The following is a 57,671-nucleotide window of genomic DNA, read 5'->3' on the forward strand; positions in this document are numbered from 1 at the left end:
GGCGCAACGCGCGCTGGATCGCGCTGTGGACCACGCTGATCACCTTCGCGGTGTCGGTGATCCTGGTGCTGCGCTTCGATCCGGCACAGACCGACTTCCAATTCGTCGAGAAGTCGAACTGGCTGGCGGCCGGCATCAGCTATCACATGGGCGTCGACGGCATCTCGCTGCCGTTCGTGATCCTGACCACCGCTTTGATGCCGTTCTGCATCATCGCGAGCTGGAAGTCGGTCACCAACCGGCTGCGCGAATACATGATGGCGTTCCTGATCCTGGAAACGCTGATGGTTGGCACGTTCTCCGCGCTCGACCTCGTTCTGTTCTATCTGTTCTTCGAGGGCGGCCTGATTCCGATGTTCCTGATCATCGGGGTCTGGGGCGGTCCGCGCCGGGTCTACGCCTCGTTCAAGTTCTTCCTCTACACGCTGCTTGGCTCGGTGCTGATGCTGCTCGCCATCATGGCGCTGTACTGGAACGCCGGCACGACCGACATTCCGACCTTGATGCATACGGCGGTGCCGCGCTCCTTGCAGACCTGGGCATGGCTTGCCTTCTTCGCCTCCTTCGCGGTGAAGATGCCGATGTGGCCGGTTCACACCTGGCTGCCGGATGCGCACGTCGAGGCGCCCACCGCGGGCTCGGTGATTCTCGCCGCGATCCTGCTGAAGATGGGCGGCTACGGCTTCCTGCGCTTCTCGCTGCCGATGTTTCCGCTGGCGTCGCACGACTTCGCGCCGCTGGTCTTTACGCTCTCGGCGATCGCGATCATCTACACCTCGCTGGTCGCGCTGATGCAGGAGGACATCAAGAAGCTCATTGCCTATTCGTCGGTGGCGCATATGGGCTTCGTCACGATGGGCATCTTCGCCGGCACCATGCAGGGCGTGGCCGGGGGCGTGTTCCAGATGATCTCCCACGGCATCGTCTCGGGCGCGCTGTTCCTCTGCGTCGGTATCGTCTACGACCGGATGCACACCCGCGAGATCGCGGCCTATGGCGGCCTCGTCAACCGGATGCCGGTCTATGCGCTGGTGTTCATGGTGTTCACCATGGCCAATGTCGGCCTGCCCGGCACCTCCGGCTTCGTCGGCGAGTTCATGACCCTGCTCGGCACTTTCAAGGTGTCGATCCCGACCGCGTTCTTCGCGACCTTCGGCGTCATCCTCTCGGCGGCCTACGCGCTGTGGCTCTACCGCAAGGTGGTGTTCGGTGCGCTGACCAAGCCGTCGCTGGCCAGCATCAAGGATCTCACCCTGCGTGAGGGCGTGATCCTGTTTCCGCTGGTGGCGCTGACCATCCTGTTCGGCGTTTATCCGAAGCCGATCCTCGATATGTCGGCGGCGTCGGTGCAGCAGCTCGTCAACAACTACAATACCGCCGTGACGGCCGTGAAGGCCGCCGCGCTGCTCCAATGATGAGACCTTGAGGGGTCGGGACACAGACGATGATCGAGAATCTTGGGCCTCAGCTTTGGGTGGTGTTGCCGGAGCTGCTGTTGGCCGTGGGGGCCATGGCGCTGTTGATGCTGGGCGCGTTTCGCGGACAGGGGACGACGGGGCTCGTCACCTGGCTGGCGGTCGCTCTGCTGATCGTGGTCGGCATCCTGGTGCTCGGGCAGCCGGGCGGCCAGGCGTTCGGCGGCAGCTTCATCGCTGACAGCTACGCGCGCTTCCTGAAGATCCTAGCGCTGATCGGCTCGATCGCGACGCTGATCATGTCGGTCGAATTCCTGTCGGCGCCGGACCGCCGCATCTTCGAATATGCGATCCTGGTGCTGCTCTCGACCTTGGGCATGCTGGTGCTGATCTCGGCCGGCGACCTGATCACGCTCTACCTCGGTCTCGAGCTGATGTCGCTCGCGCTCTACGTTGTCGCGGCCAGCCATCGTGACAACGTCAAGTCGACAGAGGCTGGCCTGAAGTACTTCGTGCTGGGCGCGCTGTCCTCCGGCATGCTGCTGTACGGTGCATCGCTCATCTACGGCTTTACCGGAACGGTGAGCTTTGCCGGGATCGCGGCGGCCACGAAGGCCGGCAGCGTCGGCATCATATTTGGCCTGGTGTTCCTGTTTGCCGGCATGTGCTTCAAGATCTCGGCGGTGCCGTTCCACATGTGGACGCCGGACGTCTATGAAGGCGCGCCGACGCCGGTGACGGCGTTCTTCGCCTCCGCGCCCAAGGTGGCGGCGATGGCCGTGTTCGCGCGCGTCGCGCTGACCGCATTCCCCGCCATCACCTTCCAATGGCAGCAGATCATCGTGTTCGTCTCGATCGCCTCGATGGCGCTCGGCTCGTTCGCCGCGATCGGCCAGACCAACATCAAGCGCCTGATGGCCTATTCGTCGATCGGCCACATGGGCTTCGCGCTGGTCGGTCTCGCCGCCGGTACGGTCGAGGGCGCGCAGGGCGTGCTGACCTACATCGCGATCTACGTCGCGATGACGCTCGGCTCCTTCGCCGTGATCATGGCGATCAAGCGCAACGGCCAGTCGTTCGAGAAGATCAGCGATTTTTCGGGACTTTCGCGCACCAATCCGCTGCTCGCCTTCTTCTTCGCGATGCTGCTGTTCTCGCTGGCCGGCGTTCCTCCGCTCGCGGGCTTCTTCGCCAAATGGTACGTGTTCGTCGCCGCGATCAAGGGCGGGCTGTTCACACTGTCGGTGATCGGCGTCCTTACCAGCGTGGTCGGCGCCTACTATTATCTGCTGATCGTCAAGACGATGTATTTCGACGAGCCGCTGCCGACGCTCGATCCCGTCAGGATCGAGCTGCGCACCGTGCTCGCGATCTCCGGCATCTTCAACATCCTGTTCTTCGCCTATCCCGGCCCGCTCGTCAGCGCGGCCGCGGCCGCGGCGAAATCGCTGTTCTAGATGACGTTTGCGCTAGGGTCCCAGGCCGCCAAGGCTGGCTACGGACTCGTCACGTTCGACCAGACCGGCTCGACCAATGTCGAGGCGCTGAAGTCAGCCCGAGAGGGCGGCAGGGCGCCATGCTGGTTCGTCACATCGGAGCAGACGGCCGGGCGCGGCCGGCGCCAGCGTCCGTGGATCGCCCCGCGTGGCAATCTGGCCTCGAGCGTGCTGGAAGTGCTGAACGTGGCTCCTGCGATCGCAGCCACACTCGGCTTTGCCGCAGGCCTCTCCATCGAGAGCGCGTTGCGCCAGGTGAGCATCGAGGCTGCGCTGCGGTCCGGAGCACACGCGTCATTTGCGCTGAAATGGCCGAACGACGTTCTCGCTGACGGCCGCAAGATCGTCGGCATGCTGCTCGAGGCGGAGCAGGTGGCTGGCGGATTGGCGGTGGTTGTCGGCATCGGAACCAACGTGGTGGCGGCGCCGCCGGATACCCCGACTCCGGCGGTATCGTTGGCGGACCTCGGCATCCAGGTGACCGCCGAGGATCTGTTCTCGGCGCTGTCGGATGCCTGGGTCGAATATTTCGGCATCTGGAACGAGGGGCGGGGCTTCGGTGATATCCGCAGGCTCTGGCTGGAGCGGGCGGCAGGCCTCGGCCAGCCGGTCGCCATCAGGTCCGGACATGCTATCATCGAGGGGATTTTCGACACGATCGACGAACAGGGTTGTATGCTGGTGCGGACCGCGGAGGGACGATTGGAGCCGATCACGGCCGGTGATGTTCATTTCGGCTCGGTCGCATCCAAAGGAGCGGTCTAGATGGCACGTCCCGACGAACTGACATTTGCGCCGCTCGGAGGTGTCGGCGAGATCGGCATGAACCTGTCGATCTACGGGCTCGGCAATCGCCACCAGCGCTCGTGGCTCGCGATCGATCTTGGCGTCTCCTTCGGCGATGAGGAGCATCTGCCGGGCATCGACCTGATCATGCCCGACGTCGCCTTCCTGGAGAAGGAGCGCAACAACCTGGTCGGCCTCGTGCTGACCCACGCGCATGAGGACCATTTCGGCGCCATCATCGATCTGTGGCCGCGGCTGAAATGCCCGATCTACGCGACCAAGTTCAGCGCCGCGCTGTTCGAGGCCAAGTGTGAGGCTGAGCGCCTCCCGGCCAAGATCCCGGTCAAGGTGATCCCCTCCGGCGGCCGCGTCGACATCGGTCCTTTCAACGTCGAGTTCATTCCGGTCGCGCATTCGATCCCTGAATCGCACGCGCTGGCGATCCACACCGAGGTCGGCACCGTCCTGCACACCGGTGACTGGAAGATCGATCCGACGCCGGTGTTGGGCGCGCCGACGGATGAGAAGCGGCTGCGCGAGCTCGGCGACGCCGGACTTCTCGCCTTGATCGGGGATTCCACCAACGCGGTGCGCGAGGGACGCTCGCCGTCGGAGGCCGAGGTTGCCAAGACGATTACGACCCTGGTCAAGGAGGCGCGCGGCCGCGTGGCCGTGACCACCTTCGCCTCCAACGTCGCGCGTATCCGCGCCGTCGCCGAAGCGGCGCGCGCGGCCGAGCGCGAGGTCGTCATCGTCGGCCGCGCCATGGAGCGCGTGGTCCAGGTCGCGCGCGAGACCGGTTATCTCGATGGCGTGCAGAACTTCCGCGGCATGGACCTCTACGGGCACTTTCCGGCCGACAAGGTGCTGGCGCTGTGCACGGGCAGCCAGGGCGAGCCGCGCGCCGCGCTCTCGCGCATCGCCAATGACGATCATCCGCTGGTCACCTTGAACAAGGGCGACACTGTCATCTTCTCGTCGCGCACCATCCCCGGCAACGAGAAGGCGGTCGGCGCCGTCATCAACGGGCTGGTGCAGCAGGGTATCGAGATCATCACCGACCGCAATCATCTGGTTCATGTCTCCGGCCATCCGCGCCGCGACGAGCTGCGCGACATGATCGCGTGGACGCGGCCGCAGCTCCTGATCCCCGTCCATGGCGAGGCGCTGCATCTCCACGAGCATGCGAGGCTGGCGCGCGCCTGCGGCGTGCCCAAGGTGATCACCTGCCGCAACGGCGATCTCGTCAAGCTCGGTCCCGGCGATCCCGGAATCATCGACCAGCTGCCGGCAGGGCGCCTCTACAAGGACGGCAGCATCGTCGAGGATTCGAAGTCGCGCGCCGTGGTCGAGCGTCGCAAGATGGCCTTTGCCGGCTGCATCTTCGTGGCGCTCGCCATCACCGAGAAGGGCGAGCTGGCCGACGATCCGGAAGTCGACATGGTCGGCATCCCCGAGAAGAATGCGGCGGGCGAGGAGATGGACGACATCGTCTTCGATGCTGTCGTCTCGACCTTCGAAGGTCTGCCGCGGGCGCGTCGGCGCGATCCGGACGCAGCGGCAGAATCCGTGCGGCGGGCGGTGCGTTCGGCGGTCAATGAGCAATGGGGCAAGAAGCCGATCTGTCTGGTTCACGTCCTGGAAGTCTGACGCAGGCCGATCAAACGGCGGTTCAAAAGAAAAGTGGAGGATGTCATGCTGGGCCGGCTCAACCACGTCGCCATCGCGGTCAAGGACGCCGAAAAGGCCGCCAAGATCTACGGCGCGGCGTTCGGCGCCGAGATATCCCCAGCCGTCCCGTTGCCTGAGCACGGCGTGATCACCGTGTTCGTGACCCTGCCCAATACCAAGATCGAGTTCATTCAGCCGCTGGGCGAAGCGTCGCCGATCGCGAAGTTTCTCGAGCGCAATGCGGATGGCGGCATCCATCACGTCTGCTACGAGGTGGCCGACATCATCGCCTCGCGCGACACGCTGATCAAGGAGGGCGCCCGCGTGCTCGGCGACGGCCAGCCGAAGATCGGCGCCCATGGCAAGCCGGTGCTGTTCCTGCATCCGAAGGATTTTTCCGGCGCGCTCGTCGAGATCGAGCAGGCCTGAGGCAGCGGGGCGATCATGGCCTATACGATCTCTACCTGGCTCGCGATCTACTTCGTGCTGTGGTGGGTCATGCTGTTCGTGACCCTGCCGTTCGGCGTGCGCAGCCAGCACGAGACGGGCGGCGGCTCGCCCGGCACCGATCCCGGGGCGCCGACCATCAGCCTGATGGGACGCCGCCTGATCTGGACGACGCTGCTGTCGGCGGTCGTGTTCGGCCTGGCACTCGTGGCCTATCAGGCCGGGTATCTCAGCATCGAGCGACTGTCGCGGCTGATGGGGATTCCGTTCTAGCTGCCGCTCGCATCGCACAACGTTCTCTCGAAGCCGATGCGCGGACGCGCGTCGGCTTTTTTGCTATAGGAGGTCAAAACAAGTTCGATAGGGAGGTTGCGCGTGACGACATCGGCCGAGGCCCGGAACGGGACGCCATCGGGCTATCGCATTCTGAACGAGACTGATCTTCGAAACTATCTCGCGGGGATCCCTTCAGTTGCAGGGCAACTCGGCGGACCGGCCGAGCGCTGGTCGATCACCGAGGTCGGCGATGGCAACCTCAATCTCGTCTTCATCGTCAAGGGATCGTCCGGCGGACTCGCGGTGAAGCAGGCGCTGCCTTACGTGCGGCTGGTCGGCGAGAGCTGGCCGCTGCCGCTGTCACGCGCCCACTATGAGCATCTGGCGCTGACGCATCAGAACCGCCTTGCCCCGGGCCTCGTGCCGGCCATCGTTCATCATGATCCGGCGCTGGCGCTGACGGCGATGGAGCTGCTGGAGCCGCACATCATCATGCGCAAGGGGCTGGTCGCGGGCACGATCTATGCGGCCTTCGTCGATCACATCACGACCTTCATGGCGCGGACGCTGTTCTTCTCGTCCGACCTCGCGCTGTCTGCCGCCGCGAAGAAGGAGGCGATCGCGAGCTTTGCCGGCAATCATGCGCTGTGCAAGATCACGGAGGACCTGATCTTCACCGATCCCTATCGGATCGCTGAGCAGAACCGCTGGACCTCACCATGGCTCGACGCGACCGCGGCCGACATTCGTGCCGATCTCGATCTTCATGTCGCGGTCTCCCGGCTGAAGCTGAAGTTCTTGTCGAGCGCCGAGGCGCTGATCCATGGCGACCTGCACACCGGATCGATCATGGTCACTGAGACTGAGACCCGGGTGATCGATCCGGAATTCGCCTTCTACGGCCCGATGGGCTTCGACGTCGGTGCTGTCCTGGCCAACTTGTTGATGGCCTATTTTGCGTCGGCCGGACACGAGCGCGCGCCCGCCGACAGGGCGGCATTCGAGGGCTGGGTGCTGATCACCGTGGACCAGGTGTGGAGCGCGTTCGCGGGCAAGTTCCTGGCGCTGTGGCGCAGCGAGGCCATCGGCGATGCCTATCCGCTCTCGCTGTTTCCCGGTGAAGCAGGAACTGCGCGGCTTGAGGCCGAACGTCAGGCCTTCATGGCGCGCCTGTTCCAGGATGCCGTCGGATTTGCAGCCGCGAAGATCATCCGTCGTATTCTCGGCCTGGCGCACAACATCGATTTCGAGCTGATCGAGGATGAGAAGCGGCGCGCGACCTGCGAGGCGCGGGCATTGCGCTTGGCCCGAACGCTGATGGTGGAGACGGCATCGTTCACGTCGATCGAGGCCGTGACACGCGCCGCGCGCGAGCTGCGTCACTGGCAGCCTGGTTTTTGATTCACGGGGTCAACGTCATTGCGAGGAGCAAAGCGACGAAGCAATCCAGAATCTTCGCAAGCCTCTGGAATGCTTCGCTTCGCTCGCAATGACGGAAACAGATGCGTAGGGTGGGCAAAGGCACACGGCGACGGTCTGTCGTCGTTTGCACTGTCAGATCGCGCCGTGCCCACCATGTCTCACGTGCCACGTAGCTCGATGGTGGGCACGCGACCGCCCTACGACACACGCTCAATCCGCCGCCTTGGCGCGCAGCCGCTGCGCGTAGACGTTGATCACCAGCGCGGCGAGCAGGATCAGGCCGCGGATCAGAATCTTCAGGAAGCTGTCGATGTTGACGTGGTCGAGGCCGTTGTTGAGCACGCCGAGCACGAACAGGCCGACGATGGTGTTGCCGATGCCGCCGCGGCCGCCGAACAGGCTGGTGCCGCCGACCACAACGGCGGCGATCGAATCCAGCAGGTAGGTGTCGAACTCGTTCTGCTGCGCGCTGCCGAAATGCGCCACGCCGAGCATGCCGCCGATCCCCGAGCAGACGGCCGAGATCACCATGACGCTGCCGAGGATCAGCTTGACGTTCAGCCCCGAATATTCCGCCGCCTCGCGGTTGCCGCCGACCATGTAGACGTAGCGGCCGAACCGCGTGTAGGTCAGCACGAGGTGACCGAGCAACAGCATCAGGGCGGCCACGATCACGATCCAGGGCACGCCCGCGACGGAGCCGGAGCCGAGCGTCGTGATGATGGGCGGCACCTTGTAGGCGATCTGGCCGCGCACCAGCATGGCCGAAATGCCTGCGGCGATCTGCATCATCGCGAGCGTCATGATGAAGGAGGGAATGCCGATCACGGTCAGGCCGAAGGCGTTGACCACGCCAAGCAGCGCGCACAGCGCCAGCGCGAGCAGGATGGCGGCAAAGCCGGGCATCGGCAAATTGGCGATGTTGACGTAGGACTCCTGCAAGGTGAAATAGGCCACCGCGATGCCGGTCACGTTCGCGATGGCAGCGATCGACAGGTCGATCTCGGCGCACAGGATCACGAAGGTCAGTCCGACCGCGATGATGCCGGTCACCGACACCTGGGTCAGGATGTTGCCGACATTGTCGAGCGTGGCGAAGGATGGACTCGCGATTGCGAAGAACGCGGTGAGGAAGATCAGCGTCAGGAATGGCGCGATGTTGCGCATCTGCGAGCGCAGCAGCGCTGCGACCCCGCCGGCGCGTCGCGGTTGCGCCTCCGGCATCGGAACGGTCTCGCCATGCGCCATGACAATCTCCCTACGCCGCCTCGAGCAGACGGTCTTTGCTGATGGTCTCGCCGGCGAATTCGCGCACGACCTCGCCGCGCTTGAGCACGATGACGCGATCGGCCAGTGACAGGACAGTCTCCGGCTCCGTCGAGAGCACGATGACGGCAATGCCCTGGTCGCGCAGTTTCCGCACGATCTGGATCACGTCGCTCTTGGCGCCAACATCCATGCCGCGGGTCGGCTCGCACAGCACCAGGAGCCGGGGCGGGTGGCTGAGCCATTTGGCCAGCGCGACCTTCTGCTGGTTGCCGCCCGAGAGCAGGCCAAGGTCGATCTCGACGTCGGCGGGACGGATCTGCAACTGCTCGACCTGGCGCTTCGCGAGCGCGCGCTCGCGCGCCGGCTTCAGCAGCACCGCGTTGATCCGGTCGAGGATGCTGATCGAGACGTTCTTGTAGACGGGCTCCTGCAGGAACAGCATGTCGCGGCGGCTCTCGGGCACGAAGGCGATGCCGGCGCGGCGCGCATCCGCCGTGCTCTTGAAGCGGTTGCGCTCGCCCGAGACGCGCAGCTCGCCGGCGTCGGGCGCGAGCTTGCCGAATAGGATCCGCGCCAGCTCGAGCTGGCCGCAGCCCATGAAGCCGTAGATGCCGAGCACCTCTCCGGCATGCACCGAAAATGAGACGCGCTTCAAGTTGCGCGCCAGCGACAGGCCCGCGGCCTCGACCACCACCGGCTTGTCGGCCGGCGGCGCGGGCAGGGTGATGTCGTGGGTGTAGCTGTCCTCCAGCGCATCGCGGCCCTTGCCGATCATGGCCTCGATCAGCGCCGCCTTGCTGGTATCGGCCGCACGTGTCTCCATGATCTTGCGACCGTTGCGGAAGACGGTCACCTCATCGGAGATGAGCAGAATGTCTTCGATGAAGTGCGAGATGAAGATGATTCCGGTGCCCTGCTCGCGTAGCGCGCGCAAGGTCGCGAACAGCCGTTCGACCTCGGGCGGTGACAGCGCCGAGGTCGGCTCGTCCAGGATGATGATGCGCGCGCCTGAGAACAGCACACGCGCGATCTCGATCAGTTGCTGCAGTCCGATCGGGAGATCGCCGAGCCGGCTCATCGGATCGGCGTCGATCCCGAGCTTCTTGAGCTGTTCGGCGGCCTCGCGCGCCATCCGGCGCCACTGCACGATACCGAGGGCATTGGTCGGCTGGTTGCCGAGAAACACGTTCTCGGCAACCGTGAGATCAGGTGCGACGCTGAGCTCCTGATGCACCATGGCGATGCCGGCCGCACGGGCGTCCCGCACGGAGTTGAAATGAACCTCGCGGCCGTCGAGCAGGAAACGGCCGGAGAAGCCGGTGTGCACGCCGGCGATGATCTTCATCAGCGTGCTCTTGCCGGCGCCGTTCTCCCCGACGAGACCATGGATCTCGCCGGGGCGAAGCGTGAAGTCGACGCCGCGCAACGCGGTGACGCCGCCGAACGACTTGGTGATGTCCTGCAATTCCAGAAGAGGCGGGCGGCTGTTCGACATGGGGAGGGACTTCAGATCAGGAAGTGATCCTCCATCCATTGCATGCCGGCGGCATTGGCCTTGGTCACGACGGGCCCATCGGTGATGACGTGCTTCGGAATGCCCTGGCCGCTCTTCTCGCCGGCGGTGACCGCGGCGACGCCTGCGACGATCGCGCCGCCATGAATACGGCAGGACGGATTGCGGACGGTCGCGAACATGCGGCCCTCGCTGACCGCCTGGATCGCCGGCGGCATGGCGTCGACGCCGCCGATCAGGATGTTGGTGCGGTTGCGCGCCTTCATGATGTTGTAGGCGGCGAGCGCCATGTCGTCATTGTGGAAGAACGCCGCGTCGATCTGCGGGTATTTGGTGAGATAGGTCTCCCACAGCCGTGCCGCCTTCGACACGTCCCAGTCGGCCGGCTGCGTGTCCAGCACCTCGATGTTCGGGAACTGTTTGATCACCGAATTGAAGCCCTTGGCGCGGCCCTGCGCGCCGGTGTGGCCGAGCGCGCCCTGCGTCATGATGATCTTGCCCTTGCCGCCCATCGCAGTCGCCAGAGCCTGCGTGACCGATGCGCCCATGAACTCATTGTCGGGCGCCAGGAACGAGTGCACATTGATCTGATCCAGCGGCGCGATCAGCGTGTCCATGTCGATCACGGGAATGCCGGCATCGATCATCTTCTGCACCGGCTGGGTCAGGGTTCCGATGCCGAACGCCTGGATGGCGACGAAATCCCACTTCTGCGACGCCATGTTGTCGATCGCGGCGCGCTGCTTCACCGCATCGAGCTGACCGTCGAACCAGGTGACCTCGACATTGAGCAGCTTGCCCCACCATTCCGCAGCCTGCTTGCCCTGGGCGCACCAGGTCGCCTGCAGGCCGGCATTGGAGAAGGCCGCCTTGAGGGGCTTTTCGGAGCGGCCCATCTCGGCGGCCATCGCCGGATTGATGCCGAAGCCGGCGAGAAGGGCCGCCGCAGAGCCCGCGGCCGTCGCCGCCTGGAGAAGATCGCGCCTCGTCGTGGACGTTCTTTTAGTGCCGGACATCCCGTGCTCCCTGTCCCATCGTTGTCCGGCGGCGTCATTGATCGCGCCGCCGAGAACAGCAGTGTTTCACAACCCCATTGATCACGCCACAGCCGGATGTTGTGCGTTGCACCGAGCGACTATCGCGGCGCACGCGCGATGTCAGAAAACCGTGATGTGCTCGTGGTACGCGGCAGCGCAGCTTGGGAGAGAGCCTTTGGCCACGACACGCATTGCCGTGATCGCCGACATCCATCACGGCCGGGATACACCAACGAAGCGGGGATCGGCGGCGCTGCAATTGCTCGAGCGCTTCGTCACGGAGGTGAACGCCGAAAACATCGATGCGGTCATCGATCTCGGCGACCGGATTTCTGACGAAGATCCCGAGCGCGATCGTCTGCTGCAAAGCGATGTCGCGATGTGTTTTGCAAAGCTTGCGCCGACGCATCATCACGTCAGCGGCAATCATGATGTCGCATTGCTCAGTCTCGCCGACAATGAAGCGATCATGGATCGTCCGAGCGGGTCGCGCGCCCTGATCATCGGCGATGTCAGGTGCGTGTTCTGGCAACCCGACGTGACTCTCACGCCGACGCGCGGCCTTCGCCTCTCCGCAGGCGATCTCGACGCGCTGGTCGAACTGCTCGCGCAGGATGATCGTCCAACCTTGCTCGTCAGCCACGTGCCATTGTCAGGGCATGCTCAGATCGGCAACTACTACTTCGAAGCCAATCAGGGACACGCGGCCTATGCCGAGACCGACGCAATCCGCACGGCCATCGCGAACGCGCCGTGCCCGATCGTCGCGCTCGCCGGCCATGTTCATTGGAATACCCTGACGACGGTCGATGGCACACCGCATCTGACCTTGCAGTCGTTGACCGAGACGTTCATCTCGGGCGATCCGGCCGAGGCGGCGGGCATTCTCGCGATCGATGATGGTGTGCTGCGCTGGACCGTGACCGGCCGCGAGCCGCTGTCGGTGACACTGCCCTGGCCAGCGGCCAAGGCGCGGTGGCGTGCTCCATTGGCGCGCTTTGCGACGGCTGCGGTGGCCTGATGTGATTGCGTGTTCAGGCGGCGTTCATCCGGCCCGCGATACCGTTAACGGGAAATATTGTGGCGCGCTGCGACGACTGCAAAAAAATAGAGCAGGGCAGCGGGCCCTGCTCGGAAATTGTGTCGACCCTTTAGATATCCCGCAAGTTCAGATTTGATCTTGTTAAGCGGGGTGACGCTGCTTGTTGCGCGCCAGGGCTCCTCCCGAGACTTGGACCACCAGACTTCCGCAAGCGTTAGCCTGAGGCCCAAATTCGTAGACGATCTTTTTGCGTTTGTCATCCTTTTCGGCAACGATTGTTCAAAATTCGCGCACTCTCTGAAATGATCGGTAAGTGCTTGCAATTGACGAGTTTTATTTTCGTGTTTTCTCGTGATGGGTGCTGAATTACCGTGAAAGCGGCCAGCCCATCGGTTGCGACGGGATTGTTCTTAATCAACGACCGCTGGCGAAATGTGCCGACTGTGCCTTGCGCGACCTCGACTCCTGGCGTTCGCTCGGGCACAAGAATTCAGTTCATTTGGCAGGCTTTGATGCGGCAGCGGCTGCAGGCGTTTCTCCCGATCATGCTGATCGCACTGATGGTGCAGATCCTGGCGCCGATCGGTGCTGCCTGGGCGGCGGCTTCAGCCGCGGCTGATCCGCTGCGCGGCCTCGAAATCTGCCACAGCCAGTCTGGTTCCCAGTTGGTGGACGATGAGTCGCCGGCGAAGCCCGCGCTCCACAGCTGTTCGCTGTGCTGCCTGGCGCAGCCGGTCACACTGGATGGGCCGGAGCTGTCCGCCATCGCCACGCCGCAACGGGAATCGGGCGAGGTCGTGTGGCGCGCCGGTGATCCGGCGGGCCGGATCAGCAAGGCCTTCTCGAACGCGCAGGCAAGGGCTCCGCCCGCAGCGTGACGCGCTGGCTGCTGTGCGGCCCTTATCTCCCAAATCGCATAACCACCGTGCGTTGTCTGCTCGGCCGTGACTGGCGCGCGGACACGTGCCAATCGATCGAGCTGCTGGCGCATTGCCGCCAAGAAAAGGATAACCGACATGACCTTCCTCGGACGCTCTCTGCTTGCATTCGCTCTCCTGTTGGGAGGATCTTCTGCCGCCTTCGCCGCGGACGTGAAGGCCGGTGACCTCGTCATCACCCAGCCATGGAGCCGCGCCACGCCGGGCGGCGCCAAGACGGGCGCCGGCTATCTGACCATCGAGAACAAGGGCAGCGCGCCGGACCGCCTCGTCGCAGTGACGGGCGACGTCGCCGGGCGAGTCGAGATTCACGAGATGGCTGTCACCAACGGCGTCATGACCATGCGTCCGCTGGATAAGGGACTCACGATCGAGCCGGGCAAGACCGTCGCGCTGGCGCCGGGCGGCTATCACCTGATGCTGATGGATCTGAAGAGCCCGCTGAAGCAGGGCGACAAGCTGCCGGTCACGCTGGAGTTCGAGAAGGCCGGCAAGGTGTCCGTGACGCTCGAGGTGCAGGCGGTCGGCGCCAAGGGGCCGGGCGGCGAGGGCGGCAGCATGATGAAGCAGCACGATCATTCCGGCATGAAGATGTAGGCCGGGCGCACTGCGACTCCGACGGAGAGGCTGGTCTCGATGCAACGGGTGGTGAAGGCTGCCATGACAGCCGGTTCGCTCGCGAGCCGGCTGGTGGCGGTCGGCCGTGCTCGGGGGCCTGCCGCCCGCTTCCGTCGAAAGCTCGGCCGATATCTGCCGGTCGCCCTGCTAGCAGTGCTGTTGCAGGTGCTGGCGCCAGTGGCGGCGTCCGCCATGATGGCTGTGACGATCGCGAAGGCCGATCCGTTCGGCGGGGCGGTGATCTGTCATGCCGAGACGGATGCGGCGCCATCGAATGGCGATACCGACCGCACCGCCTGCGGCCTCGACTGCGTCATGTGCTGCGTGCTGCACGCTGCCGCGGCGCTCGACGCGCCGCCCGCGCCATTCGATGCGGCTCCGCTGCGTCTGACGGCGTCCATCGTCTGGACTGCGCGCGAGCTCCGCCTCGTTCATCTGCTCGCCCGGGCACAGGCGCAACCAAGAGGACCTCCCTTCCTTTCCTGAGCACAGAAATCGTCATCGGCGCCGCAGCAGCGCGCCAATCCGTTCTGAACCAGGAAGACCGGCCGTGCAGCCGGCATCGGGGAAGTCAAACATGTTCCGTCGTCATGCCCTTGGTGGTGTGAGCGTGCTCGCCCTGCAGCTCATGCTGCTGCAATCGGCCACGATCGCGAGCGCCGAGACCGAGAAGGAATTGCCGTCCGTCACCGTCGACGCGCCGCGCGCCGCGCCACAACGGGCCGTGCGCAAGCCGATCGCGCAGGCAACATCCGTCCGCACTCACGTGCCGAAGCCGCCTGCCGCATCCGTGGCCAGCAGCTCCGGGCAGGGAGGAGCGGTGTCCGACCCAGCCTCGGGTGCCGGCGCCGCTCGCAGCCAGCTCAGCCAGTCGCCGTCCGGCCAGACCGCGACCACGATCGACCGCAGCCGCTACGATGACCGGCCTGCGTTTTCCGTCGGCGACATCCTGCGCGAAAGCCCCGGCGTCTCGCTCAAGCAGGGCAACGGACCGCGCGATCTCGGCATCTCGATCCGCGGCTCCAATGCCCGCAACGGCTTCGGCATCCGCAACATCGCGCTGTTCGAGGATGGCTTTCCCGTCACGCAGCCGGACGGGCTGTCGCGCAGCGACCTGATCGATCCCCACGCCTACGGTGCGGTCGACGTGATCCGCGGGCCGTCCTCGGCGCTCTACGGCAACTATGCGACCGGAGGCGCGATCAATTTCCGCACCCGTCCGGGCGGCAGCATCGACGGCGCGGAGATCGGCAGCGAAGGCGGCAGCTTCGGCTATCTCAGCAACTACATGACGTTCGGCAAGAAGGTCGGCAATTTCGAGGGCTCGCTGTTCACCAGCGACGTCCGCGGCGACGGCTATCTCGGCAACAGCTGGTTCAACACCCAGACCGTCAACTTCCTCGGCACCTACAAGGTGACGCCCGACGACCGCTTCACGGTCAAGATCATCAACAACGACCTGGTCACGCGGCTGCCGCTCCGTTACACGCTGAGCCAATACTATCAAAACCCGTATCAGCAGGGCTGCACCACCTGGGCCTCCAGGGCAGCCGGCTGCGCGGCTGTTGGGCTCAACAAGAACGGCCTCAATACGCTCGGCGGGGTGGACCAGGAGACCGCGCTGCAAGCCGGGCTCGGCCGTAACGACCGCCGCACCATCGTGGGCGGGCGCTGGGAGCACGACTTCGACAACAACACGAGCTGGCGCAATCAGTTCGTGTTCGACGACCGCAACATCAGCCAGCCGACCGGCTCGACCAGCGCGATCGGCGATTATCCGTCCTACAACTACATGAGCGACATCACCAGGCGGGGTGAGATCTTCGGGCTGGAATCGACCGCCTTCTTCGGCGCATTCTACAACACGCTGACCGCATCCGGAGATACGCGCTTCGTCGTGCCCGGCGGCAACGCGGCGCTCGGCGGCCTCTCGGCCAACACCTGGAGCGAGACCACCAACTACGGCCTGCGGGCGCGCGAGGAGCTCAAGCTGACAGCGGCACTGACGGCGGTGGCCGGTCTCGGCTGGGAGCGTACCCATCTGCGCGGCGTGAACACCGCCTATACCTACGGCGCGACGACAACGACGACGATCACGACGGCGGACCGGCAGTTCGACAATCTCGCTCCCGAGCTGGCGCTGCTCTACCGCGTGAACAGCGACTGGCTGCTGCGCGCCCGCGTTGCCACCGGCTATGGCACGCCGCAGGTCTCGAACCTGTTCGTGTTGCCAACCGGCGATTTCGGCAACAACACCCAACTGAAGTCGCAGACCAATCTGGGCTACGACGTGGGTTTCGACTGGACGCCGAACCGGTCTCTGACCCTCAGCGCGACGGGCTTCTACGAGTTCTTCCGCAACGAGATCGTCACCCAGGCCGTCACGGGGACGCAGAACACCTCCTACACCTTCAACGCACCGCGCTCGGAGCATCGCGGCGTCGAATTGGCGGCCGATTGGCGGTTCCTGCCGGGCTGGCGGTTCACCACTGCCTACACCTACCTCGACCAAGTCTACACTGAATATACCGAGAACCTTGCGGGCGGCTCGAAGCTGTTCAGCTTCAACCGCGTTGGCAACAAGATTCCCGGCATCTCGCCGAACGAGCTGACCGCACGGCTCGGATACGATCACCATAGCGGGAGGCTCGCGGGGCTTGGTGCCTTCGTCGAGGTCCAGTGGAAGGATTCCTTCTATATGGACAACGCCAATCTGCTGAAGGCACCGGGCTATGAGCTCGTCAATCTGAACGTCCACTACAAGACCGAGCTTGCCTCGGATACGTTCAAGTCGATGAACGTCTTCTTCGAGGTCCGCAATGTGTTCGACCGCACCTACATCGCCTCCGCAAACAACCTGCAGAATACGGTGACGGGCGCCGGCGTGCAGGGACTGGCGGGCACCGGGACGATCTACGCCGGCTCACCGCGCGCCTTTTTGGCCGGCATGAAGGTGGCATTCCGATGAGGACCGAAATGATAAGGACGTCACGACTTCGAAGCGGCCTCGTTGGACTGGCGATTGCCTTGCTCTGTCCGCTCACCGCTCGAGCCCAGATGGCGCACCAGCACGGATCTGACGCTGCATGCGAGGGCACTGAGCTCCGATGCGCAACCAAGGTGACGCCGTTCTTCGCTGGCGACGGCAAGCTCTGGCTCGTTTGGATGGCCGGAGGACGGATCTCGGTTGCGAGCTCGTCCGACGGCGGGAAAACGTATTCCGCCACCGTGCCGGTCACCGAGCAGCAGCTCAACCTCGACTGGGGGCCCGATGCTCGGCCGAAGCTGGTGGTCGATGGCAAGGGCGCGGTTGCGGTTGCGTTCTCGATTTTCCGCGACCAATCCTTCAACGGGCAGGTGCTGTACTCCAGGTCGGAGGACGGTGGCAAAAGCTTCGCAGCGGTTCGCCCGATCACGGCCAGCAACGAAAGCCAGCGCTTCGAGGCGCTGGCTTTCGACCAGGATGGCACCGTCTTCGTGGCCTGGCTCGACAAGCGCAACCGGGCGCCGGCGAAGGCCGCCGGGCGTTCCTATGAGGGCGCAGGGCTGTTCTTCTCGTCGTCGCGCGATGGCGGTGCCACCTACGCCGAAGCGACGCTCGCCCAGGACAACACCTGCGAATGTTGCCGGCTCGGGCTTGCGTTCGCGGGGCCGGGTCGTCCGGTCGTGATGTTCCGCAACATTTTCGATGGCAGCGTGCGCGACCATGCCGTGATCACGTTCAGTGATCTCGGCACCCCCGGCGAGGTCCACCGGGTCAGCACCGATGATTGGCAGATCAAGGCCTGCCCGCATCAGGGGCCGAGCCTGACCGTGGCGCCGGCGGGCACCTATCATGTCGCCTGGTTCACCAGCGGCAAGGTTCGTAAGGGGCTGTTCTACGCGCATTCGCGCGATGGCGGCCGGACGTTCTCGGAGCCGATGGCGATCGGCCAGGCCGACCGCAATCCGACGCGACCCTATGTGCTCGCGACCCAGGACAGCACGACGCTGGTGTGGAAGGAGTTCGACGGCGAGCGCACCACGGTGATGGGAATGCAATCGCGGGACGATGGCGAGACGTGGTCGAAGCCGCGCGCCGTTGCCAGCACGGACAATGCGTCGGATCATCCGCTGCTGGTCGCCCGTGGCAAGCAGATCTTCCTGTCCTGGATGACCAAGTCGGACGGCTATCGGTTGCAGCCGATCGGAGATGAGTCATGAAACGCGCATTCGCTGCCCTTGCGATCTTTGGCCTCGTCGCCTTGACGGCGTCGAGCACCGCAGCGCCGCCATCGCTCAAGCCGTTCGAGCGCGGCACGTGGCGCGAGGTGCTGCGGGCCCATGCGGGTCGTCCGACCCTGATCCATTTCTGGGGCGTCACCTGCGGCCCCTGCAAGATCGAGCTGCCGCAGCTCGGCAAGTTCATGTTCGATCATCCCGAGATCGACGTGGTCACGGTCAGCGCCGACCTCGTGCCCAATCTGAATGCCGCGACCCAGGCCATGCTGGACAAGGCCGGTCTCTCCACGGCGGAGAACTTCATTTTCGCCGACGGCTATGTGGAGCGCCTCCGGTTCGAGATCGATCCGTCCTGGCAGGGCGACATTCCGCGCACGATGCTCGTGACCCGCGAGGGCGTCGTCTCGACCATCGAAGGCAGCGCCGAGATCAGCGATCTCGACAAATGGTCCTCGGAGCAGGGACGGTCGCGCTAGGACGGTCCGGGCGAGGGGATCAAGGCTGGCCGCGCCGCGGCCAGCCTTGAGATGGCGCCGCGGCGGGGTTCATCCTCCACTTCAGGGAAACCGGTAAATTGATTGGGAATCCGGCGGCTTAGCCGCTTTTTCTCAAACCCAGCCTTGTGTTTTGCCGCCTGATCCGGTTTGACTGCGCCAGCCCGAACCGAATCTCGAAGGCCTCGCCCATGCGTCTGTCGCGGTTTTTCCTGCCCATTCTGAAAGAAAATCCGAAGGAAGCCGAGATCGTCTCGCACCGGTTGATGCTGCGCGCCGGCATGCTGCGGCAGGAGGCGGCCGGCATCTACGCCTGGCTGCCGCTGGGCTTCAAGGTGCTGAAGAAGATCGAGCAGATCGTGCGCGAGGAGCAGAACCGCGCCGGCGCGCTGGAACTGCTGATGCCGACATTGCAACTCGCCGATCTCTGGCGCGAGAGTGGCCGCTACGATGCCTACGGTCCGGAGATGCTGCGCATCAGCGACCGCCACAAGCGTGAGTTGTTGTACGGGCCGACCAACGAGGAAATGATCACGGAGATCTTCCGTGCCTATGTGAAGTCCTACCGTAACCTGCCGCTCAATCTCTATCATATCCAATGGAAATTCCGCGACGAGCAGCGTCCCCGCTTCGGCGTGATGCGCGGCCGCGAATTCCTGATGAAGGACGCCTATTCGTTCGACCTCGACGAAGCCGGCGCGCGGCGCGCCTACAACAAGATGTTCGTCGCCTATCTGCGCACCTTCGCGCGGATGGGCCTGAAGGGCATCCCGATGCGCGCCGAGACCGGTCCGATCGGGGGCGATCTCAGCCATGAGTTCATCGTGCTCGCGGAGACCGGTGAATCCGGCGTCTACTGCGACCGCAATGTGCTCGACCTGCCGATCCCTCCGGCCTCCGTCGATTATGACGGCGACCTGACGCCGATCATCAAGCAATGGACGTCGCTCTATGCGGCGACCGAGGACGTCCATGACGCCGCCCGCTTCGAAGCCGAGGTGCCGGCTGAGCGGCGGGTCCATACCCGCGGCATCGAGGTCGGCCAGATCTTCTATTTCGGCACCAAATATTCCGAGCCGATGAAGGCGCTGGTCGCGGGCCCCGACGGGGCGGAGGTGGCCATCCACGGCGGCTCCTATGGAGTCGGCGTGTCACGGCTGGCTGGTGCGATCATCGAGGCCTGCCACGACGACGCCGGCATCAGATGGCCGGAGGAGGTCGCTCCGTTCCGCGCCGTGATCCTCAACCTGAAGCAGGGCGGCTCCGACACAGATGCTGCCTGCGAGCAGCTCTATCGCGATCTCCTCGCCAAGGGGGTCGACGTGCTCTACGACGACACCGAGCAGCGTGCCGGCGGCAAGTTCGCCACGGCCGACCTCATCGGCATCCCCTGGCAGATCATGGTCGGCCCCAAGGGCCTTGCCGAGGGCAAGGTTGAGGTGAAGACCCGCAGCGACGGCGCCCGCCAGATGATGTCCCCCGCGGACGTCGTGGCACGGCTCGGCGGCGGAACATTGGCTGGCTGAGACGCGCGTTCGATCATCGGATTATCCACCGGGGCTGCCCGTCCCTTCAGGCCAATCCGGCCACATTCGGCCCGAATCATGGGATGATCGCACAATGGATGACGCCATGACCGAACCGGTGCAGACCACCACCCCCTTCGCTCCCTTCGAGTGGATGCTGTCGGGGCGCTATTTGCGTGCGCGCCGCCGGGAGGGGTTCATCTCCGTCATCGCCGGGTTCTCCTTCCTCGGCATCATGCTCGGCGTCGCCACCCTGATCATCGTGATGGCGGTGATGAATGGCTTCCGCAAGGAGCTGCTCGACAAGATCCTCGGTCTGAACGGGCATCTGCTGGTGCAGCCGCTGGAGTCGCCGCTCACCGACTGGAAGGACGTCTCCGAGCGGATCGCGCAGGTGCAGGGCATCCGCCTTGCCGCGCCGGTGGTTGACGGACAGGGTCTGGGCTCGTCGCCATTCAATGCGTCAGGCGTGTTCATCCGCGGCATTCGCGCGCAGGACCTCACTAACCTGACCTCGATCGCCAAGAACATCAAGCAGGGCTCGCTGGAAGGTTTCGACGAGGGGCAGGGCGTGGCGATCGGGCGCCGGCTCGCGGACCAGCTGTCGCTGCATGCCGGCGACAGCATCACCCTGGTCGCCCCGAAGGGCGCCGTGACGCCGATGGGCACCACGCCGCGCATCAAGCCCTACAAGATCGCGGCGGTGTTCGAGATCGGGATGTCGGAATACGACGCCAGCTTCGTCTTCATGCCGCTGGCCGAAGCGCAGGCCTATTTCAATCGCAACAACGACGTCACCGCGATCGAGATCTTCACCAGCAATCCCGACAAGGTGGAGGAGTTTCGCAAGACGGTGACCGAGGCGGCCGGCCGACCCATCTTTCTCGTCGACTGGCGCCAGCGCAACTCGACCTTCTTCAATGCGCTGCAGGTCGAGCGTAACGTGATGTTCCTGATCCTGACCTTGATCGTCCTGGTCGCGGCGCTCAACATCGTTTCGGGACTGATCATGCTGGTCAAGGACAAGGGCCAGGACATCGCCGTGCTGCGCACCATGGGGGCTTCGCAGGGGGCGATCATGCGGATATTCCTGATCACCGGCGCCTCGATCGGGGTGGTCGGCACGCTCACCGGATTCGTCGTCGGCCTCCTGATCTCGATGAATATCGATTCGATCAGGAAGTTTCTGTCCTGGCTGACGAGCACCGATCTGTTTCCCAATGAGCTCTATTTCCTGTCGAAGCTGCCGGCTGAGATCGATGCCGGCGAGACCGCGGCCGTTCTGATCATGGCCTTGACCCTGTCTTTCCTGGCTACGCTCTATCCATCATGGCGCGCGGCCCGATTAGACCCGGTCGAAGCGCTTCGCTACGAGTGAGGCGCTGATGGAAGAGCAGGGGGCAGAGGATGTGCCGGTCGTTTATCTCCACGAGATCAAGCGGCGATACATGCAGGGCGAGCAGCAGCTGACCATCCTGGACGGCGCCAAGCTGGCGTTGTGGGCTGGGCAGTCGGTGGCGCTGGTGGCGCCCTCGGGCTCGGGCAAGTCGACATTGCTGCACATCGCGGGCCTCCTCGAGAGCCCCGACGAGGGCGAGGTCTATGTCGGGGGCGTGCCGACGTCGCAGCTGACCGACATCGAGCGCACCCAGATGCGCAGGACCGATATCGGTTTCGTCTACCAGTCGCACCGGCTGCTGCCGGAGTTCACGGCGCTGGAGAACGTGATGCTGCCGCAGATGATCCGCGGCCTCAAGCGGTCGGAGACCGTGAAGCGGGCGACCGAGATCCTGGCCTATCTCGGGCTCGGCGAGCGCATCAAGCACCGTCCGGCCGAGCTCTCCGGCGGCGAGCAGCAACGCGTGGCGATCGCGCGTGCGGTCGCCAATGCGCCGCGTGCGCTGCTGGCGGACGAGCCGACCGGCAATCTCGATCCTGGCACCGCCGATCACGTCTTTCACGCGCTGATGCAGCTCGTGAAGGCCACGCGGGTCGCGATGCTGATCGCGACCCACAACATGGAGCTGGCCGGCCGCATGGACCGGCGCGTCTCCATCGTCGGCGGCAAGGTCGTCGAGCTCGACTGAGTCCGGCCGCAGTCAGGGCCTGATCACCGTCATCTTGAACGGCTTGCGATGGGCGGCGGCATGGGCGACCGCGTCGTTGGCATGATCGAGGTCGAAACAGGTCGGCTCGAACTGCGCAAGGTCGAGCAGCCCGGCCCTGATCAGCTCCACCATCCTGACCGTCGCGCTTGGCGGGTACATCCAGACGCCGTGGATCGTGACGCACTCGCGCATGATCCAGGGATAGGGCAGCTCGAGCCCGGCTCCGCCCAGCATCCCGACGCCGCCCATCAGCACCACGCGCCCATAGGGACGCACGGTCATCACGGCTGATCGCACGACCCTGGCCGAGACCGACGGCGGCATGATGTCGAGCACGCAGTCGATCGGGCGCGGCGCCGCGCGCTTCATGCGTGCGATGTCCTCGCTCTCGTCGCCAGAGAGTCTGACCGGGCGGACGCGGGGGCCGAACCGGCGCTGAAGCTCTGCCAGCATGACCTCGTTGCGGCCGGGCGCCACGACCGCAGCGGCGCCCATGGCAAGCGCCACCGCGACCGCGGCGCTGCCGAACCTGCCGGTGGCGCCGCTGACCAGGACGGTCTCGCCCGCTTGCAGAATGGCGGCAAGAAAGCCGCCATAGGGCACGAGCAGGGTGCCGAGCGCGCACCAGCGCGCAGCGTCATCAGTGTCGATGGCCCCGATCGGCTTGGCGTTCTCCGTCGGCACGCGCATCCGTTCGGCAAACGAGCCGTGCCGGAAATATTGTTGCAGCCTCAGCCCGCCCGGTCCGCGCGCGCTCAAGCCCTGCAGGGTGATGTCGGGGGCGAAGGCTGCGTCACGCGAGCGCACGGTTGGATCGCAGAACACCCAGTCGCCGATGGCGAGATGCGTCGCGTCGGGGCCGAGGGCGCTGACCCGGCCGACCCCTCCGGTGCCGGGGATCACCGGCAGGTCCAGCAGGTACTTCCGTTCGCCGCTGAACACTTCATTCGCATAGGACAGCACGCCGGCCGCGGCGATGTCGACGATGATTTCGCCGGTGCCGAGCACGGGGTCTTCGACATGCTCGATCTCGAGCGGCGATCCAAATCGTTTGAGCACGGCGGCCTTCATGGTCCTTCTCCATTTTCGCGGTGGCGAGGCTCCAGCCTGCCGGTCTATGCTCCGCGCAGGAAGGCCTGGTATTATCCTGGGATTAGGCAAGCCCACGCTGGCCACACCTCCCGCGGACGACCATGAGGGATCCAGCACATGAGTGATCCGCGACATGCCGAGCTCGGCAACTTCCTGCGCTCGCGGCGCGAGAAGCTGACGCCGCAAGCGGTCGGACTCGCGGCCGGGCGGCGGCGACGCACCGCAGGGCTGCGACGGGAGGAAGTGGCCGAGCTCGCTGGCATCGGCGTCGACTGGTACATCCGAATCGAGCAGGGCCGGGCCGTGAAGCCGTCCTCCTCGACCATCGATGCGCTGGCGCGCGCCCTGCGCCTGAGCCGAACCGAGCATGCTCATCTCAAGGCGCTGGTGCGCGATCCTGCGCGCAAGCCGTTCGTGCGCGAGCAAGTGCCGGTCCGGCTGCGCGAGCTCGTGCAGAGTCTGAACCAGCCGGCCTACATCTCAGGACGACGATGGGATGTGCTGGCCTGGAATGCCGCGGCGGACGAGATCTTCGGCTTCTCTCAACTCGCCGACGATGAGCGCAACACGTTGGTGCTGATGCTGTGCAAGCCCGGCGTGCGCCGGCTGTTCGGCGCGCAATGGAAGGAGCTGGCGCAACGCATGGTCGCGCAGTTTCGCGCGACCTACGATCTGTGGGCGGGCGATCCCGCTTTCGTCGATCTGATCGCGCGGCTGCGGCGCGGCAGCCGCGAGTTCGACGGCCTGTGGGCGGCGCACGACGTCAATGCGCTTGCTGCCGGCGAGAAGCTGCTCGAGCATCCGAAGAAGGGCCGCGTGAGGCTGCGATACGCGACCTTCCAGTCCAATGACGATCCCGCGCTGAAATTGGCGATCTACTACACGTGATGACGATGCCGCTCGGGACGAGCGTGCGTTCAGCATGGGCTGGGAAGCACCACACATTCGTCCGCTTTGCGCATGATGATGCTACGCATTCGCAAGACTCGTCGTGCTGCCCTGAAGAATTCACGACTGAGACGTGACAGGGTTCGTTCCGTGACCGGGAGTTTCCCGATCACGATTTTGCCGTCGCGCGTATTGTGGCCATGGATGGACGCCGGCCACGACTCCTCCTTACATCTTATTAGTTGTTTGTTCATGTTGCGGGCAAAGCCTTGGAAAACAGGCCTTTGCGCCCAATCCCATAAAAGCCGGAAAGAATGGTTCTGATCTGCACATCGGTTGATGTCGGCGGAGCGAATGCGGGTGCAGGATCGCTTCGTCGCGCTGCATGTTTTTCGCACGAAACCAGAGGGCCTGGGGACTTTGGGACAGAAGCTACGGAGTTCGATGATGAAGACGCTTTTCGGCGCAACGGTGGGGCTCGGCGCAATCGCCGCGGCGACGTCTGCATTCGCAGCTGATCTTCCAATGAAGAAGGGGCCGTACACCAAGGCGCCGCCCGCCGTCGTGGCGACGGTGTATGACTGGAGCGGCTTCTATGTCGGCTTCAACGCCGGCGGAGGTTCCAGTCGGGATTGCTGGAATCTGGTTTCGAACGCCGGTGTGGCGGTGAACCCGGCAGCCAACCGCGAAGGCTGCTCCGGCGGCGGCGGCGCGGCCGTCGGCGGCCAGGTCGGCTACCGCTATCAGATGGCCAATTGGGTGTTCGGCGTCGAGGCGCAGGGCGACTGGGCCAACTTCAAGGGCACGAATCGCAACCTGATTCTTCCCAATGTCAGCGACCGTTCACGCACCAACGGCTTCGGCCTGTTCACCGGCCAGGTCGGCTATGCCTTCGACAACATTCTCGGCTATATCAAGGGCGGTGCCGCGGTCGTCGGCGATCGCTACGACACCTTCACCACGGGCACCAACGTGATGCTCGATCGCGCCAACACCACGCGTTGGGGTGGCACGATCGGTGCCGGCCTCGAATATGGCTTCGCGCCGAACTGGTCGGTCGGCGTCGAGTACGACCACATCTTCCTGGGCAACAAGAACCTGAACTTCGTCGCCGCGGCCGGCGCGCCCGCGATGACTCATCGCATCAAGCAGGATGTCGACATCGGGCTCGTGAAGCTGAACTACAAGTTCGGTCCGGGTTTCGGGATGATGCGCTGACGCAACGACATCTTCGATTGCTTCGGTTCGTCGGAGCCACGGCTTCGACGAACCTTCGATGGTATGGCCTGAGACGACAGCTCGCTGCGTCGAAGGCGGGGACGGGTCAGTCCTCTTCGAACACGAATGGGTTGGGGAACGGCGCGTAGGGATTTGGCGCCGGCGGACGCGGCTTGATCCGTTGCCTGTGCGGATACGGATAAGGCGTCGCGCGCGGGTCATTGCTGACGCCGGCGAAATAGGGATTCGCGATGCAGTTCAGCAGGCGTCCCGACGCCGTCGCCTGGCATTGCGCGTAAGTGTCGAAGGTGCAGTGGCTCAAGCCCGGAAACTCATCACCCTGCAGACAGAACGCATGCCTGACACCGACGGCGTGAGCCGGCGCATGGGTTGCGACCACGAGGCCGGCTGCAGCCAGGGCCGCAAATAAAACCTCACGCATCAACGATCTCCCTTCATCCCTTGATGACCAGAACGCGCGCGCTTCATGGCGAAGCACCGGCGCGACGGCCTCACGCGTGTGTAGTCGGTCGGCCCTCGATTGCAAGCTGGAAAGTTCCATCAACACACTGTGATTAAAGATTAATTTCCCAACATGTCTCGTGGCCTTTCAGCAGCGAGCTGTGACCGAGCGGCTACAGCAATTGTGGCGCAGATCGTTAAGAGATGCGGCTGGCCTGGGGGCCAAATGAGACGAGACTGGACCTGTGATGAAGAAACTTCTGTTGACGACGACGGCGCTCGTGGTGCTGGCCTCGCCGGCGCTTGCCGCGGATCTCGCTGCGCGTCCCTACACGAAGGCACCGCCGCCGGTGATGGCTGCGATCTATGACTGGAGCGGCTTCTACATCGGCGTGAACGGTGGCGGCGGCTGGAGCGAGAACACCTGGGATCTGGTCGGCGGCGGCCGCGAGGGTTCGCATGATGCATCCGGCGGCACCGTCGGTGGCCAGGTCGGCTATCGCTGGCAGATGGGCCAGATCGTGTTCGGCGTCGAGGCGCAGGGCAATTGGGCCGACCTCACCGGCGACAATCAGAGCGCGCTGTTCGGAACGCGTAACCGCACCAAGACCGATGCGTTCGGCCTGTTCACCGGCCAGGTCGGCTATGCCATCAACAACGTGCTGCTCTACGCCAAGGGCGGCGCGGCCGTGACCAGCAACAAGTACACGATCACCAACGCGGCGACCGGCGCGTTCCTCGCCTCCAACGACGACACGCGCTGGGGCGGCGTGGTCGGTGCCGGACTCGAATACGGCTTCGCGCCGAACTGGTCGCTGGGCGTCGAGTACGACCATCTGTTCATGGATCGCCAGACCGTCAGCTTCGGCGCGCTCGGCTCCGACAGCATCAAGCAGGACGTCGATCTGTTCACCGCCCGCCTGAACTACCGCTTCGGCGGCCCGGTCGCGACGCGGTACTGAGTCGCTCCGCGCACGATCGGCGGATTGCAAAGCCCCGGCGTTCGCGCCGGGGCTTCTTGTTTGTGGGCCGGATTAACCATCTGCGGCGCGGGCGCGGCAACGGGTCGATCAGCGCGCTTGACCTGAGAACAGAAAAGGAACATTGTTCTTCATATGTTCTGACTCAGGGAGGTCCCGATGCTGAAGGTTTTCGTTCAAGAAGCCGCCGCGCTGGCGTCGATCACGCTGTTCGTCGGCATGATCGCGCTCTGGGCGCAAATCATTCCACAGCTTTAGTTTTCCGAGCGCAGCGGCTGGGGACAAGGCAGGCGAGGGCGCCGGACTCGCCGGAGGGCGTCCGATATGATGCGGAGCGAGTCGGTCGGGAGATAGGGCATGGCGCCGGGTCGTGACCCGAGCAAGCCCGGAAGCCGGCCCGACACCGTGATCGATCTCGGAAAAGCCCCAGGAAGTTGCAAAGCGAGCATGTCCAGCGCCGGATTTGTCCATCTCCACGTTCACTCCGCCTATTCGCTGCTGAAGGGCTCGATCAAGATCGGCAAGCTCGGCGAGCTCGCCAAGGCCGATCGTCAGCCCGCGCTGGCGCTGACCGACACCGACAACATGTTCGGTGCGCTCGAATTCTCCGACAAGATGGCGAGCTATGGCATCCAGCCGATCGCCGGCTGCGAGCTCGCCATCGATTTCGGCGACATGGACCCGAATGCCCGCAATGCCGGTGCGGTCGCGCAGCCCTCGCGAATCGTCCTGCTGGCCGCACGCGAGGAGGGCTACCGCCACCTGATGCGGCTGAACTCGCGCGCCTTCCTGGACACGCCGACGCATCAGGCGCCGCACATCAAGTTCGAGTGGCTGAACGAGGGTGTCGATGGTCTGATTGCGCTCACCGGCGGGCCCGATGGGCCGATCTCGCTCGCGATCCAGCACGACATGGCGGCACTTGCGACGCAGCGCTGCGAGCGGCTGGCAAGCCTGTTCGGCGACCGCCTCTACATCGAGCTGCAGCGCCACGGGGTCGACCGCGAGCGCCGCGTCGAAGGCGGCCTGATCGATATCGCCTATGGCAAGGGCCTGCCGCTGGTCGCGACCAACGAGCCGTATTTCGCGACCGCCGACGACTACGAGGCGCATGATGCGCTGCTGTGCATCGCCGGCGGCCATCTGGTCGCCGACACCGAGCGCGTGCAGCTGACGCCGGATCACCGCTTCAAGACCCGTGCCGAGATGGCGGTGCTGTTCGCCGACCTTCCGGAGGCCTTGGCCTCGACGGTCGAGATCGCCGAGCGCTGTTCGTACCGGCCGCGGACGCGCAAGCCGATCCTGCCGTTTTTCACGGTCGGCGCCGGCACCGGCAGCGATGCCGTGGACGCCGCGAGCGCCGAGGCCGCCGAGCTGAAGCGACAGGCGGAGGAGGGGTTGGAGCGGCGCCTCAAGGTGCACGGCATGGCGCCGGGCATGACCGAGGAGGACTATCAGAAGCGGCTCGCCTTCGAGCTCGACGTCATCATGCGCATGAAGTACGCGGGCTACTTCCTGATCGTGTCGGACTTCATCAAATGGGCCAAGGCGCACGGCATTCCGGTCGGGCCGGGTCGCGGCTCCGGCGCAGGCTCGCTGGTCGCCTGGGTGCTGACCATCACCGATCTCGACCCGATGCGGTTCGCGCTGCTGTTCGAGCGCTTCCTCAATCCCGAGCGCGTGTCGATGCCGGACTTCGACATCGACTTCTGCCAGGACCGCCGCGGCGAGGTGATCTCCTACGTGCAGCAGCGCTACGGCCGCGACCAGGTGGCGCAGATCATCACCTTCGGCACCCTGCAGGCGCGCGGCGTGCTGCGCGACGTCGGCCGCGTGCTGCAGATGCCCTACGGCCAGGTCGACAAGCTGACCAAGCTGGTGCCGCAGAACCCGGCCGCGCCGGTGACGCTCGCCGCCGCGATCGAGGGCGAGCCGAAGCTGCAGGCGTTCCGCGACGAGGATCCGGTGGTGGCCCGCGCCTTCGATATCGCGATGCGCCTCGAAGGCCTGACGCGACACGCCTCGACCCACGCTGCCGGCATCGTCATCGGCGACCGGCCGCTGAGCGAGCTGGTGCCGATGTATCGCGATCCGAAATCGGACATGCCGGTCACCCAGTTCAACATGAAGTGGGTCGAGCCCGCCGGCCTCGTCAAGTTCGACTTCCTCGGCCTGAAGACGCTGACCGTGCTCGACGTCGCCGTGAAGCTTCTGAAGCAGCGCGACGTCCACGTCGATCTCGCGACTCTGCCGATCGACGACGCGCCGAGCTATCAGATGCTGGCGCGGGGCGACGTGGTCGGCGTGTTCCAGGTTGAAAGCCAGGGCATGCGGCGGGCGCTGATCGACATGCGCCCGGACCGCTTCGAGGACATCATCGCGCTGGTGGCGCTGTATCGTCCCGGTCCGATGGCCAACATCCCGACCTACTGCGCCCGCAAGCACGGCGAGGAGGAGCCGGAATATCTGCACCCGATCCTGGAGCCGATCCTGAAGGAGACCTTCGGCGTCATCATCTACCAGGAGCAGGTGATGCAGGTCGCGCAGCAGATGTCCGGCTATTCGCTCGGCGAAGCCGACCTCCTGCGCCGCGCCATGGGCAAGAAGATCCGCGCCGAGATGGACAAGCAGCGCGTCCGCTTCGTCGAGGGCGCCACCCAGAACGGCGTGCCGAAGGACCAGGCGGACACGATCTTCGACCTGCTCGCCAAGTTCGCCGACTACGGCTTCAACAAGTCGCACGCGGCCGCCTACGCGCTGGTGTCCTACCACACCGCCTACATGAAGGCGCATTATCCGGTGGAGTTCATCGCGGCGTCGATGACGCTCGATCTCAACAACACCGACAAGCTCTCGGAATTTCGTACCGAGGCGCAGCGCCTGGGCATCAAGGTCGAGCCGCCGTCGATCAATCGCTCGGGCCCGACCTTCGAGGTCAGCGGCAACACCATCTTCTACGCGTTGGCGGCCCTAAAGGGCGTCGGTCCGCAGGCGATCGAGATGATCGTGGAGGCCCGCAACAAGGGCGGGCCGTTCACCTCGCTCGCCGACTTCGCCTCCCGCGTCAATCCGCGCGCGATCAACAAGCGCATCATCGAGACGCTGGCTGCGGCCGGTGCGTTCGACGTGCTCGACAAGAACCGCGCGCGCGTGTTCGCCGGCGCCGACGCCATCGTCGCCGCCTGCCAGCGCGCGCACGAGGCCGCGACCTCGGGCCAGAACGACATGTTCGGCAACGCCGCCGACGCGCCCGCGATCATCCTGCCCAACATCGAGAACTGGCTGCCGGCCGAGCGTCTGCGGCGCGAATATGATGCGATCGGCTTCTTCCTGTCGGGCCATCCGCTCGACGACTACGCCGCGGCGCTGAAGCGCCTGCGCGTCCAGAGCTGGGCCGAGTTCTCGCGCGCGGTGAAGACCGGCGCGACCGCGGGCAAGGTCGCCGCCACCGTGGTGTCGCGCATGGAGCGGCGCACCAAGACCGGCAACAAGATGGGCATCATGGGCCTGTCGGATCCGACAGGCCATTTCGAGGCGGTGCTGTTCTCCGAAGGCCTTGCACAATATCGCGACGTGCTCGAGCCGGGCGCGGCGGTGCTGCTTCAGCTCGGCGCCGAGCTGCAGGGCGAGGATGTGCGCGCGCGCGTGCTCCATGCCGAGCCGCTCGATGATGCCGCCGCCAAGACGCAGCGTGGCCTGCGCATCTTCCTGCGCGACACCAAGCCGCTCGACTCCATCGTCAAGCGCCTGCAGGGGCCGGAAGGTGCCGCGGCCAATGGCAACGGGGCGATCGCCAAGAGCGCCGCGCCGCCGTTGGTGCCCCGCACCGCCGCAGGCGAAGGCGAGGTGTCGCTGGTCATGATGCTGGACCTCGAAACCGAGGTGGAGATGAAGCTGCCGGGGCGCTTCAAGGTTTCGCCACAAATCGCAGGTGCCATCAAGGCGGTGACCGGCGTGGTCGACGTGCAGCAGCTGTAATCGAGGCGATCGTTCCGCTGGAGCGGCTGCGTTCGGCGATCTTGCTGGTCGAACAGGGGGACGAGGAACAAAAAAGCTGCGCGTGGGCTGTACGGACATGCCTCCGTTCAACCGCGGTTCAGCCATTCTCCCGCTGAATCCGCGGCGGGTGCCTCGAAGGGGCTTGAACCATGCGCTTGACCAAGATCACCGCGAAGATCGTCCTGAGTGTCTCGCTCTGCCTGCTCGCCTTGGCGGCCTTGCCGCTGCTTGCCGCAGCGCAGCAGCCCGGCGCCGAAAAGCGTATCGCTCTGGTGATCGGCAACGGTGCCTATGCCAAGGGCCCGCTGGCGACGGCGGCCAACGACGCCGGCCTGATCGCGCAAACGCTGCAGGCCGCGGGCTTCGACGTGGTCGGCGCGCGCGACCTCGATGCCGACACGCTGCGCAAGAGCTTTCGCGATTTCATTCACAAGGCCCAGTCAGCCGACACCAACACCGTCGCGATGGTCTATCTCGCCGGCTACGGCATGCAGCTCGCCGGCGAGAACTATTTTCTTCCCGTCGACGCCAACATCGGCAGCGACGTCGACATTCCGACCGAGGGCCTGCGCCTCAGCGACTACATCCGCCAGCTTGCGGCGACGCCGGTGAAGGCCAGCGTCGTGGTGCTCGATGCCGCGCGCCAGCAGCCCTTCATCGCCGGCGGCCCGGCGATCGCCGGCGGCCTGGCGCTGGTCGAGCCCGATGCCAACATGCTGATCGCCTTCAATGCGGCGCCGGGCACGATCGCGCCGAACGAGACCGGCGCCTATGGCATCTACGCGCGCTCGCTCGCCGAGATGATCCGCACCGGCGGCCTGTCGCTGCCGGAGGTGTTCGATAGGCTGCGGCTGCGCGTCAACGAGGAGACCAAGGGCGCGCAGGTGCCGTGGGATGCGCAGAAGATCCAGGCCGCCTTCACCTTCTTCGAGCGGGCGCCGGACGCGCCGGCCACGCCGGATTCGCCCGAGCAGACCGCGGCGCTGCGCTCGCGCCCGATCCGCGAACTGCCGGTGCAGGAGGCCTATGCCGCCGCGCTGGAGCGCGACACGCTGCAGGGCTATGAGGATTTCATCGCCGCCTATCCGAGCGATCCGCTGGCGCGGCGTGTGCGCGCCCTGGTCGCCGCTCGCCGCGAGGCGCTGACCTGGCGGCGGACGTTTCGCACCGACAGCCCGGAAGCCTATTGGTCCTATCTGAAGCGCTATCCCTATGGCGCGCATGCCGAGGACGCCCGGCGGCGGCTGGCGATGTTGTCGGCAGCGCCGGCGCCGCCGCCGACCTTCGCGATGATCGAATATGACGTGCCGCCGCCGCCGCTCGACGAGGTGATCTATGTCGAACGTCCGGTGCTGCTGTTCTCGGATCCCGAATTCGATTTCGTGCCGCCGCCCCCGCCGCCGGTCTACATCCTGCCGCCGCCTCCGCCGGAGTTCGTGGAGCTGCCGCCGCCGTTCGCGCCGGTCGGCCTGTTCATCCTGCCGCGGCCGGTGTTCGTGCCGATCCCGGTCTATGTCCGGCCGCCGGCTTTCGTTGCGCCGCCGCCGAACAACATCATCTACCAGAACATCCACAACACCGCGGTCATCAACACCGTGATCAATCGTCCCGCACCTGCCGGTCCGATGTCCACCGGTCCCGCTGCGACAACCCAGCCGGCCGTGGCGCCGGCGCCGGCATTGCCGCCCGCGGTAATGCAGCGCGCGACCCTGATCCAGCAGGGCAAGGTGCCGCCGCCCGCACCGGTCGCCAATCCTGCCGCGCGACCCGCCGGACCGGGCGGACCGTTGCCTGCTGGCGTTCCGCAGGCTGCGCTTCCAAATCAGGCCGGCCGGCCGGGGCAGGGCCCGCCAAACGCGAATGCGCTTCCGGTGCCGGGCCAACGTGGCGCGCCGGGGCTTCCCGCTGCGGTGCAGACGCCTGCGATCCGGCCGGACATGCGGGCGAACCGCACGCCGCCCGGCGTACCCGCCGCGCCTCCCGCGGCGGTGGCTCCTCGCCCGGTTGCGCCGGCGGCCATTCCACACGCACCGGACGCGCGACCGCGGCTGCAGCCGGCCGTGCCCGACCAGATCCAGCATCGCGCAGCGCCGCCGACGGCTGCGCGGCCGAGTCCGCCGCCGCCACGGCCGCCGGCTGCGCCCGTGCTTCGAGCGGCGCCGGCGCGGCCCGCGCCGCCGCCTGTGATGCGCCCAGCTCCTCCGCCACAAATGGCCCGGCCGGCGCCGTCCCCGATGGCCCGGCCCGCTCCGCCGCCGATGATGCGGCCGGCTCCGCCGCCGCCAATGGCGCGTCCGAGCCCGCCGCCGCAGATGGCACGTCCAAGCCCGCCGCCGGTGGCCGCGATGGCGCGGCCCGCCGCACCGCCGCCGATGGCAAGACCGGCAGCACCACCGCCGCGACCTGCTCCGCCGCAGGCCCCGGGCAAGCGGTGTCCACCGAACGTGCCGCATTGCTGAGCCGGCCGGCGCAGCCGCGGCGCGCTGGTTGCATCGCAGGCCCGTTTTCGATATTGGCCGGACCGCCGGATTGATCGATCGTGGGCGCGCGACGTCGGCAGTCGACGACGTGTTGCGGGGGCACCATTGATATCAGCGTTTGTTGGCGCCGTGCGCGCGCTGCTGTGGCGAGGCGCGATCATGGCAACTCTTGGCAGTGCTGGGGTTGCGGGCGTCCCGTCCTATGCCAATGCGCAGGCGCTGCCGGGCGCCGAAGCCGTCTATGCCTCGGCGCCGCCGCGCCTGCTTCAGATCCGCACGCTCGTGGCCGATGCCGGTCGCCAGACCTCGACCGGTTCCGGCTTCCTGGTCTCCGCCGACGGGCTCGCGGTCACGAACTATCACGTCGTGTCGGACGCCGCGCTCGAGCCGAAGACCTACCGGCTCGAATATACGGGAGCCGATGGCACACAAGGCGGCGTGACGCTGCTCGCCGTCGACCTGCCCAACGATCTCGCGCTCGTTCGCGTCGACAAGCAGAACGCGCCATTCTTCTCCTTCGACAAGGCCGCGCTCGACGGCAGCCTGCCGAAAGGCGAGCGGCTGTATTCGCTCGGCAACCCGCTCGATCTCGGCTTCACCATCATCGAGGGCACCTATAACGGTCTCGTCGAGCACAGCTACAACGATCACATCCATTTCACCGGCGCGCTCAATCCCGGCATGAGCGGCGGGCCGGCGGTCAATGCGCAAGGCCAGGTGGTGGGCGTCAACGTCGCCACCCGCCGCGGCGGCCAGCTCATCAGCTTCCTGGTGCCGGCGCGCTTCGCCGCCGCGCTGCTGGCGCGCGGTCAGGATGCCAGGCCGGCGGCGGCCGATCTGCGCAAGGACGTGGTCGCGCAGCTCACCAGCTGGCGCGGAGCGCTCTACAAATCCTTGGGCGAGGAGGGCTTCCGCGACCGCGTATTTGGGTCCTATCAGGCGCCGGAGACGCGCGCGGGCTGGTTCGAATGCTGGGCGAGCACGAATGCCAGCGCGTCGCCGAAGCCGCGCGCCAGCATCAATTCGACCAGTTGCAAGGCCGAGGCGAGCGTGTATGTCGCCTCCGACCTCAACACCGGCGTGGTCGAGGTCAGCCACTCCTACGCGAAATCGATCGACCTCAATCAATTCCAGTTCGCGACCGTGCTGACGCAACTGGCGCAGCCGCGGCTGACCATGGGTGGCTCGTTCCGCAAATGGTACACGCCGCAGCATTGCCATGCGGATTTCGTCGGCGTCGCGCCGGCGGCCGCTCATCCGCCGCTGCGCGTATTGTGGTGCGCGCAAGGCTATCGCGAGTTCGACGGCCTCTACGACGTCGTGCTGGTCGCGGTCACGCAGGACCACGCCGACGAGGCGCTGGTGTCGCGGCTGAACCTGCAAGCGATCGCCTACGACGACGCCTTGCGCCTCGGCAAGAGCTTCCTTGAACGCCTGCAGGTCGCACGATGATCTGGATCGAGATCCTCTCCAAGCATCGCGACGTCGCCGGCCGCTTCCGCGTCGATGCCACCGAGATCAGCATCGGCCGTGGCTATGACAATCACGTCATCCTTGACGATCCCTATGTCGCCGCGCGCCATGTGCGGATTTTCCGTGACGGCGAGGGGCGCCTCGTCGCCGAGGATCTCGGCAGCGCCAACGGTCTCTTTCTCGATCGCGGCAAGAGCCGGAAGCCGCAGCTCGTCCTCGATGGCATCAAGCCGATCCGGATCGGCCAGACACTGCTCCGGATCCGCGACGCCGGCCATGCCGTCGAGCCGGAGCGGCTCGCGGGCTCCGAACGCGGGGCGTTGCCGATCATCGCGGCGATCGCGCTCGGCGTCGTCCTGCTCGCGATCAATGCGCTGATGACCTGGTTTGCGCAGACCACCGAGGCGCATCTGTCCGATTATCTCGTGCCGACCCTCACCATGATCGGGGTCGTCGTTGCCTGGGTCGGCGTCTGGGCGCTGCTGGCGCGGCTGTTTTCCGGTCGCTCGCATTTTCTGCGCCACCTCCTGATCGCGCAGGCGGGTCTGATCGCATTCTGGATCTACAGCGAGTTCGCCCAGATTGCCTCGTTCGCCCTGACCTGGACGGCCGTCTTCACCTACGGCTATGTCGTGTCGTGGATCGTTCTGGCGGCGACATGCTTCCTGCATCTGCGCGAGGTCGGGCGCACCCACATGCTCGCCAAGGGCATGGTAGTCGGGCTGCTGCTCGTGGTCGCGATCGCGGTTCAGACCGTGCAGCGGTCGGAGGCGCTGGCGAATTCCGGCCGTCCCAATGTCAGCCACGTGCTGATGCCGCCGTCCTTGCGCCTGGTTCCAGTACAGGACGAGCAGGTCTTCTCCGACGACGCTGCGCGGCTGAGGGCAAAGCTCGACGCCGATCGGGCCGCGCTGACGCCGGCCGGTGTGGAGCGCTGAGCACAGTTCCACCGTCTTTGCTCCAGCAGATTGAAAGTTCCCCGGTTCCCATCATAGCCTCTATCCGGGTTTTTACGGGGAGAGGGCAATGAACAGGCGGGCGCTGCTGGGATTGGGGGCGGCACTTCTGGTATCAGGGTGCCTAACAGGCAAAGAAGGCACCGAGTATGCGGTGGTGTCACAGAAGATTGGGGCGCCGCGTCCCGGACACTCCCGCATCGTCATCATGAGTTTGAAGGATGCCTGGCTCGACAGGACCACTTGCGACGCCAAGGTCGATGGCGTCGCGCTGAGCCGCCTGATCCCCGGTACCTACGTCTATCTCGACCGGCCGGCCGGTCCGCACCACCTCGTCGCCACCCAGACCCTGTTCCCGGGCGACTCGGTGCTCGATTTCAATACCGAACCGGGGCGGACCTATTTCTTCTCGATCAGGCCCAGCGATCGGTCCAGGGCCATGCAGGGCGGCGGCATGGCATTTGGCCTGCTGGGCATGGGCGTGATGGCGGCGGCCTCGTCGGGCGCCGACAACAAGGGCCCGGTCGACTTCGTTCCGCTCCAGGAAGGGCAGGCGAGGGCGGCGCTGGCGGAGCTTCTGCAGGCCGAATAGGCCCATTTTCCTTGCGTTGCGCCAAAATCCGGCTATATAGCGCGCCATCTCACACGGAAACTTGGCTCTCCTAGAGGGCGTCCGGTGGCAAGCCGGGCCTTAACGGTCTGTCTTTGCTCACGCGTTTCCGGAGGAATCAACCGGAGAATATCCAATGGCGCTACCTGAATTCACGATGCGCCAGCTGCTCGAAGCTGGCGTGCACTTTGGTCACCAGTCTCACCGCTGGAATCCGAAAATGGCCGATTTCATTTTCGGAGCCCGCAACAACATCCACATCATCGATCTCGCCCAGACCGTGCCGCTGCTGCACACGGCGCTGCAGGCTGTCAGCGACACCGTCGCCAAGGGCGGCCGCATCCTGTTCGTCGGCACCAAGCGCCAGGCGCAGGACAACGTGGCCGATGCGGCCAAGCGTTGCGCGCAGTATTTCGTCAATTCGCGCTGGCTCGGCGGTACGCTGACCAACTGGAAGACGATCTCGGCCTCGATCAAGCGCCTGCGTCATCTCGACGAGGTGCTGTCCTCTGGCGAAGCCAACTCCTACACCAAGAAGGAGCGGCTGACCCTGCAGCGCGAGCGCGACAAGCTCGATCGCTCGCTCGGCGGCATCAAGGACATGGGCGGTCTGCCCGACATGATCTTCGTGATCGACACCAACAAGGAAGACATCGCGATCCAGGAGGCCCAGCGCCTCAAGATCCCGGTTGCCGCGATCGTCGATACCAATTGCGACCCGAAGGGCATCACCTATGTCGTGCCGGGCAATGACGATGCGGGCCGTGCGATCTCGCTGTATTGCGACCTGATCGCGCGTGCCGCGATCGACGGCATCTCGCGGGCGCAGGGCGAGCTCGGGATCGACGTCGGGGCTTCCGCCGCCCCGCTGGAGGAAGAGCTTCCGGCAGCGTCGGTCGCCTCGAAGTTCCAGGGGCTGCCCGGTCCGCGTGGCACCGCCGACGATCTCAAGAAGCTCACCGGCGTTTCGGGGGCCGTCGAGAAGAAGCTGAACGACCTCGGCATCTTCCACTACTGGCAGCTCGCCGAGCTCGATCACGACACGGCACACCAGATCGGCGAAGAAGTGGGTCTGCCGAGCCGGGCCGATGCCTGGGTTGCCCAGGCCAAGTCGCTCGCCGACGCCTAAGACGACGCATGAGAATCTGGCCGGCGTCTCACGCCGGCCATCGCGACTGAGATAGGTTTTTCCTGGCAGCGGGCGGCGACCAGCCATCCGCTGCGTCGCGCTTTGGACAGGCAAAAGGACGTTCAACAATGGCTAACATCACCGCAGCGATGGTGAAGGACCTGCGCGAGTCGACCGGCGCGGGCATGATGGACTGCAAGGCCGCGCTCACCGAGAACGGCGGCGACATGCAGGCCGCGCAGGATTGGCTGCGCAAGAAAGGCCTGTCGAAGGCCGCCAAGAAGGCCGGTCGCGTTGCGGCCGAGGGCCTGATCGGCGCGCTGACCTCGGGCAAGAAGGGCGTGGTCGTCGAGGTCAACTCCGAGACCGACTTCGTCGCCCGCAACGAGCACTTCCAGGGCCTGGTCAAGATGATCGCCCAGGTCGCGCTCGACGTCGGTGCCGACGTGGAGAAGATCAAGGCCGCCAAGGTGGGCAGCATCACGGTCGAGGCCGCGATTGCCGATTCGATCGCCACCATCGGTGAGAACCAGACGCTGCGGCGTGCGGCTTCGCTCGAAGTGAGCCAGGGCGTCGTGTCGAGCTACGTCCATGGCGCCGTCATCGAGGGTGCCGGCAAGCTCGGCGTGATCGTGGCGCTGGAGTCGCCCGGCAAGACCGACGAGCTCGCCGTACTCGGCCGCCAGCTCGCGATGCATGTCGCCGCGGCCAATCCGCAGGCGATCGATGCGGCCGGTCTCGATCCGGAACTCGTCAAGCGCGAGAAGGACGTGCTCGCCGACAAATATCGCCAGCAGGGCAAGCCGGAAAACGTGATCGAGAAGATCGTCGAGTCCGGCCTGAAGACCTACTACAAGGAAGTCACCCTGCTCGAGCAGGCCTTCATCCACGACAGCGGCAAGTCCGTCGCGCAGGCGCTGAAGGAAGCCGAAGGCAAGGTCGGTGGTCCGATCAAGGTCGCCGGTTTCGTCCGCTATGCCCTCGGCGAGGGCATCGAGAAGGAAGAGACCGACTTCGCTGCCGAAGTCGCCGCCGCCAGCGGCAAGAAGTAACGACTGAACCTGGTTCGATCCGGCGCATGCGTGCGCCGGATCCCAACGCGCGAGACAGGGAAGCATTGGCACATGGCTGAGCCGGTCTATCGTCGCGTCGTGGTCAAGCTGTCCGGCGAATATCTCGCGGGCCCTCATTCCTTCGGCATCGACCAGCCGACCATCGACCGCATCGCCGACGACCTCATTGCGGCTCAGAAGCTGGGCGTCGAGATTGCCGTCGTCGTGGGCGGCGGCAACATGGTGCGCGGGGTCGAGGTCTCGTCGCAGGGCGTATCGCGCCCGACCGGCGACACGATGGGCATGCTCGCGACCGTCATGAACTGCCTGGCGCTCGAAGCCGCGATTCAGCGCAAGGGTACCCCGGCGCAGGCGCTCTCGGCCTTCGTGATGCCGGAGGTTTGCGAGCTGTTCACGCGCGCTGCAGCGCACAAGTCGCTGGCCGAAGGGCGCATCGTGGTGCTCGGGGGCGGCACCGGCAATCCCTATTTCACCACCGATACCACCGCCGTGTTGCGGGCGGCCGAGATCGGCGCGCAGGCCGTGCTGAAGGCCACCAATGTCGACGGCGTCTATAGTGCCGATCCCAAGAAGGATCCGGCCGCCAAGCGCTTCGACCGTCTGACCCATTCGCAGGCCATCGAGGGCGGCTACAAGGTCATGGACGCGACTGCATTCGCGCTTGCCCGGGAAACATCGCTGCCTATCATTGTCTTCTCCATTGCCGAACCCGGCTCGATCGGTGCGATGCTGCGGGGCGAAGGGCGCGGCACCATCGTCGCGGGGTGAGCCCGGCACCGTCGGCGGCCGGTGTTGGACCGATCCCCAGCCTGCGGTAGAAGCGTAAGCGAAACAGGAATTCGTCCGGGAGTTGCGCGAGTCCGGCCGCTGGCCCTCCAAGGCCCGGCAGAACGGCCGCAGCGACCGGGTTGCAGAAAGGAAAGCGTGATGTCCACGGGCAATTTCGATCTCAACGAACTGAAGCGCCGCATGCAGGGCGCGACCCAGGCGCTGAAGCACGAGCTCGGCGGCCTGCGCACCGGCCGCGCCTCGGCGTCGATGGTGGAGCCGGTCCAGGTCGAAGCCTATGGCTCGCACATGCCGCTCAACCAGCTCGCCACCGTCTCCGTGCCCGAACCGCGTCTGCTGTCGGTGCAGGTCTGGGACAAATCGATGGTGAAGGCGGTCGAGAAGGCGATCGTGGATTCCAATCTCGGCCTGTCGCCGGCGACCGAAGGTCAGGTGATCCGGCTTCGCATTCCCGAGCTCAACCAGGAGCGCCGCAAGGAGCTGGTGAAGGTCGCGCACAAATATGCCGAGGCCGCGCGCGTCGCTGTCCGCCATGTCCGCCGCGACGGTCTCGATACCCTCAAGAAGCTCGAGAAGAATCACGAGATGTCCGAGGACGATCAGGAGCGCCTCGCTGCCGACGTGCAGAAGGCGACCGACAGCGTGATTTCGGAGATCGACCAGCTGCTGGCGGCGAAGGAAAAGGAAATCCTCACCGTCTGAAGGATGTTTTTGATGTCCAATGCCGCGGCCCCCGTGACGGAGGCGCCGGAACGCTCCGACGGCCCGGCCCACGTTGCCATCATCATGGATGGCAACGGCCGCTGGGCTGCGGCGCGCGGGCTGCCGCGCGCGGAAGGGCATCGCCGCGGCGTGGAGGCGTTGCGCCGCGTGGTGCGCGCGGCGCCCGAGCTCGGCATTCGCTATCTCACCATCTTCTCGTTCTCGTCCGAGAACTGGTCGCGCCCGGCGAGCGAGATCGGCGACCTGTTCGGCCTGCTGCGCCGCTTCATCCGCAATGATCTTGCCACGCTTCATCGCGATGGCGTTCGGGTCCGGGTGATTGGCGAGCGCGATGGGCTGGAGCCCGATATCTGCGCGCTCCTGAGCGAAGCCGAGGAGCTGACCCGGGGCAACACCAAGCTGACGCTGGTGCTGGCGTTCAACTACGGCTCGCGCCAGGAGATCGCGCGCGCGGCCCAGCTTCTGGCGCGCGAGGTCGCCGAGGGCCGGCGCGATCCGTCCTCGATCGATGCCGACGCGATCGGTGCCCATCTCGATGCGCCCGATGTTCCCGATCCCGATCTCATCATCCGCACCAGCGGCGAGCAGCGGCTGTCGAACTTCCTGATGTGGCAGGCGGCCTATAGCGAGCTGGTGTTCGTGCCGATCCATTGGCCCGATTTCGACAAGGCCGCACTCGAAGGCGCCATCGCCGAGTTCGGCCGGCGTGAACGCCGCTTCGGCGGCCTCGTGGCGAAAACCGCCTCGTGACCAAACCGGACACCGCAGCCGTGGGAGACGCCGGCGGGCAGCCGAAGCGGGCTGCGCCCAGCAATCTGGTGATGCGGGTTGCGGCGGCGCTGGTGCTGGTGCCGCTGGCGCTCGGCGCCGCCTATGCCGGCGGCGTATTCTGGACCGCACTGGTCACGGTGGTCGCGGTCGGCCTGTATCTCGAATGGCTGATGGTGGTGGGCGAGGTCCGCAAGGCCAGCGTCGGCACGGCCGGAGCCCTGGCCATCGGCGTTGCCGGCATTTGCTGCGCATTCGGCCTGATCGACTTCGCCGTCGTCGTGCTCGCCCTTGGCCTCGTCGTGGTCACGGCGCTGGCTGATGCGGGACGCCGCGCCTGGGCGGCCGCCGGCTTCGCCTACGCCGCCGCTGCCGAGCTCGGCTCGGTGCTGGTGCGCTTCGATGCCGCCGAGGGATGGCATGCGCTGGTGCTGGTGTTTCTGGTCGTGTGGGCCAGCGACATCGGCGGCTACGTTGCGGGCCGCAGCATCGGCGGGCCGAAGCTCGCGCCGCGGATCAGCCCGAACAAGACCTGGGCCGGCGCGATCGGCGGCTTCGCGGCCAGCCTTGCTGCCGCGGCCGGCTGGTCGTTGGCGGGCGCCGGCGGACTGGTGACGATTCTCGTGCTGGCAGCAGTGCTGTCGGTGGTCTCGCAGCTCGGCGACCTGCTCGAATCTGCGGTGAAGCGGCACTTCGGGGTCAAGGACTCCAGTCACATCATTCCCGGCCATGGCGGCCTAATGGATCGCCTGGACGGCTATGTCGCGGCAATCGTTGTCGCCGCATTGCTCGGTTTGCTGCGCGGCGGCCTCGATGGCGTCGGCCGCGGTCTTCTGGTTTGGTGACCGGCAGCGCTGCTGATCGGTCGAGATGCTTGGTGAGAACATGAGCGCAGTGCCATTGCGGAACAACAAGGCCGGTCTCGCGGAGGTGCGCAGCGTCACCGTGCTCGGCGCCACCGGCTCGATCGGCGATTCGACCATGGATCTCGTGCGCGGCGCGCCGGAGCGCTACCGGGTCGAGGCGCTGACCGGCAACAGCAACGTCCAGGGCCTGGTGAAGCTGGCCCGGGAGTTCAGCCCGCGCTTCGTCGCGGTGGCCGATCCGGCGGGGCTCGATGAGCTGCGTGACGCACTGGCGGGCACCGGGATCGAATGCGGGGCAGGGGAGAGCGCCATCATCGAGGCGGCAGCCCGTCCCGCCGACTGGGTCATGGCCGCCGTCTCCGGCGCCGCCGGCCTCAAGCCGGCGCTGGCCGCGGTGGACCGCGGCGCGACCGTGGCGCTCGCCAACAAGGAATGCCTGGTCTGTGCCGGCGACTTCTTCATGGAGCGGGCCGCCCGGGCCGGCGCCTGCATCCTGCCGGCCGATTCGGAACACAACGCGCTGTTCCAGGCGCTGTCCTCGGGCAATCGCGAGGAGCTGGTGCGGGTGATCATCACCGCCTCCGGCGGTCCGTTCCGCACCTGGGCGGCTGATGACATCGAGCAGGCGACCTTGGCCCAGGCGCTGAAGCATCCGAACTGGAGCATGGGCCAGAAGATCACGATCGATTCGGCCTCGATGATGAACAAGGGCCTCGAGGTGATCGAGGCGTCCTACCTGTTCGCGCTGTCGCCCGACGAGATCGACGTCCTGGTCCACCCGCAGTCCATCGTCCATGGCATGGTCGAGTTCTCGGATCGCTCGGTGGTGGCGCAGCTCGGCGCGCCCGACATGCGCATTCCGATCGCCCACTGCCTTGGCTGGCCGGAGCGTATCAAGGGCCCGTCGGCCCGGCTCGATCTCGCCAAGATCGGCACCCTGACTTTCGAGGCGCCGGACTTCGAGCGGTTCCCCGGTCTGCGGCTGGCCTACGATTCGCTGCGCACCGGGCGCGGCGCGACGACCGTGTTCAATGCGGCCAACGAAGTCGCCGTCGCGGCCTTCATCGCTGGTCATATCCGGTTCGGTGCTATTGCCCGACTGGTCGAGGCAACCCTCGAAGCGTGGACCCGATCGGGTAATCTGGCACCGTTGACCTCAGCGGACGACGCCATCGCCATTGACCATGACGCGCGAAAAAGGGCCTCCGGCCTCTTGCCTCAAATCGCCGCAAAAGCATCTTAAAGGGTTGGACGGGCCACTGGCCCATCGGGAAGGTCATCGATGTCGGAATTTTTCCACCATATCTTCAATACGTTGAGCCATGGCCTTCTCGGCTACATCGTCCCGTTCCTGTTCGTGCTGACGATCGTGGTGTTCTTCCATGAGCTCGGCCATTTCCTGATCGCGCGCTGGGCCGGCGTGAAGGTGTTGACGTTTTCGCTCGGATTTGGCCCAGAACTGATCGGTTTCAACGACCGCCACAACACCCGCTGGAAGATCTCGGCGATCCCGCTCGGCGGCTACGTGAAGTTCTTCGGCGACGAATCCGAGGCCTCGACGCCGTCGGCCGAGGCGCTCGCCAAGATGACGGCCGAGGAGCGCGCCGACAGCTTCCACCACAAGACCGTCGGCCAGCGCGCTGCGATCGTCGCGGCCGGCCCGATCGCCAACTTCATTCTGGCGGTCATCATCTTCGCCGGCATGGCGCTGTATTTCGGCAAGCCGAACACGACCCCGCGGGTCGATGCGGTGCAGCCGGACAGCGTCGCAGCCGCCGCCGGCTTCAAGGACGGTGACGTCATCGCCGCCATCGATGGCCGCGCGATCGAGACCTTCGCCGACATGCAGCGGGTCGTCTCGGTCAGCGCCGGCACGGAATTGTCCTTCCTGATCAAGCGTGACGGCACGGAACTCACCCTGAAGGCGACGCCGGCGCTGAAGGAGGTCAAGGACCTGTTCGGCAACAGCCACCGGATCGGCGTGCTCGGCATCCAATACAACGCCAAGCCGGACGAATCGCGGTCGATCCCGGTCGGGTTCCTCGAATCGATCAAGATCGGCTTCGAGCAGGTCTGGTTCATCATCTCCACGACCTTCAAGTTCATCGCCTCGCTGTTCGCGGGCGCCGGGAGTGCCGGCGACGTCGGTGGACCGATCCGAATCGCACAACTCTCGGGGCAGGCGGCCAGCCTCGGCTTCCAGTTTGTTGTGCAACTGTGCGCGACGCTTTCGGTCTCGATCGGGCTCCTGAACCTGTTCCCGGTTCCGCTGCTCGATGGCGGGCACCTGTTGTTCTATGGGGTCGAGGCCGTCCGCGGCCGGCCGCTGTCCGAGCGGGCGCAGGAGATGGGGTTCCGAATCGGCCTCGGGCTGGTCCTCATGCTCATGGTCTTTGCAACCTATAACGATATCCTTCACCTCGCCGGGTCCTGAGCGCGGCTTTTTTACGACGTGGCCGTTGGGCAACGTTTTGAAACGAATTTGAAAATTCAGAGAGATCCGGCGTTTGCCGTCGGGTCCAAATTGGCTACAAGCGAACGACAAATGGGAATCTGTCGGGTTCGTAGGGGTACGGAACCGGCAACGGAATATAAGGGCGCGTAGCGCATGAAGTTCGGATTGCGGGTGCGGGGGGGCTTGGCGGCCGCCTTTATCATGTTCGCCGGACCGGTGGCTTTGCCGCTGGCGAGCGTGGTTCTTTCGTCGCCAGCTGCGGCTCAGACGGTCAACTCGATCGAAGTGGTCGGTAACCGCCGCGTCGAGCTGGAGACCATCCGCTCGTACTTCAAGCCGGGCCCCGGCGGGACGCTCGACGCCGGCCGGGTCGACGACGGCCTCAAGGCGCTGATCGAGACCGGCCTGTTCTCCGACGTGAAGATCAATCGCCAGGGTGGGCGCCTGATCGTCACGGTCGTCGAGAACCCGGTGATCGGCCGCGTCGCGTTCGAGGGCAACAAGAAGGTCAAGGACGAGCAGCTCCAGGCGGAAGTGCAGTCGAAGCCGCGTGGCACGCTGTCGCGCCCGATGGTGCAGTCCGACGCCCAGCGCATCGCGGAGATCTACCGCCGCTCGGGCCGTTACGACGTGCGCGTCACGCCGGAAATGATCGAGCAGCCGAACAACCGCGTCGACCTGATCTTCACGGTCGAGGAAGGTGCCAAGACCGGCGTGAAGTCGATCGAGTTCGTCGGCAACAACGCCTTCTCGTCCTATCGCCTCAAGGACGTCATCAAGACCCGCGAGACCAACCTCCTGAGCTTCCTCGGCTCGGGCGACGTCTACGATCCGGACCGTGTCGAGGCCGACCGCGACCTCATTCGCCGCTTCTACCTGAAGAATGGCTATGCCGACGTACAGGTCGTGGCCGCGCTCAGCGAGTACGATCCGGAGCGCAAGGGCTTCCTCGTGACCTTCAAGATCGAGGAAGGCCAGCAGTACCGGGTCGGTTCGGTCGACTTCCAGTCGTCGATCGCAACGCTCGACGCCACCACGCTGCGCGGCTATTCGCGCGTCAGCGTCGGTTCGCTCTACAACGTCGAGAACATCGAGAAGTCGGTCGAGGAGATGCAGATCGAGGCCTCGCGGCGCGGCTACGCGTTCGCGGTGGTCCGTCCGCGCGGCGATCGCAACTTCGAGGCCCACACCGTGTCGGTCGTGTTCGCCGTCGACGAGGGCCCGCGCACCTATATCGAGCGCATCAACATTCGCGGCAACACCCGCACCCGTGACTACGTCATTCGCCGCGAGTTCGACATCTCCGAGGGCGACGCCTACAATCGCGCCCTGGTCGACCGTGCCGAGCGCCGCCTGAAGAACCTCGACTTCTTCAAGGACGTGAAGATCGTGACCGAGCCGGGCTCTTCGAGCGACCGCGTGGTCCTGAACGTCATCCTGGAAGAGAAGTCGACCGGCGACTTCTCGATCTCCGGCGGTTATTCGACCACAGACGGTGCGCTTGCCGAGGTCTCGATCTCCGAGCGCAACTTCCTCGGCCGCGGCCTGTTCGCCAAGGCGTCGGTGACGTACGGCCAGTTCGCGCGCGGCTACTCGCTGTCCTTCGTCGAGCCGTATCTGCTCGACTACCGGGTCGCGCTCGGCCTCGACCTCTACCAGCGCCAGCAGCTCGCCAACAACTTCATCTCCTACGGCACCAAGACGCTCGGCTTCAGCCCGCGCCTCGGCTTCCAGCTGCGTGAGGATCTGTCGCTGCAGCTGCGCTATTCGATCTACCGCCAGGAGATCTCACTGCCGGCGACGCTGTCGGACTGTAACAACTTGGCCGCCGGCACCCTGATCGGCAACCGCTTCGTTCCGTTCAACCCGACCCCGGCCTTCATCAACGCTAATGGCGGCGTCGATCCGACCGGCAATAACGGCCTGGGCTGCTTCGCCAATGGCGAGGCGTCGCTGCCGGTCCGTCAGGAGCTGGCGAAGGGCGCAACGCTGACCTCGGCGCTCGGCTACACGCTGAATTACAACACGCTCGACAACAATAAGAACCCGACCGACGGCCTGCTGGTCGACTTCAAGCAGGACTTCGCGGGCGTCGGCGGCGACGTGTCGTACCTGAAGACCGCGTTCGATGCGAAGTACTTCACCCCGCTGGTGTCGGACATCGTCAGCATCGTTCACCTCCAGGGCGGCATCCTGAACAAGATCGGCAATACGCAGCTGCGCATGCTCGATCACTTCCAGATGGGTCCGAACCTGGTGCGCGGCTTCGCTCCGAACGGCATTGGTCCGCGCGATATCAATCCGTTCGGCACGCAGGACGCGCTGGGCGGCACCAAGTACTGGGGCGCTTCGCTCGAACTGCAGATGCCGTTCTGGTTCCTGCCCAAGGAGACGGGCCTGAAGGGTGCCGTTTACGCCGACGCTGGCGGCCTGTGGGGCTATCAGGGGCCGACGTCCTGGGCTGCGACAGGCGAGGTTAATACCCCCGGCTGTATCAAGCCGACGCGCAACCCGAACAACGCCGGCACCTGCCTTGGTCTGCAGTTCGATGACCAGAACAAGGTTCGGACCTCGGTCGGCGTGGGTCTGGTGTGGGCGTCGCCGTTCGGTCCGCTGCGCTTCGACTACGCGATCCCGCTCACCAAGGGTCAGTTCGACCGGACGCAGGAATTCCGGTTCGGCGGCGGTACCTCGTTCTGAGCCTGGGCCGATCGAATCCGGGTTGGCATCGACCAACCTCGCCGGTGTAAGAAATGGGAGCTCGGTTCCGGGACACCGGAGCCGGGCTCTGACTTTTTGTCTTGAGAGTACGACGGAATGGCCCAGCCGACCTTCTTCCAATCGCCGCCGCCCACGACCCTGGCGGCGATCGCCGCCGCCGCCAAGGCCACCCTGGTCGACCCATCCCGCGGCGAGCAGGTCGTCAAGGGACTGGCGTCGCTCGACGAGGCCGGTCCGATGCATCTGGCATTCTTCGACAACCTCAAATACGCCGACCAGCTCGCCGGGACCAAAGCGGGCGCCTGCCTGGTCAGTCCGCGATTCGAGGCGCGCGTGCCGTCCCATGTCGCAGTGCTCCGCGCCAATCAGCCGTTCCGCGCCTTCGTGCTGCTCGCGCGTGAGTTCCATGCCGACGCACTGCGGCCGCAGCCCTGGTTCGGCGACGACGGAATCTCGCCCCAAGCCATCATCGATCCCACCGCGCGACTGGAGGACGGCGTCATCGTCGAGCCGCTGGCGGTGATCGGCGCCCATGTCGAGATCGGCTCGGGGACGATCGTTGGCGCGGGTGCCGTGATCGGCCCCCACGTCAAGATCGGTCGCGACTGCAATGTCGGCGCCCGCACCGTCATCCAGTGCGCGCTGATCGGCAATGACGTTCTGATCCATCCCGGCTGCAGCATCGGCCAGGACGGCTACGGCTTCATCTTCTTCGGCGCGGACGGGCACACCAAGGTGCCGCAGACCGGGCGGGTTCTGATCCAGAACCATGTCGAGGTCGGCGCCGGCACGACGATCGACCGGGGCAGCCTGCGCGACACGGTCATCGGCGAAGGCACCAAGATCGACAACCAGGTGCAGATTGGCCACAATGTCACAATCGGGCGGCATTGCCTGCTGGCGGCCCAGATCGGGCTGGCAGGAAGTCTCACGATCGGCGACAACGTCGCGCTCGGGGCGAAGGTTGGCATCAACAATCACCTGACGATCGGCGATGGTGCGCAGGTGACCGCGATGAGCGGCGTCAAGGACGACATTCCGCCGAACGGCCGGTGGGGCGGTTTCTTCGCCAAGCCGACCAAGCAGTGGTTCCGCGAGATCGTTGCGGTGGAACGGCTGGTGCGGGATTCGACCGCGACGAACAGGGACGAGGGACGGGAGTGATGGAGGAGTCACCCATCAGGTTTGCGGACGTCGACATCAACGAGATTCTCAAGACGCTACCGCACCGTTATCCATTTCTCCTGATCGACCGCGTGAAGAACATCCGGGCCGACTACAGCGGCATCGGCGTCAAGAACGTGTCGATCGGCGAGCCCTGCTTCCAGGGGCACTTTCCGGAGCGGCCGGTCTATCCGGGCGTGCTGATGATCGAGGGCATGGCCCAGACCGCCGGCGTGATCGGCATCAAGTCGGTCGAGGGCACGGAAAAGCCGCGCGCGGTGTATTTCCTCACCATCGACAAGTGCAAGTTCCGCAAGCCGGTGCTGCCGGGCCAGACCATCGAGTACCACATGCGCTCGATCGGCCGGCGCAAGACGATGTGGTGGTTCCACGGCGATGCCAAGGTCGACGGCGTCGTCGTCGCCGAGGCCGATGTCGGCGCGATGCTGACCGACTGACAGGCTGGTAGAAAGTTGATTGCGTCGACATGAGCAAGATTGATCCCACCGCACGCGTCGAGGATGGCGCCGTCATCGGTGAGGGGACCGTGATCGGTCCTTACTGCATCGTCGGCCCCAACGTCGTGATCGGGTCGAACTGCAGACTGATCAGCCACGTCCAGATCATGGGCCACACCACGCTCGGCGATGACAACGTGATCTCGCCCTTCGTCGTGCTCGGCGGCGCGCCGCAGGATCTCAGCTATCGCGGCGAGCCGCATCGGCTTGAGATCGGCTCCGGCTGCACCTTCCGCGAAGGCGTGACGATGAACATCGGCACCACCAAGGGCGGCGGCCTGACCAAGGTCGGCAATTCCGGGTTCTTCATGAACAATGCCCATGTCGCCCACGATTGCGTCGTCGGCGACAACGTGATCTTCGCGACCTCGGCCACACTCGGCGGCCATGTCGAGGTCGGCGATTCCGTCTACATCGGCGGTCTCTCGGCGGTGCATCAGTTCACCCGCATCGGCCATGGCGTGATGGTCGGCGGCGTCTGCGGCGTGCGCGGGGATATCATTCCGTATGGTCTGGTCAACGGCCAGTATGCCGCGCTCGAAGGCCTCAACGTGATCGGCATGAAGCGCCGCAAGTTCACCCGCGAGCGCCTCGCCACGGTGCGTGCCTTCTACCAGAAGCTGTTCCACGGTCCCGGCGTGTTCGCCGACCGCCTTGCGGCGGTGCGGCCGCTCGCTGGTGAGGATCCTGCCATTGCCGAGATCCTCGCCTTCATCGACGGCGGTCGACATCGCGCCTTGTGCCTGCCCGAGATCGGCAGGCCGACGATCGAGCCTTGAGCGCGATGGGGACGCCGGCCGCCGAGACCACGCCGCCGATCGGCATGATCGCCGCGGGCGGGGTGCTGCCCTTTGCGGTCGCCGACGAGATCGTCGCGCGCGGCCGGACGCCGGTGCTGTTCGCCCTGAAGGGCATCTGCGATCCGAAGCCGCTGGCGCGCTTCCGGCATCACTGGATCGGCCTCGGCCAGCTCGGCAACGCCCTGAAGCTGCTCAAGGCCGAGGGTGTCCGTGACCTGATGTTCATCGGCAATCTCGTTCGTCCGGCGGTGTCGGAGATCCGTTTCGACTGGGGCACGCTGCGCGAGCTGCCCTACATCTGGTCGGCCTTTCGTGGCGGCGACGATCATCTGCTGTCCGGCGTTGGCCGCATCTTCGAGCGCCACGGCTTTCACATGATCGGCGTCAAGGACGTCGCCCCCAATCTGCTTGTGCCCGAAGGGCGGCTGACGCGGAGCGGGCCCAACGATCTGGTGACCGGTGACATCGCCAAGGGGCTCGCCGTGCTGCGCGCGATGGCGCCGTTCGATGTCGGGCAGGCGGTGGTCGTGATCGACGGCCACGTCGTTGCGCTCGAGGACATCGAGGGCACCGACGGGCTGCTGGCCCGCGTGGCGCGGCTGCGTGCCGATCGCCGTATTCGTGCTGCGGCCGGGCGCGGCGTGCTGGTGAAGGCGCCCAAGGCCGGCCAGGATCTTCGCTACGACCTGCCGACCATCGGCCCGCGCACCGTCGAGGGGCTTTCAGCCGCGGGTCTCGCCGGAGTCGCCGTCGCGGCCGCCTATACGCTGCTCGCCGATCCCCAGGAGACAGTGGCTGCCGCCGATCGGGCAGGCGTGTTCATCACGGGCGTCACTGCGTGACGGCGCGGCCTCTGGCAGGCGCGGCCATGCGCAGGATCTGCCTGGTCGCGACCGAAGAGTCCGGGGATCGCCTCGGCGCCAGCCTGATGAAGGTGCTGCGCCAGCGGCTCGGCGACGGCGTCGAATTCTCCGGCGTCGGCGGCCGCGGCATGACACGCGAGGGGCTCGCCTCGCTGTTTCCGATCGAGGAGCTCTCGATCGTCGGCTTCGCGGCGGTGCTGAAGCAACTGCCCAAGATCCTCCGCCTGATCCGCGGCACGGTTGACGCGATCGTTGCGGCCCAGCCCGACGTGCTCGTCATCATCGACAGTCCCGACTTCACCCAGCGCGTGGCGAAGCGGGTTCACGCGCGCGATCCCGAGATTCCGATCGTGAACTACGTCGCACCGACCGTATGGGCGTGGCGTCCGGGCCGGGCGGGCGCGATGCGCGGCTACGTCGATCACGTGCTGGGCTTGCTGCCGTTCGAGCCGGAGGCGTTCCGAAGGCTCAATGGTCCGCCCTGCACCTATGTCGGCCATCCCCTGATCGAGCAGCTCGCCAGCCTGCGCCCCAATGCGGCAGAGCAGGCGCGCCGAGATGCCGACCCTCCCGTTCTGCTGGTGCTTCCTGGCAGCCGGCGCAGTGAGGTCGCTCGCCACATCGCCGTGTTCGGCGAGACATTGGCGCGGCTGCGCGCCCAAAACCTGGCCTTCGAAGCCGTGCTACCCACCACCCCGCATCTCGAAGCCGCGGTGCGGGCCGGAGTCGCAAACTGGCCGCTCGTTCCGGAGATCGTCACGGGCGAGGCCGAGAAGCGGGCAGCCTTCAGGCGCGCGCGCGCCGCGCTCGCCAAGTCCGGCACGGTAACCCTGGAGCTCGCGCTGTCCGGCGTGCCGATGGTGACCGCGTATCGCGTCGGCGAGATCGAGGCGTTCATTCTCCGGCGAGTCGTCAACGTGCAATCGGTCATTCTCGCCAATCTCGTGATCGGCGAGAACGTCATTCCGGAGTTCCTTCAGGAAGCCTGCACGGCCGACAATCTCGCGCCCGTTCTCGCCGATCTCCTGGGCGACGGTCCGATACGAGCGCGCCAGGTCGAGGCATTCGATCGCCTCGACGCGATCATGTCCACGGGCGCGGCCTCGCCGAGCGTGCGCGCGGCCGACATCGTGCTGGCGACGATGCGCAGCGGGCGGCGCTGATCAGGCCTGAAGCGGCATCTTGAATTCGAAGGTCGTTCTGTCCTCGGTCGAGGTGGCCTGCAGCGTGCCGTCATGCGCTCGCGCAATCTCGGAAGCGATGTAGAGTCCAAGCCCGAGACCATGCTGGCTTGGACGCTCGCCGCGCATATAGGGCTTGAACAGATTCTGCATCGCCTTGTCCGAGATCGGCGGCCCGTGATTGGTGACATCCAGCACGAAACAGCCCTCGCTCGTCGTTGCGGAGACCTGGATCGGCTTGTCCTTGTCGCCGTAGGAGATGGCATTGCCGAGCAGGTTCGAGAACAATTGCCCGATCTTGCTACGGTCGCATTTGACCGGCTCCGCGATGTCGATGTGGGTCTCGATCTCATGGTCGGGCCAGGCCAGCCGGATCTCGGAGACGACCTGCTCGATCACCGGCGCCAGCGGTTGCCGCGCGTCGGGCTTGATCGTCAGGCCGCCGCCGAGGCGCCCCCGGGCGAAATCCATGATGTTGTCGACCAGTCCGGCCATGCGCATGACTGATTTCTGAATCATGGAAATGATCTCGGGCGCTCTGGCGCTGTCCTGGTTGCGCAGCAGCACGCGCATTCCGGCGTCGATCGAGGCCAGCGGATTGCGGAGGTCATGGCCGAGAACGCCGATGAATTGCTCTCTCAGCTCGGCGGTCCGGCGCTCGTCGAGCAGATTGGCCTCGGTGATCTTGAGCCGTTGCTCGATCGAAAACCTGCTCTTCTCGCTGAGGCCGAGGCTGGCCTGACTGAGCGCGAAGCGCTGATGAAGCTCCAGCTGGGCCGCGATCAACTCCCCGAACAGCTGAAACGTGCTGACGATTTCGGGCCGGTCCAGCTCGCGCGGCGCTGGATCGATCGTACACAGGGTGCCCCAGATGGTCCCGTCGGACAGGGTGATCGGAGCGGAGATGTAGCTGCGAAAGCCGTAGAGCTTTGGCGTCGGGTGATCGCGAAACATGTGATCCGTCTCGACGTCACCGATGACGACAGCTTCGCCTCGCTCCCGGACCTCGCTGCAGATCGTCGTCTTGACGCGCAGCTCGCCGCCCTCTTTCAGGCCGAAATTGATGTCGTCGCGGACCGCACAACAGACCCATCGATCCGAGGTCACGCGCGCGACCGCAACGAATCCCATCCCGGTGATCCTGCTCACCGAGTCCAGAATTTTGGGAACGGCGTCAAGCTGCTGGACAGCATCGACGTCCGGGTTGGGATTGGTCGTCATCGTATGCTCGAGCTGGTCCCTGCTCCAGGATGCAAGTCGTGTCTTCAATTTGCACCGTTCAACGCATTGAGCCCCGGAACGTTCGCCGGAACAAAATGATCGTCGTGCGATTGAATGAGATTGGACAGGAGACAGAGTGTCCCGCGGTCGGCTCACAAGAAAGACAGTTTTGGTCGTTGAGGACGAGGGGCTGATCCGCGCCAACGCTGTCGACATGATCAGAGACCTCGGTTTCGAAGTCATCGAGGCCGTTGACGCCGATCAGGCCATTTCGCTTCTCGAACGATGTGACCGCATATCGGTGGTCTTCACGGACGTCCAAATGCCGGGGTCGATGGATGGCCTGCGGCTGGTCGCCGTCATCAGGGACCGCTGGCCCCCGGTTGCGCTCCTGGTGACGTCAGGTCAGGTGACCCCTTCGGAATTGCCGTCGGGCGCGCGCTTCCTTGCCAAGCCATATGGGGCCGAGCAGCTCAGGTCTCATCTCGAGGCGCTGGCCTGATGCACTCCCGACTGGTGCCGCGAGTTAGAAAGGTGCTCAGAAAGGTGCGACCTCACGAACGAAACGGCGCCGTCGGGATCGACGGCGCCGTTCGAGAGCGGATTTGCGCTGCGGTGCGGCTCAGCCGCGCTTGTCCATGTCGACATAGTTGCGCGTCGTGACGCCGGTGTAGAGCTGGCGCGGACGGCCGATCTTCTGTTGCGGATCCTCGATCATCTCGCTCCACTGGCTGATCCAGCCGACGGTGCGGGCGACGGCGAACAGCACCGTGAACATCGACACCGGGAAGCCCATCGCCTTCAGGGTGATGCCCGAGTAGAAGTCGACGTTCGGATAGAGCTTGCGCTCGATGAAGTACTGATCGCTGAGCGCGATCTTCTCGAGCTCCATCGCGACCTTGAGCATCTGATCGTCGGCGTGGCCCGTCTCCTTGAGCACCGCGTGACACATCTTCTGCATGATCTTGGCGCGCGGGTCGTAGTTCTTGTAGACGCGATGGCCGAAGCCCATCAGGCGCACGTCGCTGTTCTTGTCCTTCACCTTGGCGATGAAGTCCGGAATCTTGTCGACGGTGCCGATCTCGGCCAGCATGTTCAGCGCGGCCTCGTTGGCGCCGCCGTGTGCCGGACCCCACAGGCAGGCGATGCCGGCGGCGATGCAGGCAAACGGGTTGGCGCCCGAGGAGCCGGCGATGCGCACCGTCGAGGTCGAGGCGTTCTGCTCGTGATCGGCGTGCAGGATGAAGATCTTGTCGAGCGCGTCGGCGAGAACCGGGTTCGGCTTGTACTCCTCGCACGGCACCGCGAAGCACATGTTCAGGAAGTTCTCGGCGAAGGAGAGCGAGTTCTTCGGATAAACGAAGGGCTGGCCGATGGTGTATTTGTAGGCCATCGCCGCCAGGGTCGGGATCTTCGCGATCATCCGCATCGACGCGATCATGCGCTGCTTCGGATCGTTGATGTCGGTGGAGTCGTGGTAGAACGCGGCGAGCGCGCCGACCGAAGCGACCATGACCGCCATCGGATGCGCGTCACGGCGGAAGCCGTGGAAGAAGCGCGACATCTGCTCGTGCACCATCGTGTGATGGGTCACGCGATAGTCGAAATCCTGCTTCTGGGCCTTGGTCGGAAGCTCCCCGTACAGCAGCAGATAGCAGGTTTCCAGGAAGTCGCCCTTCTCGGCGAGCTGCTCGATCGGGTAGCCGCGGTATTCCAGGACGCCGGCGTCGCCGTCGATATAGGTGATCTTGGACTGGCAGCTGCCGGTCGAGGTGAAGCCCGGGTCATAGGTGAACATCCCGGTCTGGGCGTAGAGCTTGCCGATGTCGATGACGTCGGGACCCACGGTGCCGCTCAGGATCGGAAGATCGAAATTCTTGTTGCCGACGGTGAGGGTCGCGGTCTTGCTTGCGGATTTTGCGTCCATCGTTTGTCCCCGATGAGATCGTTAGGCTTGGCCCTTGTTCTTTTTGAGAGATGGCAGGGCAGGTGGACTTTATCTAGTGCGGTGGCTTTGACATTCGCGTCACTGTCGCTGCCAACAGCTTAAGCGAAGGTCAAATCCGAAACCGTACTGGAATCTTATATTTACTAGTGTCCTTCGGCCCTAACATCCGTCAACGAGCCCGCCGCAACGTGTGAAGGATGTCCGAGCCGGGAAAACCAGTGGGTGCCGCGCAAATGCGTATCGTATTGCCCTGTGCGCTGCAAGATGGGGAGCAATGCGACCTTATGAGGTGGTCTGGTCCTCCAGACGGCCCAAGGATTCATCACGCCCCAGGATCGCCAGAACGTCGAAAATACCGGGTGAGGTGGTTCGGCCGGTGAGCGCCGCGCGCAGCGGCTGCGCCACCGCGCCCAGCTTGAGGTTGTTGGCTTCAGCAAACGCACGCAGCGCGGCTTCCGTGGCCGGTCCGCTCCAGGACTCGACAGCGGCCAGCGCCTCATGCAGCCGGCCGATCAAAGCACGGCTGTCCGGCGTCAGCAGGGCGGCGGCCTTGGCGTCGATCGGAAGCGGCCGGTCGGCAAAGATGAAGGCGGCGCCGTCGATCAGCTCCAAGAGCGTCTTGGCGCGCTCCTTGAGGCTGGGCATCGCCTGGGCGAGCTGCGCGCGCGTGGCGTCGTTGAGCTTGGCCTTGAGAGCCGCGCCGTTCGGCACGTAATTCAGCACGTCCTCGAACTGGCGCACCAGCGCCGCATCGTCGCTGTGGCGGATATAGTGGCCGTTGAGGTTCTCGAGCTTGGCGAAGTCGAACCGCGCCGCCGAGCGGCCGATCGCCGGCAGGTCGAACGCCTTGATCATCTCCTCGGTGGAGAAGATCTCCTGGTCGCCATGGCTCCAGCCGAGCCGCACCAGGTAATTGCGCAGTGCCGACGGCAAATATCCCATCGCACGGTAGGCGTCGACGCCGAGCGCACCGTGGCGCTTCGACAGCTTCGAGCCGTCCGGCCCGTGAATCAGCGGGATGTGCGACATCGACGGCACCGTCCAGCCGAGCGCATCGTAGATCTGCTTCTGGCGCGCGGCGTTGATCAGATGGTCGTCGCCGCGGATGACGTGGGTGACGCCCATGTCGTGGTCGTCCACGACCACCGCCAGCATGTAGGTCGGATTGCCATCGCCTCGCAGCAGCACGAGGTCGTCGAGGTTCTCATTCTGCCAGACCACGCGGCCCTGCACCTGATCCTCGATCACGGTCTCGCCGGTCAGCGGCGCGCGCAGCCGGATCGTCGGCTTGACGCCTTCGGGCGCCTCCTTGGGATCGCGGTCGCGCCACATGCCGTCGTAGAGCCGGGTGCGGCCTTCCGCGCGCGCCTTCTCGCGCATCGCGGCCAGCTCCTCGGCGGTAGCATAGCAGCGATACGCCATGCCGCTGGCGAGCAGTTGCTCGGCGACCTCGCGATGGCGCGCGGCGCGGCTATATTGGTAGATGACCTCGCCGTCCCAATCGAGCTCGAGCCATTTCAGGCCGTCCAGGATGGCGTCGATGGCCGCCGTGGTCGAGCGCTCACGGTCGGTGTCCTCGATCCGCAGCAGCATCTTGCCGCCGCGGCCCCGCGCATACAGCCAGTTGAACAGGGCCGTCCGGGCGCCTCCGATGTGGAGAAAGCCGGTCGGGGAGGGGGCAAAGCGCGTGACGATCGGGGAGGTCATGGGCGGCAGCACGAAATCCAGGCAGGGGCTATGAAGGGCGGGGGGTGTATAGCAGGCCTATCGCATAACTAAAGCCTTCCTTGGGGGAAGCGGATTTGGCAGATAGGCTGCCAAATTCCGGAGCAGGATATTCTTGATGACCACGACGACAGACACGGCGACGACGGCAGAGGCAGGGCGCGACTTCATCCGCGACATCGTCCAGGCCGATCTCGACAGCGGCAGGCACAAGACGGTCGTCACCCGGTTCCCGCCGGAGCCGAACGGCTACCTGCATATCGGCCATGCCAAGTCGATCGGTCTCAACTTCGGCATTGCCCAGGAGTTCGGCGGTCGCTGCAATCTGCGCTTCGATGACACCAATCCGACCAAGGAAGAGCAGGAATATATCGATTCCATCCAGGCCGACGTGCGCTGGCTCGGCTATGACTGGGGCGACAACCTGTTCTTCGCTTCGGATTATTTCGAGCGGCTCTACAATTGGGCGGAAGGGCTGATCAAGGCCGGGCTCGCCTATGTCGACGACCAGTCGCAGGAGGAGATCCGCCTGTCGCGCGGCACGCTCACCGAGCCCGGCAAGAACAGCCCGTTCCGCGACCGCACGGTCGAGGAGAATCTCGACCTGTTCCGGCGCATGAAGGCCGGCGAATTCCCGAACGGCGCGCGCGTGCTGCGCGCCAAGATCGACATGGCCGCCGGCAACATCAACCTGCGCGACCCCGTGCTGTACCGGATCATGCACGCCCATCACCCGCGCACCGGCGACGCCTGGAAGATCTATCCGAGCTACGACTACGCCCACGGGCAGTCGGACGCGATCGAGGGCGTGACGCACTCGATCTGCACGCTCGAGTTCGAGGACCACCGGCCGCTCTACGATTGGTTCCTGGACAAGCTGCCGGTGCCGTCGCATCCGCACCAGTACGAGTTCGCGCGGCTCAACCTGACCTACACGCTGCTGTCGAAGCGCGTGCTGACGCGGCTGGTGCAGGACGGCCATGTCTCCGGCTGGAACGATCCACGCATGCCCACCATCGCCGGCCTGAAGCGGCGCGGCGTGCCGCCGGCTGCGGTGCGCGAGTTCATCAAGCGCATCGGCATCGCCAAGGCCAACAGCATCGTCGATGTCGGCATGCTCGAATTCTGCATCCGCGAGGAGCTGAACCGCACGGCGCTGCGTCGGATGGCCGTGCTGCGGCCGCTGAAGGTAGTGATCGAGAATTATCCGGAAGGCCAGGTCGAGGAGCTCGAGGCGATCAACCACCCCGACGATCCCTCGGCCGGCACGCGCAGGATCGCCTTCGGCCG

49 protein-coding genes (2 of these 49 only partly in view) are annotated in these 57,671 nt (G+C 65.4%); 41 read left to right on the plus strand and 8 right to left on the minus strand.

The genetic code is table 11. The features are described 5' to 3' along the window. The 7 genes from QX039_RS10010 to mtnK form a co-directional block, all read left to right on the plus strand. Nucleotides 1-1,415, plus strand: the 3' portion of a protein-coding gene (locus QX039_RS10010; RefSeq protein ID WP_315738264.1) for an NADH-quinone oxidoreductase subunit M. 94 nt of this gene lie to the left of the window's left edge; only the last 1,415 of its 1,509 coding nucleotides appear in the window; the start codon falls outside the window, past its left edge; the stop codon is at nt 1,413-1,415. Between the two features lie 29 nt (nt 1,416-1,444). Beyond that, a complete protein-coding gene (gene nuoN, locus QX039_RS10015; RefSeq protein ID WP_315738263.1) occupies nt 1,445-2,872 on the plus strand; it encodes an NADH-quinone oxidoreductase subunit NuoN in 1,428 nt (475 codons plus the stop codon). After that, on the plus strand, nt 2,873-3,676 hold the full coding sequence (locus QX039_RS10020; protein ID WP_315738262.1) for a biotin--[acetyl-CoA-carboxylase] ligase: 804 nt from the start codon (nt 2,873-2,875) through the stop codon (nt 3,674-3,676). Continuing rightward, nucleotides 3,677-5,347: a ribonuclease J gene (locus QX039_RS10025; RefSeq protein ID WP_315738261.1), complete on the plus strand. Its 1,671-nt coding sequence runs from the start codon at nt 3,677-3,679 to the stop codon at nt 5,345-5,347. It begins immediately after the preceding gene. A 45-nt stretch (nt 5,348-5,392) separates the two neighbouring features. Next, nucleotides 5,393-5,797 carry a methylmalonyl-CoA epimerase gene (gene mce, locus QX039_RS10030; RefSeq protein ID WP_315738260.1) on the plus strand — a complete coding sequence of 135 codons (405 nt, stop codon included), beginning with the start codon at nt 5,393-5,395 and terminating at the stop codon, nt 5,795-5,797. A 15-nt stretch (nt 5,798-5,812) separates the two neighbouring features. Further along, on the plus strand, nt 5,813-6,088 hold the full coding sequence (locus QX039_RS10035) for a DUF1467 family protein (protein WP_315738259.1): 276 nt from the start codon (nt 5,813-5,815) through the stop codon (nt 6,086-6,088). A 102-nt stretch (nt 6,089-6,190) separates the two neighbouring features. After that, nucleotides 6,191-7,492, plus strand: coding sequence for an S-methyl-5-thioribose kinase (gene mtnK, locus QX039_RS10040; RefSeq protein WP_315738258.1), 1,302 nt, complete (start codon nt 6,191-6,193; stop codon nt 7,490-7,492). Nucleotides 7,493-7,723: 231 nt separating this feature from the next. Here the strand turns inward: mtnK and QX039_RS10045 are convergent, their stop codons facing one another. From QX039_RS10045 to QX039_RS10055, 3 genes are read right to left on the minus strand one after another with little or no spacing between them, the layout of a single operon-like run. Continuing rightward, complete coding sequence (locus tag QX039_RS10045; RefSeq protein WP_315738257.1) at nt 7,724-8,761, minus strand: ABC transporter permease; 1,038 nt, start codon at nt 8,759-8,761, stop codon at nt 7,724-7,726. A 10-nt stretch (nt 8,762-8,771) separates the two neighbouring features. After that, nucleotides 8,772-10,277 (minus strand): sugar ABC transporter ATP-binding protein, encoded by a 1,506-nt coding sequence (locus tag QX039_RS10050; RefSeq protein WP_315738256.1) that lies wholly within the window; start codon nt 10,275-10,277, stop codon nt 8,772-8,774. Nucleotides 10,278-10,288: 11 nt separating this feature from the next. After that, nucleotides 10,289-11,311, minus strand: coding sequence for a sugar ABC transporter substrate-binding protein (locus QX039_RS10055; protein ID WP_315738255.1), 1,023 nt, complete (start codon nt 11,309-11,311; stop codon nt 10,289-10,291). A 37-nt stretch (nt 11,312-11,348) separates the two neighbouring features. Here QX039_RS10055 and QX039_RS10060 point away from each other — a divergent pair, with 37 nt between their 5' ends. The 10 genes from QX039_RS10060 to QX039_RS10105 all read left to right on the plus strand — a co-directional run bounded on the left by QX039_RS10060 (nt 11,349) and on the right by QX039_RS10105 (nt 22,258). Next, complete coding sequence (locus tag QX039_RS10060; RefSeq protein WP_315738254.1) at nt 11,349-12,353, plus strand: metallophosphoesterase family protein; 1,005 nt, start codon at nt 11,349-11,351, stop codon at nt 12,351-12,353. 533 nt (nt 12,354-12,886) lie between these two features. Next, entirely contained in the window at nt 12,887-13,252 is a 366-nt protein-coding gene (locus tag QX039_RS10065) for a DUF2946 family protein (RefSeq protein ID WP_315770857.1), read from the plus strand. 138 nt (nt 13,253-13,390) lie between these two features. Then, the gene (locus QX039_RS10070) at nt 13,391-13,909 is read left to right on the plus strand and encodes a copper chaperone PCu(A)C (protein WP_315770855.1); all 519 of its coding nucleotides are present in this window, start codon (nt 13,391-13,393) and stop codon (nt 13,907-13,909) included. Nucleotides 13,910-13,972: 63 nt separating this feature from the next. Continuing rightward, entirely contained in the window at nt 13,973-14,416 is a 444-nt protein-coding gene (locus QX039_RS10075; protein ID WP_315770853.1) for a DUF2946 family protein, read from the plus strand. 91 nt (nt 14,417-14,507) lie between these two features. Beyond that, nucleotides 14,508-16,898: a TonB-dependent receptor family protein gene (locus QX039_RS10080; protein ID WP_315770851.1), complete on the plus strand. Its 2,391-nt coding sequence runs from the start codon at nt 14,508-14,510 to the stop codon at nt 16,896-16,898. An 8-nt stretch (nt 16,899-16,906) separates the two neighbouring features. Beyond that, nucleotides 16,907-18,133, plus strand: a complete 1,227-nt coding sequence (locus QX039_RS10085) for a sialidase family protein (RefSeq protein WP_315770849.1) — start codon at nt 16,907-16,909, stop codon at nt 18,131-18,133. After that, nucleotides 18,130-18,627: a TlpA disulfide reductase family protein gene (locus QX039_RS10090; RefSeq protein ID WP_315770847.1), complete on the plus strand. Its 498-nt coding sequence runs from the start codon at nt 18,130-18,132 to the stop codon at nt 18,625-18,627. Before QX039_RS10085 ends, QX039_RS10090 begins: the two co-directional genes overlap by 4 nt. A 209-nt stretch (nt 18,628-18,836) precedes the next feature. Further along, nucleotides 18,837-20,171 (plus strand): proline--tRNA ligase, encoded by a 1,335-nt coding sequence (gene proS, locus QX039_RS10095; RefSeq protein ID WP_315738247.1) that lies wholly within the window; start codon nt 18,837-18,839, stop codon nt 20,169-20,171. A 94-nt stretch (nt 20,172-20,265) separates the two neighbouring features. Then, the gene (locus QX039_RS10100) at nt 20,266-21,549 is read left to right on the plus strand and encodes a lipoprotein-releasing ABC transporter permease subunit (RefSeq protein ID WP_315711581.1); all 1,284 of its coding nucleotides are present in this window, start codon (nt 20,266-20,268) and stop codon (nt 21,547-21,549) included. A 7-nt stretch (nt 21,550-21,556) separates the two neighbouring features. Continuing rightward, on the plus strand, nt 21,557-22,258 hold the full coding sequence (locus QX039_RS10105; RefSeq protein ID WP_315738246.1) for an ABC transporter ATP-binding protein: 702 nt from the start codon (nt 21,557-21,559) through the stop codon (nt 22,256-22,258). Between the two features lie 12 nt (nt 22,259-22,270). Here QX039_RS10105 and QX039_RS10110 read toward each other — a convergent pair whose 3' ends face one another. Continuing rightward, nucleotides 22,271-23,350, minus strand: coding sequence for a zinc-binding alcohol dehydrogenase family protein (locus QX039_RS10110; RefSeq protein ID WP_315738245.1), 1,080 nt, complete (start codon nt 23,348-23,350; stop codon nt 22,271-22,273). 138 nt (nt 23,351-23,488) lie between these two features. Between QX039_RS10110 and QX039_RS10115 the strand changes: the two genes are divergently transcribed. Further along, nucleotides 23,489-24,259 (plus strand): helix-turn-helix transcriptional regulator, encoded by a 771-nt coding sequence (locus QX039_RS10115; protein ID WP_315738244.1) that lies wholly within the window; start codon nt 23,489-23,491, stop codon nt 24,257-24,259. A gap of 444 nt (nt 24,260-24,703) precedes the next feature. After that, the gene (locus QX039_RS10120) at nt 24,704-25,477 is read left to right on the plus strand and encodes an outer membrane protein (protein ID WP_315711586.1); all 774 of its coding nucleotides are present in this window, start codon (nt 24,704-24,706) and stop codon (nt 25,475-25,477) included. Nucleotides 25,478-25,583: 106 nt separating this feature from the next. Here the strand turns inward: QX039_RS10120 and QX039_RS10125 are convergent, their stop codons facing one another. Then, nucleotides 25,584-25,919 carry a DUF3551 domain-containing protein gene (locus tag QX039_RS10125; RefSeq protein WP_315738242.1) on the minus strand — a complete coding sequence of 112 codons (336 nt, stop codon included), beginning with the start codon at nt 25,917-25,919 and terminating at the stop codon, nt 25,584-25,586. Between the two features lie 268 nt (nt 25,920-26,187). Here QX039_RS10125 and QX039_RS10130 point away from each other — a divergent pair, with 268 nt between their 5' ends. The 20 genes from QX039_RS10130 (at nt 26,188) to lpxB (ending at nt 51,469) form a co-directional block, all read left to right on the plus strand. Continuing rightward, nucleotides 26,188-26,901: an outer membrane protein gene (locus QX039_RS10130; protein WP_315770845.1), complete on the plus strand. Its 714-nt coding sequence runs from the start codon at nt 26,188-26,190 to the stop codon at nt 26,899-26,901. Nucleotides 26,902-27,366: 465 nt separating this feature from the next. Then, nucleotides 27,367-30,897, plus strand: a complete 3,531-nt coding sequence (gene dnaE, locus QX039_RS10135; protein WP_315770844.1) for a DNA polymerase III subunit alpha — start codon at nt 27,367-27,369, stop codon at nt 30,895-30,897. A gap of 170 nt (nt 30,898-31,067) precedes the next feature. Continuing rightward, nucleotides 31,068-33,377 (plus strand): caspase domain-containing protein, encoded by a 2,310-nt coding sequence (locus QX039_RS10140; protein WP_315770842.1) that lies wholly within the window; start codon nt 31,068-31,070, stop codon nt 33,375-33,377. Nucleotides 33,378-33,557: 180 nt separating this feature from the next. Then, nucleotides 33,558-34,850 carry a serine protease gene (locus QX039_RS10145; RefSeq protein ID WP_315738238.1) on the plus strand — a complete coding sequence of 431 codons (1,293 nt, stop codon included), beginning with the start codon at nt 33,558-33,560 and terminating at the stop codon, nt 34,848-34,850. After that, nucleotides 34,847-35,809: an FHA domain-containing protein gene (locus QX039_RS10150; protein ID WP_315738237.1), complete on the plus strand. Its 963-nt coding sequence runs from the start codon at nt 34,847-34,849 to the stop codon at nt 35,807-35,809. Before QX039_RS10145 ends, QX039_RS10150 begins: the two co-directional genes overlap by 4 nt. Before the next feature lie 226 nt (nt 35,810-36,035). Continuing rightward, nucleotides 36,036-36,419 carry a hypothetical protein gene (locus QX039_RS10155; RefSeq protein ID WP_315738236.1) on the plus strand — a complete coding sequence of 128 codons (384 nt, stop codon included), beginning with the start codon at nt 36,036-36,038 and terminating at the stop codon, nt 36,417-36,419. A 154-nt stretch (nt 36,420-36,573) separates the two neighbouring features. Next, nucleotides 36,574-37,566, plus strand: a complete 993-nt coding sequence (locus QX039_RS10160) for a 30S ribosomal protein S2 (protein WP_315738235.1) — start codon at nt 36,574-36,576, stop codon at nt 37,564-37,566. A gap of 128 nt (nt 37,567-37,694) precedes the next feature. Continuing rightward, nucleotides 37,695-38,618, plus strand: a complete 924-nt coding sequence (gene tsf, locus QX039_RS10165) for a translation elongation factor Ts (protein ID WP_315711597.1) — start codon at nt 37,695-37,697, stop codon at nt 38,616-38,618. Between the two features lie 72 nt (nt 38,619-38,690). After that, nucleotides 38,691-39,407 (plus strand): UMP kinase, encoded by a 717-nt coding sequence (pyrH, locus tag QX039_RS10170; protein WP_315738234.1) that lies wholly within the window; start codon nt 38,691-38,693, stop codon nt 39,405-39,407. A gap of 159 nt (nt 39,408-39,566) precedes the next feature. After that, on the plus strand, nt 39,567-40,130 hold the full coding sequence (gene frr, locus QX039_RS10175) for a ribosome recycling factor (RefSeq protein ID WP_315738233.1): 564 nt from the start codon (nt 39,567-39,569) through the stop codon (nt 40,128-40,130). 12 nt (nt 40,131-40,142) lie between these two features. After that, nucleotides 40,143-40,901 (plus strand): isoprenyl transferase, encoded by a 759-nt coding sequence (locus QX039_RS10180; RefSeq protein WP_315738232.1) that lies wholly within the window; start codon nt 40,143-40,145, stop codon nt 40,899-40,901. Next, entirely contained in the window at nt 40,898-41,764 is an 867-nt protein-coding gene (locus QX039_RS10185) for a phosphatidate cytidylyltransferase (protein ID WP_315738231.1), read from the plus strand. Before QX039_RS10180 ends, QX039_RS10185 begins: the two co-directional genes overlap by 4 nt. 40 nt (nt 41,765-41,804) lie before the next feature. Next, the gene (gene dxr, locus QX039_RS10190) at nt 41,805-43,028 is read left to right on the plus strand and encodes a 1-deoxy-D-xylulose-5-phosphate reductoisomerase (RefSeq protein ID WP_315738230.1); all 1,224 of its coding nucleotides are present in this window, start codon (nt 41,805-41,807) and stop codon (nt 43,026-43,028) included. 39 nt (nt 43,029-43,067) lie between these two features. After that, nucleotides 43,068-44,219, plus strand: a complete 1,152-nt coding sequence (gene rseP, locus QX039_RS10195; protein ID WP_315738229.1) for an RIP metalloprotease RseP — start codon at nt 43,068-43,070, stop codon at nt 44,217-44,219. Between the two features lie 174 nt (nt 44,220-44,393). Beyond that, entirely contained in the window at nt 44,394-46,940 is a 2,547-nt protein-coding gene (bamA, locus tag QX039_RS10200) for an outer membrane protein assembly factor BamA (protein ID WP_315738228.1), read from the plus strand. A gap of 117 nt (nt 46,941-47,057) precedes the next feature. Then, a complete protein-coding gene (gene lpxD / locus QX039_RS10205; protein WP_315738227.1) occupies nt 47,058-48,125 on the plus strand; it encodes a UDP-3-O-(3-hydroxymyristoyl)glucosamine N-acyltransferase in 1,068 nt (355 codons plus the stop codon). Further along, a complete protein-coding gene (gene fabZ / locus QX039_RS10210) occupies nt 48,125-48,583 on the plus strand; it encodes a 3-hydroxyacyl-ACP dehydratase FabZ (RefSeq protein ID WP_284418776.1) in 459 nt (152 codons plus the stop codon). Before lpxD ends, fabZ begins: the two co-directional genes overlap by 1 nt. A 29-nt stretch (nt 48,584-48,612) precedes the next feature. Continuing rightward, complete coding sequence (lpxA, locus tag QX039_RS10215; RefSeq protein WP_315738226.1) at nt 48,613-49,422, plus strand: acyl-ACP--UDP-N-acetylglucosamine O-acyltransferase; 810 nt, start codon at nt 48,613-48,615, stop codon at nt 49,420-49,422. Nucleotides 49,423-49,427: 5 nt separating this feature from the next. Beyond that, on the plus strand, nt 49,428-50,285 hold the full coding sequence (locus QX039_RS10220) for an LpxI family protein (RefSeq protein WP_315738319.1): 858 nt from the start codon (nt 49,428-49,430) through the stop codon (nt 50,283-50,285). Nucleotides 50,286-50,311: 26 nt separating this feature from the next. Further along, nucleotides 50,312-51,469, plus strand: a complete 1,158-nt coding sequence (gene lpxB / locus QX039_RS10225) for a lipid-A-disaccharide synthase (RefSeq protein WP_315738225.1) — start codon at nt 50,312-50,314, stop codon at nt 51,467-51,469. On the opposite strand, the gene QX039_RS10230 is transcribed toward lpxB, so the two are convergent. After that, the gene (locus QX039_RS10230) at nt 51,470-52,708 is read right to left on the minus strand and encodes a GAF domain-containing sensor histidine kinase (RefSeq protein WP_315738224.1); all 1,239 of its coding nucleotides are present in this window, start codon (nt 52,706-52,708) and stop codon (nt 51,470-51,472) included. Between the two features lie 169 nt (nt 52,709-52,877). Here QX039_RS10230 and QX039_RS10235 point away from each other — a divergent pair, with 169 nt between their 5' ends. Further along, complete coding sequence (locus tag QX039_RS10235; RefSeq protein ID WP_315738223.1) at nt 52,878-53,210, plus strand: response regulator; 333 nt, start codon at nt 52,878-52,880, stop codon at nt 53,208-53,210. 120 nt (nt 53,211-53,330) lie between these two features. Here the strand turns inward: QX039_RS10235 and gltA are convergent, their stop codons facing one another. Beyond that, the gene (gltA, locus tag QX039_RS10240; RefSeq protein ID WP_315738222.1) at nt 53,331-54,635 is read right to left on the minus strand and encodes a citrate synthase; all 1,305 of its coding nucleotides are present in this window, start codon (nt 54,633-54,635) and stop codon (nt 53,331-53,333) included. 303 nt (nt 54,636-54,938) lie between these two features. Next, nucleotides 54,939-56,363 carry a glutamate--tRNA ligase gene (gene gltX, locus QX039_RS10245; protein ID WP_315738221.1) on the minus strand — a complete coding sequence of 475 codons (1,425 nt, stop codon included), beginning with the start codon at nt 56,361-56,363 and terminating at the stop codon, nt 54,939-54,941. Nucleotides 56,364-56,499: 136 nt separating this feature from the next. On the opposite strand from gltX, the gene QX039_RS10250 reads away from it, so the two are divergent. After that, nucleotides 56,500-57,671: the 5' portion of a glutamine--tRNA ligase/YqeY domain fusion protein gene (locus QX039_RS10250; RefSeq protein WP_315738220.1), read on the plus strand. 517 nt of this gene lie beyond the right edge of the window; only the first 1,172 of its 1,689 coding nucleotides appear in the window; the start codon lies at nt 56,500-56,502; its stop codon lies off the right edge, out of view.

The organism is Bradyrhizobium sp. SZCCHNR1043 (assembly GCF_032489675.1).
GTDB lineage: Bacteria > Pseudomonadota > Alphaproteobacteria > Rhizobiales > Xanthobacteraceae > Bradyrhizobium.

Bases quoted from the DNA above. Each gene is read 5' to 3' on its own strand.
- nuoN (WP_315738263.1), top strand. From the start codon at position 1,445: ATGATCGAGAATCTTGGGCCTCAGCTTTGGGTGGTGTTGCCGGAGCTG.
- QX039_RS10020 (WP_315738262.1), top strand. From the start codon at position 2,873: ATGACGTTTGCGCTAGGGTCCCAGGCCGCCAAGGCTGGCTACGGACTC.
- QX039_RS10025 (WP_315738261.1), top strand. From the start codon at position 3,677: ATGGCACGTCCCGACGAACTGACATTTGCGCCGCTCGGAGGTGTCGGC.
- mce (WP_315738260.1), top strand. From the start codon at position 5,393: ATGCTGGGCCGGCTCAACCACGTCGCCATCGCGGTCAAGGACGCCGAA.
- QX039_RS10035 (WP_315738259.1), top strand. From the start codon at position 5,813: ATGGCCTATACGATCTCTACCTGGCTCGCGATCTACTTCGTGCTGTGG.
- QX039_RS10045 (WP_315738257.1), bottom strand. From the start codon at position 8,761: ATGGCGCATGGCGAGACCGTTCCGATGCCGGAGGCGCAACCGCGACGC.
- QX039_RS10050 (WP_315738256.1), bottom strand. From the start codon at position 10,277: ATGTCGAACAGCCGCCCGCCTCTTCTGGAATTGCAGGACATCACCAAG.
- QX039_RS10055 (WP_315738255.1), bottom strand. From the start codon at position 11,311: ATGTCCGGCACTAAAAGAACGTCCACGACGAGGCGCGATCTTCTCCAG.
- QX039_RS10065 (WP_315770857.1), top strand. From the start codon at position 12,887: ATGCGGCAGCGGCTGCAGGCGTTTCTCCCGATCATGCTGATCGCACTG.
- QX039_RS10070 (WP_315770855.1), top strand. From the start codon at position 13,391: ATGACCTTCCTCGGACGCTCTCTGCTTGCATTCGCTCTCCTGTTGGGA.
- QX039_RS10075 (WP_315770853.1), top strand. From the start codon at position 13,973: ATGACAGCCGGTTCGCTCGCGAGCCGGCTGGTGGCGGTCGGCCGTGCT.
- QX039_RS10080 (WP_315770851.1), top strand. From the start codon at position 14,508: ATGTTCCGTCGTCATGCCCTTGGTGGTGTGAGCGTGCTCGCCCTGCAG.
- QX039_RS10085 (WP_315770849.1), top strand. From the start codon at position 16,907: ATGATAAGGACGTCACGACTTCGAAGCGGCCTCGTTGGACTGGCGATT.
- QX039_RS10090 (WP_315770847.1), top strand. From the start codon at position 18,130: ATGAAACGCGCATTCGCTGCCCTTGCGATCTTTGGCCTCGTCGCCTTG.
- proS (WP_315738247.1), top strand. From the start codon at position 18,837: ATGCGTCTGTCGCGGTTTTTCCTGCCCATTCTGAAAGAAAATCCGAAG.
- QX039_RS10100 (WP_315711581.1), top strand. From the start codon at position 20,266: ATGGATGACGCCATGACCGAACCGGTGCAGACCACCACCCCCTTCGCT.
- QX039_RS10105 (WP_315738246.1), top strand. From the start codon at position 21,557: ATGGAAGAGCAGGGGGCAGAGGATGTGCCGGTCGTTTATCTCCACGAG.
- QX039_RS10110 (WP_315738245.1), bottom strand. From the start codon at position 23,350: ATGAAGGCCGCCGTGCTCAAACGATTTGGATCGCCGCTCGAGATCGAG.
- QX039_RS10115 (WP_315738244.1), top strand. From the start codon at position 23,489: ATGAGTGATCCGCGACATGCCGAGCTCGGCAACTTCCTGCGCTCGCGG.
- QX039_RS10120 (WP_315711586.1), top strand. From the start codon at position 24,704: ATGATGAAGACGCTTTTCGGCGCAACGGTGGGGCTCGGCGCAATCGCC.
- QX039_RS10125 (WP_315738242.1), bottom strand. From the start codon at position 25,919: ATGCGTGAGGTTTTATTTGCGGCCCTGGCTGCAGCCGGCCTCGTGGTC.
- QX039_RS10130 (WP_315770845.1), top strand. From the start codon at position 26,188: ATGAAGAAACTTCTGTTGACGACGACGGCGCTCGTGGTGCTGGCCTCG.
- dnaE (WP_315770844.1), top strand. From the start codon at position 27,367: ATGTCCAGCGCCGGATTTGTCCATCTCCACGTTCACTCCGCCTATTCG.
- QX039_RS10140 (WP_315770842.1), top strand. From the start codon at position 31,068: ATGCGCTTGACCAAGATCACCGCGAAGATCGTCCTGAGTGTCTCGCTC.
- QX039_RS10145 (WP_315738238.1), top strand. From the start codon at position 33,558: ATGGCAACTCTTGGCAGTGCTGGGGTTGCGGGCGTCCCGTCCTATGCC.
- QX039_RS10150 (WP_315738237.1), top strand. From the start codon at position 34,847: ATGATCTGGATCGAGATCCTCTCCAAGCATCGCGACGTCGCCGGCCGC.
- QX039_RS10155 (WP_315738236.1), top strand. From the start codon at position 36,036: ATGAGTTTGAAGGATGCCTGGCTCGACAGGACCACTTGCGACGCCAAG.
- QX039_RS10160 (WP_315738235.1), top strand. From the start codon at position 36,574: ATGGCGCTACCTGAATTCACGATGCGCCAGCTGCTCGAAGCTGGCGTG.
- tsf (WP_315711597.1), top strand. From the start codon at position 37,695: ATGGCTAACATCACCGCAGCGATGGTGAAGGACCTGCGCGAGTCGACC.
- pyrH (WP_315738234.1), top strand. From the start codon at position 38,691: ATGGCTGAGCCGGTCTATCGTCGCGTCGTGGTCAAGCTGTCCGGCGAA.
- frr (WP_315738233.1), top strand. From the start codon at position 39,567: ATGTCCACGGGCAATTTCGATCTCAACGAACTGAAGCGCCGCATGCAG.
- QX039_RS10180 (WP_315738232.1), top strand. From the start codon at position 40,143: ATGTCCAATGCCGCGGCCCCCGTGACGGAGGCGCCGGAACGCTCCGAC.
- dxr (WP_315738230.1), top strand. From the start codon at position 41,805: ATGAGCGCAGTGCCATTGCGGAACAACAAGGCCGGTCTCGCGGAGGTG.
- rseP (WP_315738229.1), top strand. From the start codon at position 43,068: ATGTCGGAATTTTTCCACCATATCTTCAATACGTTGAGCCATGGCCTT.
- bamA (WP_315738228.1), top strand. From the start codon at position 44,394: ATGAAGTTCGGATTGCGGGTGCGGGGGGGCTTGGCGGCCGCCTTTATC.
- lpxD (WP_315738227.1), top strand. From the start codon at position 47,058: ATGGCCCAGCCGACCTTCTTCCAATCGCCGCCGCCCACGACCCTGGCG.
- fabZ (WP_284418776.1), top strand. From the start codon at position 48,125: ATGGAGGAGTCACCCATCAGGTTTGCGGACGTCGACATCAACGAGATT.
- lpxA (WP_315738226.1), top strand. From the start codon at position 48,613: ATGAGCAAGATTGATCCCACCGCACGCGTCGAGGATGGCGCCGTCATC.
- QX039_RS10220 (WP_315738319.1), top strand. From the start codon at position 49,428: ATGGGGACGCCGGCCGCCGAGACCACGCCGCCGATCGGCATGATCGCC.
- lpxB (WP_315738225.1), top strand. From the start codon at position 50,312: ATGCGCAGGATCTGCCTGGTCGCGACCGAAGAGTCCGGGGATCGCCTC.
- QX039_RS10230 (WP_315738224.1), bottom strand. From the start codon at position 52,708: ATGACGACCAATCCCAACCCGGACGTCGATGCTGTCCAGCAGCTTGAC.
- gltA (WP_315738222.1), bottom strand. From the start codon at position 54,635: ATGGACGCAAAATCCGCAAGCAAGACCGCGACCCTCACCGTCGGCAAC.
- gltX (WP_315738221.1), bottom strand. From the start codon at position 56,363: ATGACCTCCCCGATCGTCACGCGCTTTGCCCCCTCCCCGACCGGCTTT.